The sequence below is a fragment of the Achromobacter spanius genome (assembly GCF_029637605.1).
GTDB lineage: Bacteria > Pseudomonadota > Gammaproteobacteria > Burkholderiales > Burkholderiaceae_B > Achromobacter > Achromobacter spanius_E.
The window spans coordinates 229,791-283,711 of record NZ_CP121261.1; the positions used below are offsets into that span (position 1 = coordinate 229,791).

General features: G+C 65.0%; 59 protein-coding genes (2 of these 59 cut by a window edge). 25 read left to right on the forward strand and 34 right to left on the reverse strand.

Features of this window, described 5'->3' with window-relative positions; genetic code table 11:
• A protein-coding gene (locus P8T11_RS01030) for an alpha/beta fold hydrolase (RefSeq protein WP_268078736.1) crosses the window boundary here: on the forward strand, positions 1-479 show its 3' portion. Its footprint begins 343 nt before the window's first position; the window shows 479 of its 822 coding nt (coding positions 344-822); its start codon lies off the left edge, out of view; it ends in the stop codon at positions 477-479.
• A 45-nt stretch (positions 480-524) separates the two neighbouring features.
• Here P8T11_RS01030 and P8T11_RS01035 read toward each other — a convergent pair whose 3' ends face one another.
• Positions 525-914, reverse strand: a complete 390-nt coding sequence (locus P8T11_RS01035; RefSeq protein ID WP_268078735.1) for a hypothetical protein — start codon at positions 912-914, stop codon at positions 525-527.
• Between the two features lie 182 nt (positions 915-1,096).
• On the opposite strand from P8T11_RS01035, the gene P8T11_RS01040 reads away from it, so the two are divergent.
• Together P8T11_RS01040 and P8T11_RS01045 are read left to right on the forward strand one after the other, a co-directional pair.
• Positions 1,097-2,011, forward strand: coding sequence for a PhzF family phenazine biosynthesis protein (locus P8T11_RS01040; RefSeq protein WP_268078734.1), 915 nt, complete (start codon positions 1,097-1,099; stop codon positions 2,009-2,011).
• Positions 2,012-2,290: 279 nt separating this feature from the next.
• Complete coding sequence (locus tag P8T11_RS01045; RefSeq protein ID WP_268078733.1) at positions 2,291-2,725, forward strand: GNAT family acetyltransferase; 435 nt, start codon at positions 2,291-2,293, stop codon at positions 2,723-2,725.
• A 107-nt stretch (positions 2,726-2,832) separates the two neighbouring features.
• Here P8T11_RS01045 and P8T11_RS01050 read toward each other — a convergent pair whose 3' ends face one another.
• A complete protein-coding gene (locus P8T11_RS01050) occupies positions 2,833-3,786 on the reverse strand; it encodes a succinylglutamate desuccinylase/aspartoacylase domain-containing protein (RefSeq protein ID WP_268078732.1) in 954 nt (317 codons plus the stop codon).
• A 206-nt stretch (positions 3,787-3,992) separates the two neighbouring features.
• A complete protein-coding gene (locus P8T11_RS01055) occupies positions 3,993-4,226 on the reverse strand; it encodes a hypothetical protein (protein WP_268078731.1) in 234 nt (77 codons plus the stop codon).
• A gap of 281 nt (positions 4,227-4,507) precedes the next feature.
• On the opposite strand from P8T11_RS01055, the gene P8T11_RS01060 reads away from it, so the two are divergent.
• A complete protein-coding gene (locus P8T11_RS01060) occupies positions 4,508-5,101 on the forward strand; it encodes a BPSL1445 family SYLF domain-containing lipoprotein (protein WP_268078730.1) in 594 nt (197 codons plus the stop codon).
• Positions 5,102-5,200: 99 nt separating this feature from the next.
• Here P8T11_RS01060 and P8T11_RS01065 read toward each other — a convergent pair whose 3' ends face one another.
• Positions 5,201-5,434, reverse strand: coding sequence for a hypothetical protein (locus tag P8T11_RS01065; RefSeq protein ID WP_268078729.1), 234 nt, complete (start codon positions 5,432-5,434; stop codon positions 5,201-5,203).
• A 115-nt stretch (positions 5,435-5,549) separates the two neighbouring features.
• A complete protein-coding gene (locus P8T11_RS01070; RefSeq protein ID WP_006218755.1) occupies positions 5,550-6,020 on the reverse strand; it encodes an Lrp/AsnC family transcriptional regulator in 471 nt (156 codons plus the stop codon).
• Between the two features lie 160 nt (positions 6,021-6,180).
• On the opposite strand from P8T11_RS01070, the gene P8T11_RS01075 reads away from it, so the two are divergent.
• The 6 genes from P8T11_RS01075 to P8T11_RS29130 all read left to right on the forward strand — a co-directional run bounded on the left by P8T11_RS01075 (position 6,181) and on the right by P8T11_RS29130 (position 10,314).
• A complete protein-coding gene (locus tag P8T11_RS01075) occupies positions 6,181-7,092 on the forward strand; it encodes a DMT family transporter (protein WP_268078728.1) in 912 nt (303 codons plus the stop codon).
• 60 nt (positions 7,093-7,152) lie between these two features.
• Positions 7,153-7,899 (forward strand): sulfite exporter TauE/SafE family protein, encoded by a 747-nt coding sequence (locus P8T11_RS01080; RefSeq protein WP_268078727.1) that lies wholly within the window; start codon positions 7,153-7,155, stop codon positions 7,897-7,899.
• Between the two features lie 55 nt (positions 7,900-7,954).
• The gene (locus tag P8T11_RS01085) at positions 7,955-8,179 is read left to right on the forward strand and encodes a hypothetical protein (protein WP_268078726.1); all 225 of its coding nucleotides are present in this window, start codon (positions 7,955-7,957) and stop codon (positions 8,177-8,179) included.
• A gap of 346 nt (positions 8,180-8,525) precedes the next feature.
• Positions 8,526-8,738 carry a hypothetical protein gene (locus tag P8T11_RS01090; RefSeq protein WP_006218759.1) on the forward strand — a complete coding sequence of 71 codons (213 nt, stop codon included), beginning with the start codon at positions 8,526-8,528 and terminating at the stop codon, positions 8,736-8,738.
• A gap of 148 nt (positions 8,739-8,886) precedes the next feature.
• Entirely contained in the window at positions 8,887-9,996 is a 1,110-nt protein-coding gene (locus P8T11_RS01095) for an AGE family epimerase/isomerase (protein ID WP_268082471.1), read from the forward strand.
• Between the two features lie 102 nt (positions 9,997-10,098).
• Positions 10,099-10,314, forward strand: coding sequence for a hypothetical protein (locus P8T11_RS29130; protein ID WP_025135384.1), 216 nt, complete (start codon positions 10,099-10,101; stop codon positions 10,312-10,314).
• Between the two features lie 109 nt (positions 10,315-10,423).
• On the opposite strand, the gene P8T11_RS01100 is transcribed toward P8T11_RS29130, so the two are convergent.
• Positions 10,424-11,362 carry a LysR substrate-binding domain-containing protein gene (locus P8T11_RS01100; RefSeq protein ID WP_268078725.1) on the reverse strand — a complete coding sequence of 313 codons (939 nt, stop codon included), beginning with the start codon at positions 11,360-11,362 and terminating at the stop codon, positions 10,424-10,426.
• Positions 11,363-11,477: 115 nt separating this feature from the next.
• On the opposite strand from P8T11_RS01100, the gene P8T11_RS01105 reads away from it, so the two are divergent.
• The 3 genes from P8T11_RS01105 to P8T11_RS01115 all read left to right on the forward strand — a co-directional run bounded on the left by P8T11_RS01105 (position 11,478) and on the right by P8T11_RS01115 (position 13,859).
• Positions 11,478-12,470, forward strand: a complete 993-nt coding sequence (locus tag P8T11_RS01105; RefSeq protein ID WP_268078724.1) for a Bug family tripartite tricarboxylate transporter substrate binding protein — start codon at positions 11,478-11,480, stop codon at positions 12,468-12,470.
• A gap of 2 nt (positions 12,471-12,472) precedes the next feature.
• Positions 12,473-13,351, forward strand: coding sequence for an N-formylglutamate amidohydrolase (locus P8T11_RS01110; RefSeq protein ID WP_100855176.1), 879 nt, complete (start codon positions 12,473-12,475; stop codon positions 13,349-13,351).
• Positions 13,352-13,499: 148 nt separating this feature from the next.
• The gene (locus P8T11_RS01115; RefSeq protein WP_268078723.1) at positions 13,500-13,859 is read left to right on the forward strand and encodes a hypothetical protein; all 360 of its coding nucleotides are present in this window, start codon (positions 13,500-13,502) and stop codon (positions 13,857-13,859) included.
• Positions 13,860-13,886: 27 nt separating this feature from the next.
• On the opposite strand, the gene P8T11_RS01120 is transcribed toward P8T11_RS01115, so the two are convergent.
• Positions 13,887-14,729, reverse strand: coding sequence for a LysR substrate-binding domain-containing protein (locus P8T11_RS01120; protein WP_268078722.1), 843 nt, complete (start codon positions 14,727-14,729; stop codon positions 13,887-13,889).
• Between the two features lie 115 nt (positions 14,730-14,844).
• Here P8T11_RS01120 and P8T11_RS01125 point away from each other — a divergent pair, with 115 nt between their 5' ends.
• Positions 14,845-15,828, forward strand: coding sequence for a bile acid:sodium symporter family protein (locus P8T11_RS01125; protein ID WP_268078721.1), 984 nt, complete (start codon positions 14,845-14,847; stop codon positions 15,826-15,828).
• A 13-nt stretch (positions 15,829-15,841) separates the two neighbouring features.
• On the opposite strand, the gene P8T11_RS01130 is transcribed toward P8T11_RS01125, so the two are convergent.
• Together P8T11_RS01130 and P8T11_RS01135 are read right to left on the reverse strand one after the other, a co-directional pair.
• A complete protein-coding gene (locus P8T11_RS01130) occupies positions 15,842-16,249 on the reverse strand; it encodes a Rieske (2Fe-2S) protein (RefSeq protein WP_268078720.1) in 408 nt (135 codons plus the stop codon).
• Between the two features lie 51 nt (positions 16,250-16,300).
• A complete protein-coding gene (locus P8T11_RS01135) occupies positions 16,301-18,106 on the reverse strand; it encodes an ABCB family ABC transporter ATP-binding protein/permease (RefSeq protein ID WP_268078719.1) in 1,806 nt (601 codons plus the stop codon).
• 285 nt (positions 18,107-18,391) lie between these two features.
• Here P8T11_RS01135 and P8T11_RS01140 point away from each other — a divergent pair, with 285 nt between their 5' ends.
• Positions 18,392-19,219 carry an aldo/keto reductase gene (locus P8T11_RS01140; RefSeq protein ID WP_268078718.1) on the forward strand — a complete coding sequence of 276 codons (828 nt, stop codon included), beginning with the start codon at positions 18,392-18,394 and terminating at the stop codon, positions 19,217-19,219.
• Positions 19,220-19,322: 103 nt separating this feature from the next.
• Here the strand turns inward: P8T11_RS01140 and P8T11_RS01145 are convergent, their stop codons facing one another.
• Positions 19,323-19,526: a hypothetical protein gene (locus tag P8T11_RS01145; RefSeq protein WP_268078717.1), complete on the reverse strand. Its 204-nt coding sequence runs from the start codon at positions 19,524-19,526 to the stop codon at positions 19,323-19,325.
• Positions 19,523-20,698, reverse strand: a complete 1,176-nt coding sequence (locus P8T11_RS01150; protein ID WP_268078716.1) for a PepSY-associated TM helix domain-containing protein — start codon at positions 20,696-20,698, stop codon at positions 19,523-19,525. The genes P8T11_RS01145 and P8T11_RS01150 overlap by 4 nt, the downstream gene beginning before the upstream one ends.
• A 243-nt stretch (positions 20,699-20,941) precedes the next feature.
• Between P8T11_RS01150 and P8T11_RS01155 the strand changes: the two genes are divergently transcribed.
• Complete coding sequence (locus P8T11_RS01155; protein ID WP_268078715.1) at positions 20,942-21,655, forward strand: metallophosphoesterase; 714 nt, start codon at positions 20,942-20,944, stop codon at positions 21,653-21,655.
• Positions 21,656-21,723: 68 nt separating this feature from the next.
• On the opposite strand, the gene P8T11_RS01160 is transcribed toward P8T11_RS01155, so the two are convergent.
• Both P8T11_RS01160 and P8T11_RS01165 read right to left on the reverse strand, forming a co-directional pair.
• Complete coding sequence (locus tag P8T11_RS01160; RefSeq protein WP_268078714.1) at positions 21,724-24,399, reverse strand: penicillin-binding protein 1A; 2,676 nt, start codon at positions 24,397-24,399, stop codon at positions 21,724-21,726.
• Positions 24,400-24,650: 251 nt separating this feature from the next.
• A complete protein-coding gene (locus tag P8T11_RS01165; protein WP_268078713.1) occupies positions 24,651-25,454 on the reverse strand; it encodes an AraC family transcriptional regulator in 804 nt (267 codons plus the stop codon).
• A 195-nt stretch (positions 25,455-25,649) separates the two neighbouring features.
• On the opposite strand from P8T11_RS01165, the gene P8T11_RS01170 reads away from it, so the two are divergent.
• Both P8T11_RS01170 and P8T11_RS01175 read left to right on the forward strand, forming a co-directional pair.
• On the forward strand, positions 25,650-26,945 hold the full coding sequence (locus P8T11_RS01170; RefSeq protein ID WP_268078712.1) for an MFS transporter: 1,296 nt from the start codon (positions 25,650-25,652) through the stop codon (positions 26,943-26,945).
• 396 nt (positions 26,946-27,341) lie between these two features.
• The gene (locus tag P8T11_RS01175; protein ID WP_268078711.1) at positions 27,342-28,583 is read left to right on the forward strand and encodes a GGDEF domain-containing protein; all 1,242 of its coding nucleotides are present in this window, start codon (positions 27,342-27,344) and stop codon (positions 28,581-28,583) included.
• On the opposite strand, the gene P8T11_RS01180 is transcribed toward P8T11_RS01175, so the two are convergent.
• Positions 28,580-30,496 (reverse strand): S9 family peptidase, encoded by a 1,917-nt coding sequence (locus tag P8T11_RS01180; protein WP_418910254.1) that lies wholly within the window; start codon positions 30,494-30,496, stop codon positions 28,580-28,582. The two genes, P8T11_RS01175 and P8T11_RS01180, sit on opposite strands and share 4 nt — an antisense overlap.
• A gap of 137 nt (positions 30,497-30,633) precedes the next feature.
• On the opposite strand from P8T11_RS01180, the gene P8T11_RS01185 reads away from it, so the two are divergent.
• Entirely contained in the window at positions 30,634-31,089 is a 456-nt protein-coding gene (locus P8T11_RS01185; RefSeq protein WP_268078709.1) for a BPTD_2524 family lipoprotein, read from the forward strand.
• Between the two features lie 47 nt (positions 31,090-31,136).
• Here the strand turns inward: P8T11_RS01185 and P8T11_RS01190 are convergent, their stop codons facing one another.
• Positions 31,137-31,553: a PaaI family thioesterase gene (locus tag P8T11_RS01190; RefSeq protein ID WP_050450078.1), complete on the reverse strand. Its 417-nt coding sequence runs from the start codon at positions 31,551-31,553 to the stop codon at positions 31,137-31,139.
• A 122-nt stretch (positions 31,554-31,675) separates the two neighbouring features.
• Here P8T11_RS01190 and dinB point away from each other — a divergent pair, with 122 nt between their 5' ends.
• Complete coding sequence (dinB, locus tag P8T11_RS01195) at positions 31,676-32,758, forward strand: DNA polymerase IV (protein ID WP_268078708.1); 1,083 nt, start codon at positions 31,676-31,678, stop codon at positions 32,756-32,758.
• A 13-nt stretch (positions 32,759-32,771) separates the two neighbouring features.
• Here dinB and P8T11_RS01200 read toward each other — a convergent pair whose 3' ends face one another.
• From P8T11_RS01200 to P8T11_RS01290, 19 genes are all read right to left on the reverse strand, one after another.
• Positions 32,772-33,233, reverse strand: coding sequence for a GatB/YqeY domain-containing protein (locus P8T11_RS01200; RefSeq protein ID WP_050450076.1), 462 nt, complete (start codon positions 33,231-33,233; stop codon positions 32,772-32,774).
• Positions 33,234-33,284: 51 nt separating this feature from the next.
• Positions 33,285-33,725: an excinuclease gene (locus tag P8T11_RS01205; RefSeq protein WP_268078707.1), complete on the reverse strand. Its 441-nt coding sequence runs from the start codon at positions 33,723-33,725 to the stop codon at positions 33,285-33,287.
• Positions 33,726-33,780: 55 nt separating this feature from the next.
• Complete coding sequence (locus P8T11_RS01210; RefSeq protein ID WP_268078706.1) at positions 33,781-35,007, reverse strand: beta-ketoacyl-ACP synthase; 1,227 nt, start codon at positions 35,005-35,007, stop codon at positions 33,781-33,783.
• The gene (gene fabG, locus P8T11_RS01215) at positions 35,007-35,738 is read right to left on the reverse strand and encodes a 3-oxoacyl-ACP reductase FabG (protein ID WP_268078705.1); all 732 of its coding nucleotides are present in this window, start codon (positions 35,736-35,738) and stop codon (positions 35,007-35,009) included. The genes P8T11_RS01210 and fabG overlap by 1 nt, the downstream gene beginning before the upstream one ends.
• On the reverse strand, positions 35,735-36,223 hold the full coding sequence (locus tag P8T11_RS01220; protein WP_268078704.1) for a hotdog family protein: 489 nt from the start codon (positions 36,221-36,223) through the stop codon (positions 35,735-35,737). Before P8T11_RS01220 ends, fabG begins: the two co-directional genes overlap by 4 nt.
• Positions 36,220-37,434, reverse strand: a complete 1,215-nt coding sequence (locus tag P8T11_RS01225) for a beta-ketoacyl-ACP synthase (RefSeq protein ID WP_268078703.1) — start codon at positions 37,432-37,434, stop codon at positions 36,220-36,222. The genes P8T11_RS01220 and P8T11_RS01225 overlap by 4 nt, the downstream gene beginning before the upstream one ends.
• Positions 37,435-37,521: 87 nt before the next feature.
• Positions 37,522-38,076 (reverse strand): hypothetical protein, encoded by a 555-nt coding sequence (locus P8T11_RS01230; RefSeq protein WP_268078702.1) that lies wholly within the window; start codon positions 38,074-38,076, stop codon positions 37,522-37,524.
• Positions 38,077-38,084: 8 nt separating this feature from the next.
• Positions 38,085-39,332, reverse strand: a complete 1,248-nt coding sequence (locus P8T11_RS01235; RefSeq protein ID WP_268078701.1) for an NAD(P)/FAD-dependent oxidoreductase — start codon at positions 39,330-39,332, stop codon at positions 38,085-38,087.
• 41 nt (positions 39,333-39,373) lie between these two features.
• On the reverse strand, positions 39,374-41,701 hold the full coding sequence (locus P8T11_RS01240) for an MMPL family transporter (RefSeq protein ID WP_268078700.1): 2,328 nt from the start codon (positions 41,699-41,701) through the stop codon (positions 39,374-39,376).
• Entirely contained in the window at positions 41,685-42,398 is a 714-nt protein-coding gene (locus tag P8T11_RS01245; RefSeq protein ID WP_268078699.1) for an outer membrane lipoprotein carrier protein LolA, read from the reverse strand. The genes P8T11_RS01240 and P8T11_RS01245 overlap by 17 nt, the downstream gene beginning before the upstream one ends.
• A complete protein-coding gene (locus P8T11_RS01250; protein ID WP_268078698.1) occupies positions 42,395-42,838 on the reverse strand; it encodes an acyl-CoA thioesterase in 444 nt (147 codons plus the stop codon). Before P8T11_RS01250 ends, P8T11_RS01245 begins: the two co-directional genes overlap by 4 nt.
• The gene (locus P8T11_RS01255; RefSeq protein WP_268078697.1) at positions 42,831-43,793 is read right to left on the reverse strand and encodes a glycosyl transferase; all 963 of its coding nucleotides are present in this window, start codon (positions 43,791-43,793) and stop codon (positions 42,831-42,833) included. The genes P8T11_RS01250 and P8T11_RS01255 overlap by 8 nt, the downstream gene beginning before the upstream one ends.
• On the reverse strand, positions 43,790-44,545 hold the full coding sequence (locus P8T11_RS01260; RefSeq protein ID WP_268078696.1) for a glycosyltransferase family 2 protein: 756 nt from the start codon (positions 44,543-44,545) through the stop codon (positions 43,790-43,792). The genes P8T11_RS01255 and P8T11_RS01260 overlap by 4 nt, the downstream gene beginning before the upstream one ends.
• Complete coding sequence (locus P8T11_RS01265) at positions 44,529-46,229, reverse strand: AMP-binding protein (protein ID WP_268078695.1); 1,701 nt, start codon at positions 46,227-46,229, stop codon at positions 44,529-44,531. The genes P8T11_RS01260 and P8T11_RS01265 overlap by 17 nt, the downstream gene beginning before the upstream one ends.
• A 3-nt stretch (positions 46,230-46,232) precedes the next feature.
• On the reverse strand, positions 46,233-46,781 hold the full coding sequence (locus tag P8T11_RS01270) for a hypothetical protein (protein WP_268078694.1): 549 nt from the start codon (positions 46,779-46,781) through the stop codon (positions 46,233-46,235).
• On the reverse strand, positions 46,778-47,032 hold the full coding sequence (locus P8T11_RS01275) for an acyl carrier protein (protein WP_054422263.1): 255 nt from the start codon (positions 47,030-47,032) through the stop codon (positions 46,778-46,780). Before P8T11_RS01275 ends, P8T11_RS01270 begins: the two co-directional genes overlap by 4 nt.
• Positions 47,033-47,047: 15 nt before the next feature.
• Entirely contained in the window at positions 47,048-47,308 is a 261-nt protein-coding gene (locus tag P8T11_RS01280) for a phosphopantetheine-binding protein (RefSeq protein WP_268078693.1), read from the reverse strand.
• On the reverse strand, positions 47,305-48,150 hold the full coding sequence (locus P8T11_RS01285) for a lysophospholipid acyltransferase family protein (protein ID WP_268078692.1): 846 nt from the start codon (positions 48,148-48,150) through the stop codon (positions 47,305-47,307). The genes P8T11_RS01280 and P8T11_RS01285 overlap by 4 nt, the downstream gene beginning before the upstream one ends.
• Positions 48,147-48,902 (reverse strand): beta-ketoacyl synthase chain length factor, encoded by a 756-nt coding sequence (locus P8T11_RS01290; RefSeq protein ID WP_278072161.1) that lies wholly within the window; start codon positions 48,900-48,902, stop codon positions 48,147-48,149. Before P8T11_RS01290 ends, P8T11_RS01285 begins: the two co-directional genes overlap by 4 nt.
• A 135-nt stretch (positions 48,903-49,037) precedes the next feature.
• On the opposite strand from P8T11_RS01290, the gene P8T11_RS01295 reads away from it, so the two are divergent.
• The 5 genes from P8T11_RS01295 to P8T11_RS01315 form a co-directional block, all read left to right on the forward strand.
• The gene (locus P8T11_RS01295) at positions 49,038-49,676 is read left to right on the forward strand and encodes a 4'-phosphopantetheinyl transferase family protein (RefSeq protein ID WP_268078691.1); all 639 of its coding nucleotides are present in this window, start codon (positions 49,038-49,040) and stop codon (positions 49,674-49,676) included.
• Between the two features lie 137 nt (positions 49,677-49,813).
• Complete coding sequence (gene hmpA / locus P8T11_RS01300) at positions 49,814-51,031, forward strand: NO-inducible flavohemoprotein (RefSeq protein WP_268078690.1); 1,218 nt, start codon at positions 49,814-49,816, stop codon at positions 51,029-51,031.
• Positions 51,032-51,087: 56 nt separating this feature from the next.
• On the forward strand, positions 51,088-51,525 hold the full coding sequence (locus tag P8T11_RS01305) for an Rrf2 family transcriptional regulator (protein ID WP_268078689.1): 438 nt from the start codon (positions 51,088-51,090) through the stop codon (positions 51,523-51,525).
• A gap of 112 nt (positions 51,526-51,637) precedes the next feature.
• Positions 51,638-52,885, forward strand: coding sequence for a D-amino acid dehydrogenase (locus P8T11_RS01310; protein WP_268078688.1), 1,248 nt, complete (start codon positions 51,638-51,640; stop codon positions 52,883-52,885).
• An 83-nt stretch (positions 52,886-52,968) separates the two neighbouring features.
• Positions 52,969-53,921: the 5' portion of a proline dehydrogenase family protein gene (locus tag P8T11_RS01315; protein ID WP_268078687.1), read on the forward strand. 43 nt of this gene lie beyond the right edge of the window; the window shows 953 of its 996 coding nt (coding positions 1-953); the start codon lies at positions 52,969-52,971; its stop codon lies beyond the right edge, outside the window.

Below are 53,921 nucleotides of genomic sequence, written 5' to 3' on the forward strand. Positions count from 1 at the left end.
TGTTGATTGCCCCGACGGTGCCGGGTGCTCCCGAGCCGGTGTTTCCGGCCTGCATCAAAGCATTGATGGCAGAGCTGAAGCAGGCGGAGGCCGAAGGCAACAGAGACCGCGTGAACACGTTGAAGGCGCGGTTGTTCCTCGATGGGCCTTGCGAACCAGAAGGGCGCGTAGCGGGCGCTGCGCGTCAGCGCTTTCTTGAAATGAATGCCGCCATATTGCAGTCGCGGCATGTTGCGGCAAGCGTTGACGACCTGCCTACCTACGGGCGTCTAAATGAGATTCGCAAGCCAACGCTGGTGATGTGGGGTGACTGCGATTTTCCACATATTCAGGCACGTAGTCGGCAGGTGGCGACGATGCTGACGGACGGTGCCGGTCAAGCGTTGTCCGGCACGGCCCATCTGCCTAGCTTGGATCGGCCGGCCGAATTGACCGCCGAGATCTTGGCGTTCATCGATCGCATTGCCAATCAGGCCTGAACGCGCGCTTCGGGCTTCAGCGCATCAGGCTTCAACGCTTCAGCCTTAACGCTTCTTGCCCGCGCCGCGCGGCATGGGCGCCAGTGGGGTGCCGACGTGCGAGGCCAGCCAGTGTTCGATCTTGTCGTCGCGGCGCGCTGCCCAATCCTTGCCCAGTTCCAACACCAGCATGTTGCGCGTATCGCCAAGGTCTTGGCCCTGTTCCTTCTGGAACATGGCGCGCCAGATTTCCGAGGCCACCATATCCGTCGTCAGCAGGACGCCTATACCCTTGGCGTCGATCCAGAGCGGCGCGGCGCGTTCATCGACGTACTTCTTCAGGTTTTCAAGCTGCTTTTGGGCGAGTGAGGCGTTGTCTTTGGACGCCGCGATCAAGATCAGGTATTGCCGGTGGCCGACAACGGGTTCGTCGGTGTCGCCAAAAGGGTTTTCCATGGTGCATTCCTTGCAGGAGTAAAGCGCGCTGCGGGCCGCGAGGACGGCCCAGGAAGACAGGGTACTCGACCTGTGCGCCCACGCCGCGCTGTTATGGCGAAAGTCGTGGCTTTCTGTGCCTGTCGCAACTGCCGGGGTGGCGCGCATACTCTTTCCATTCACATGCCAATAAGAGACTTTCGATGCGCTACCGCTACGTGACGGCCGATGTATTCACCACGCAGACCTATTGCGGCAACCCGCTGGCGGTGGTGCTGGACGCCGAGGGACTGGATGGCGCGCAGATGCAGCGCATTGCCCGCGAATTCAACTACTCGGAAACCAGCTTCGTACTACCGCCGAAAGATCGCGCCAATACGGCCTGGGTGCGGATATTCACGCCTGATCGCGAGGTGCCGTTCGCGGGGCATCCGAATGTGGGCACCGCGGTGGTGCTGGCGCGCGAAATGGTCGCGGCGGGGCGCCCGGCGCCGGATGCCTTTGTTTTTGAAGAGGCCGCGGGCCTGGTGCGCATCGCCCTGCGGTCGGGCGCCAAGGGCGTGGAAAGCGTGGAACTGCAAGCGCCGCAACCGTTGTCTCGCGCCAGCGAAGTCTCCGCCGCGGACCTGGCGCGCGCGCTGAAATTGGAGCCGTCCGACATCGAGATGTCCGAGCATGCGCCGCAAGTGGTGTCGGTGGGGTTGATATTCCTGGTGGCGCAGTTGGCCAGCCGCGACGCCTTGCGCCGCGCGTCGCCGGATTCGAACGGGTACGCGGCGCTGCTGCCGCTGGATGGGGCGAAGTCGATCTACGTCTACACCACCGACACGAGTGGTGACACGGTCGACGCGCCGACCGATATTCAGGCGCGGATGTTCACCGGCCGCATGACGGAAGACCCCGCAACCGGCAGCGCCACGGCGGCCGTCACGGCGCTGCGTGCGGCATTACGCGGCCACGGGAAGTTGGAACTGCGCGTAGGGCAGGGGGTCGACATGGGCCGCGCCAGCTTGTTGCTGGCGCATGCCGAACCTCGCGCCGACGGCGTATGGGCAGGCGTGGCGGGTCACGCGGTGGTGGTCATGGAAGGGACCCTGCCAGCGCCGGAATTGGGCTGAATCCACCTTGATTGCGCGCGGGGGGCTCGTGTATGCTGGCCCACATGAACGCACTGCATTTTCCTCCCGCATGCCGGGCAGGCAACCGACGAGTCACTCGACGCTTACGTTGAGTGGCTGGTCACGTTAAGGCGTCGCGTTTGCGACGCTGTCCCTTGAAGGCCACGATACCTCTCGTGGCCTTTTTGTTTGCAGGGTTTGTGGCGATGGTATTTGCTTGCATCGCTGCGTTCGAGACGGTTCGTCAGGCCTTCGTTTTCTTCTCTACAGGAACGAAGCATGACTATGCAAGCCTTGACCATTCAGCCCTATCAATCCGCCGACGAGGCCGCTCTGATCCAGTTATGGCGTGACTGCGGCCTGACGCGCCCTTGGAACGATCCGGCCAAGGACATCGCGCGCAAGCTCACCGTGCAAGCCGATCTGTTTCTGGTGGGCAAGATTGATGGCGCCATCGTCGCGACGGTGATGGGCGGCTATGACGGGCATCGTGGCTGGGTCAATTATCTGGCGGTGTCCCCGGCGCATCAGCGGCGGGGCTACGCCACGGTGCTGATGCGCGCCCTTGAAACCCGATTGCACGATATGGGCTGCCCGAAGATCAACCTGCTGATCCGTTCGGGCAACCGGGGCGTGCAGGGCTTTTACAAGAGCCTGGGCTTTCAACTTGATGAGGTCGTGAGCCTGGGCAAGCGCCTGATTCCGGATACGTAAGCGAGATACGTAAGCGAGATACGTAAACGAGATACGTAAACGAGATACGTAAACGAGATACGTAACGCCGATACCCAAGACGCGCCCAGGGACACGGTTGCCAGCGTCTAGATGGCGACGGTCAGGTATACCGCCTCGCGGCCAACGATGGGCATGCGGGTGGGCATGAAGATCGTGCAATGGTCACAAGGCGAGCGAATTTCCTCGGCGCCGTTCGTGGCAATCAACTCGCCTTTGTCGAAGGTCTCAAAGCCAATGACCGGGCGGGTGAAGCGGAAGTCTTCAGACTTCACCATGTGCACTTCAAGCAGGCGATACCGCTGCGGCACGGGCGGGGGCGCGGCGTCCTGGGGCGTGTCGATCAAGCCGGTGTGAGCCAGGAAGCGCAGCGTCACGTCGGTGGCCAATTCAGCGGCCGAACGCGCGAAGTGCTGACCGCATTCGACCACCAGCGCGCCACCGCTGTCGGATGCCGGGTCGCCATGATGGCCATAGCCCATGACACCCGTGCCGGGAAACTTGTGCTGCGGCATGACCAGGTGCACGGCGGGGGCGCCCACCGCGGCAGCCAACGCGGTGTTGCGGTCCATCTCGTTGTAGACCCAGAAGGGTTGTACCGGTGCGCGGGTAGAGTGGATGTCCAGCACGAAGTCAGCAGCGTCCAGGACCGGCCGCAACTCGCGCGCGCGGCGCAGTTCGGGGCTGTCTTCGCCACCGTCCAACATGGCTGCGGACCAGATGCGGTTCAGGTTGTGGACAAGCTGACGGTTTTCGTAGGGGTTGTCGATGTCGAAGGCTTCATAGGCTTCGACGTGGGCGAAGCTGACCGTCAGTGTGCCGATCTTGGGCCGCACGCCGTTGTCCAGCAAGTGGGTGGCGGCGACCATGCCACAGATTTCGTTGCCGTGCGTGATGGCGTTGATCAGTACATGGGGGCCGGGCACGCCGGACTCGAAACGATGCACGTACGGGATGCCGGTGTTGCCTTCGCGGTAGGCGGAGAGGTCGCGGGGCAGGACTTCAAGGGGGGCGGTGTCGGGTTCGAAAGCAGCGGTTTGCATGGAAGTGGTTGGCCTCTTGTTGAACGTTGCAAATATACCCCTCGGTAATGCTGGCTGGTTTATCGCGTTTTTTCTTCGTCCACGGGAAAGCACGAATCCGGCCAAAAACCGGGCTGATTTCGCCCCTTTCGGTCGATCGCAAGATGCGTCTGCACTAGGTGGAATAGTGCGTCGCAACCCGTTGAAACGAGTGCTTTTCAGCGCGATTATTCTTTGGCATATTGCGCGCGGTAAGTTCGATTTCGGGAGTGAAAAGAATGGGTGCGGTGCCGCAACGCCATATCGATGGATTTCAGGTGGGTTGTGAAATCGTAAGCCTGGATGCCGGTGTGCTGGCCATCGAGATAATCGTGAGCCGGACGGGCGAGGACGGCGGACAGCAACGCTGGTCCCTGCCTCGTTTTGTTACGTTCGCCGATGCCGCGGTAGCGCGGCGTCACGCGGAATTGGTCTTGTCGGGCATTGTGTCCGTGGACGCGGCGACGGGCGAGCCCCGATACGGCATTCTGTAGACAAGCAGTAGATCGCTGAATCCCCTACGAAATGTTGCCGCGCGCAGGGGTGCGGTTTCCGGCGCGCAGGCGCATGGTTGTTGAAAAGCACCCTTGGTGTTCCCAGCGGCAGCAGGTAGGTTTTGTTTCGTTTATCACAATCCTATGCCTTGTACCGATGCATTTGCCCGGTACATTGGTAGCGAGTGACAACAATAAAGGAGAGTTCCATGCTTGATACTTTTCCTGTCCTGCGTCGTGTAGGCATTGCGGCGGCGACTATCGGTGTGGCGGGCCTGCTGTTCGCGGGCTGCACCACTACCACGCCCAAATCTTCCGCGACGGCCTCTGAGCAGCGCGATTCGATGAATAGCGCAGCCAACGCAACCCTGTCCAAACTCTACGAGGCGTCGCCGCAGTCCAAGGAATTGGTGGCGCGTGCCAAGGGCGTGCTGGTGTTCCCTGATGTGTTGAGCGGCAGCTTCATTGTGGGCGCCGAACACGGTAAGGGGGTGCTGCGCGTGGGCGGATCCAACGCCGGCTACTACAGCACGACGGCGGGCTCGATCGGCTTTCAGGCTGGCGCGCAGTCCAAGGCCATGGTGCTGCTGTTCATGACGGATGACGCATTGAACAAGTTCCGCAACAGCAACGGCTGGACGGTCGGTGCCGACGCCACGGTGGCCGTGGTGAATATCGGTGCGAACGGCCGCATTGACACCAACACGGCGCAGCAACCGGTGGTTGGTTTCGTGATGAACAACGGCGGCCTGATGGCTGGGGTTTCGCTGGCGGGCACCAAGATCTCCAAGCTCGACTGGTAAGATCTTTTCCCCATGAAAAAATGCCGCGGATTTTTCCGCGGCATTTTCATTTGGACTGGCCAATTCGCCGAATTCGACAGATCAGCCAAACCCGCCAAATCAACCGATGAGGTTGTCTCCGTTATTGCGCACGGCGCTTTCGCGTTGGATTTCAGCTTCTTCGATGTCGGGGTCCAGGCCGCGCCATCGCAGGATGCGACCGCGTTCGGGCTCGGGTTCCCAACCCAGCATGCCGTAGCGCGTGATTTCAGTTTCGCCGGTGTCGAATTCGACTTCAAAGTAACCCTGACGATCGGGTAGCGTGCTGCCGGGGGACCATTCTGTTTCGGGCATGGTTGCTCCTTGCTAAGCGATGGGAGGGAAGGCCGGCGCACGCACGGCGCCGACGCAAGCATTGTGCGGTGGCCCGCCTGATCCCGCAAGCCTGCCGATCACGTTGCGCCGTCCGTCAGGCAAGCGGGACGGCTGTGGTGTAGAGCACTTGCTTCAACGCAAAGCTTGAACGGATGCTGGCAACGCCCGGGATGCGCGTGATGTGCTCGACGATCAGGCGTTCCAGCGCATCCACGTCCGGCACCAGCGCGCGGATCAGGTAGTCGGCGTCGCCCGACATCAGATAGCACTCCATGATTTCCGGCAGCACGGCAATTTCGCGTTCGAAGACGTCCAACGCGGCCTTGCGTTGCTTGTCCAGCGAGATCTGGATGAACACGTTGACCTTCAGCCCCAGCTTGCGCGCATTCAACAGCGTGACGCGGCGGTCGATCAAGCCATCGGTTTCCAGGCGCCTGACACGAGCCAGGCAGGGCGAGGCCGACAGGTTGACCCGCGCGGCAAGCTCGACATTGGTCAAGCGTGCATCGCGTTGTAGTTCGTTCAGTATTCGGATGTCGGTTGCATCCAGATTGATTTCTGGCATAAGTCACCTGGTGTTTGTCGATGGGCAGCGCATTCATGCTGAGGAAGAAGTTTATCGGAGTGCATTCAGGTGAAATGTGCTGGGGTTTACCCTATAGACTATTCCTTCGTTTTGCTAATCGGCAAAAGCACGGAATATTCAAGCGGTAGATCAGGCAGTGATGAGTCAGCAAAGTGCGTTGCGCAGGTTTTTGCCCTTGGCGGGTGCGGTCCTGATCTGGGGCGGCAATTGGCCCATGATGAAGATGGGGCTGGCGCACATGAGTCCGCTGTGGCTGGCGGCCAGCCGGTTTGGATCGGCGGCGGTGATCAGTGTGGTGGTGCTGGCGATGTTGGGACGGCTGCGCTTGCCGACGCGCCAGGAATGGCCACTGGTGGCGGGCGTGGCATTGCTGCAAATGGGCGCGTTTACGGCCTTGGCATTGTGGGCGCTGCAATATGTGGCGCCCGGCCGCGCATCCGTCATTGCGTACGCCACGTCGATATGGGTCATTCCGCTATCCGCCCTGATCCTCAAAGAACGCTTGAACGCGGGCCAGTGGCTCGCAACGGCGCTCAGCTATGCGGGCATAGCCGTGATCGTGGCTCCCGCGTTCAGCCCGTGGCAGGCGCATACGGCGATCGGCCTGATCATGCTGCTGGGCGCCTCGTTCGCGTGGGCGTGCAACATCATCCAACTGCGCGGCAACCGCCATGTGCGTTTGGGTGCTGACATGATCCCCTGGCAGACTGCGCTGGCCACGCTGCCGTTGGTTGCGCTGGCCTGGATGCGTGACGGCGCGCCCACCTTCCTGACCGTGCCCGACGCCTGGCCCATTATTCTGTACACGGGTCCGTTGGCGACCGCGCTGACTTTCATTGTGGTGCTGGGCATGACGCAAAAGCTGCCGCCGGTGGCCACGTCCATTGCGATGCTGTGCGTGCCGGTCATCGGCTTGATCGTGTCCTCGGTGGTCTTTCACGAACGCATTTCGGCAGACCTGGCGCTGGGCCTGGGCTTGATCGCCGCAAGCGTTGCGGCATCCGCCGTGGCGGCACGCATGAAGCGTCCGCTTGCGCTGCGGCCGTCTTAGAACGCTCTAGAATGGCGTGCGCCGGGCGGGGCCTGGCAACACTAGTGGGTGCGCGGCAGAATGGATTCGCTATATGTACTGGTCGTGGTGGGCGCCGTGGCTGCCGGCTTCGTGCAGGGACTGTCAGGGTTTGGGTTCGGGCTGGTGGCCATGTCATTCTGGGCGTGGACGATTGATCCCAGATTGGCGGCGGCCATGACCGTGTTCGGTGGGCTGACCGGCCAGTTGCTGGCCGCATTCACCGTGCGGCGAGGGTTTTCGTGGTCGAACCTTCTGCCTTTCGTGACGGGCGGGTTGGTGGGCATACCCGTTGGTGTAATGCTCTTGCCGCATCTGGACCCGGTGATATTCAAGGCCTGTATTGGCGGCTTGTTGGCGGTCTGGTGTCCGATGATGTTGTTCGCCACGCGCTTGCCGCGCATCACGGCGGGCGGCAAGGTGGCGGATGGGGTGGTGGGGGCGATGGGTGGCGTCATGGGCGGCATCGGCGGCTTTACCGGCGTGATTCCCACCCTGTGGTGTACCTTGCGCGGCTTTGATCGTGACGTGCAACGTTCGGTGATCCAGAACTTCAACCTGTCGATGCTGGTCGTGACGATGGCAGGCTACCTCTACACGGGCGTGGTCACACGCGACATGCTGCCGCTATTCGCCATCATCTTGCCGGCGATGCTGCTACCGACATTGCTGGGCGCTCGCCTGTATGTGGGCATCAGCGATGTGACGTTTCGTCGCGTCGTGCTGGGGCTGTTGACTCTATCTGGCGTGGCGCTGCTGGTCTCTTCGGTGCCCAAGCTTTTGGCGTAGCCAGGCGGCCTTGACGGGCATGCTATCGTTTACGCCATTGAAGAGAGAGTCACGCATGGCATTGCATCGTTTCCAAAAAGGCGAACTGGGTCATTGGCTGCGCATCGTCGCAGACAACTGTGAACCTGACGCCGCTCAAGCTGTGGTGCCCGCTGAAATTTCGCAGGCACTGCAAACCTTGCGCTGCATTCAACCTGGCCCCGATGGCCGTTGGTTGATTACCGAAAAGGGCAAGCTGGCCCTGCGCATGGAAGAACCCGGCGCCATCCACGTGCGCTGACCGCCGCCAGGCAAAGAAGCGCGCCGTCCGTCAGACGCTTGCCGCGCTTTTTTTTGTCCCTTGAAATCTTTCAGCTTGCTGCGCATTGAAGCAAGATGCGCGGAATTGCCGCATAGTTTGCGAATGTTTTCGTCCTATGTCGCACTTCAGGGGGTATTTATGGGCCAGTACGGGAATCTCCTGAGACGGAATGTGCGATTTGGCATCTTCCGGACGTATCGCGCACCTTTCGTCGCCAGTAAGATGAACTTGCGTGACGCTTTCAGGTCTATTCATTTCGCGGGAATTTGCTCCCGCACCGTCACGCGTGGTTCACGCGTTTAGGTAACCGACTGGGAGGTAGCACATGCAGCATCGTGACCAGGAAGTACTGATCGACGTTTCCACGGCGGCCATGGATACCGGCGGATATGGCGTCTTGCTGACGGTAACGGCCGAGGGCGGCACCGAGGTGGATGCCGCGTTTTCCCACTTGGGCAACTGCGCTTCGTTAGACGAAGCACGTGATCGCGCGGAAATATTCGCGCAGAACTGGGTCGAGGAAAACATCTTCCGATAGGGCTAAACGCCCTGGACGGAGCTGATCGGTTGGACCGGTCTGTGCTTGCATGAGGCTTCGGAAAGTACTCAAAAATTTGCGACGAAATTTTCGGTTATCGTTGCTGCTCCGAAACCTGGAGCCCTTTTCGGGTATGCGTCGTTCCAAGATGACTGCCGCACAGACCACTCTTTCTCTTACGGAACATGCCCGCGCCTTGCGGGCGCATTTTGGCTCCGTGATCCTGCCGCTATGGATGGGGCAGGGCTTCAATCAAGCACTGGGTCTGCCCTACGAATCGTTGGACGCCGCGACAGGTCTGCCGTTGGCGCCTGCTCGGTATCGTGCGATGGCTTGCGCGCGGCAACTGTATGTGTTCGCAGAGGCGCCCGGCACGGATGCGGGTCTGCATGCCGATAGGCTGTTCGATTCGCTATGCCGCGTATTTCGCAATGAATGCGGCGGCTGGCTGTACAGCGTCGACGCTGATGCGCGCCCCTTGGACGACACGCAGGATCTTTACACGCACGCTTTCATTGTGCTGGCCTGCGCGGCTTACTTCCCGCGTAGCCGCAATGCCGAGGCGCGCAAGCTGATGCTGTCGACGGCGGCCACGATCGAGTCGCGTTTCAAGACGAATGATGGGCTGTACCACGCGGCGCTGAGCGCGGATCTTCTACACCCGCTGAAAGCCCCGGCGCAAAACCCCATGATGCACCTGACAGAAGCGTATCTGGCTGCCGCCCAAGTGGCGGAGCCTGCGCTGTTTGCCCAGCGTTTGCGTTCGCTGGCGCAGGGCGTCAGCCAGTTCTTCGTGCATGGGTCCACGCAGTGCATTTCCGAGGCCTTGCAGGGCTCGGCCGACAATCGGCTCGAGCCCGGGCATCAGTTCGAATGGTTGTCGCTGGTGCACGGCGCGGCCGAAGTGTTCGAAGGCTTGGAGCTGGTGGAATCCTTGCCGCGAGCCGTGCGGTGGTCACGCGAGCACGGTGTGGATGTGGACGGCCCGGGTGTGGTGGCGTCGCTGGACGAGTCAGGCGTGGTCATCGATGCCACCCGGCGGATCTGGGCGCAAACGGAATACCTGCGGGCGTTGGCGGTGTTGGGCGATTTGCCCGCCCTGGAGTCGGGGCTGGCCAGTTTCCGCGCCCGTTTCCTGCACGACGGAGGGTGGCACGAATGCCTGGACGGCCAGGGCGCGGTGGTGCGCGCCGATATGCCGTCGACATCGCCGTACCATTTGGCGACCTGTCTCGCGGCGTTACCAAACGTTGTTTAAACGCTCATTTAACAATTATTGTCATTCACTTGATATAAATCGATAGAAAAATATTGGTGAAATCCCTTACAATTCCGTAACACTGTTTGTGGGGAAGCATCAATGAGCGTCATGTGTTTGGCGTGCCAACGCATTAATCCGGGCCTTGCAGGCGTTGCGCCGCATTCGCATCTGGGACATCAAGGTTTCACCAATCCCACGCAAAAAGGGCGCGAAGAAAGTCGCGAAGATCACTTTCGGTGCCTGAGTTGTGGGGCGAAATGGTTGCGTGAAACCGATAAGTGGGGCGTGGATCTGGGATTCAAGCTGGCGCCTTGAGCGTCGCAACGCCGCATTTGAGTCGGGCCTCTGAATAAGAGGCCCGTTTTATTTTGTTGCACCAAATTCCGATCCCGAGAAACTAAAGGTTTCTTCGGAGGCTTGCTCCCTAGCCACGTATTTGGTCGGCCGCCACGACGTCGGGGTCGGCCTGCGCGGTTTGCAGTAACCATTGCCGAAAACAATCCAGCGCGTAGTGGTCGCGCCGCTGAGCCGGCGCGCATAAGTGATAGCCGCGCCGCAAGCGTATCGGCAGCTTGGGAAAGGGCGCCGCCACGCGGCCGGACTGAAGCTCATCGCGTACCAGGCAGCGTTGCAGGACGGCGATGCCCATATCGGCCATGACCGCACGGACCAGGATGGACACCTGATCGAACCCCTGTGACAGCGTGACGGCATGGCGCGGCACACCGGCGGCAGTGAACCATTGAGCCCAGTTGTCTTGCCCATTGGTGTGGTAAAGCAGCGGCTCACCCAGCAGGCCGTGCGGCGTGTTCCACAGCCCCTGGGCCTGGCGGGCGGCCAAGCGGTCCGGGTGGCAGATCACCACCACTTCTCGCCCAATCACGTAGTCGGCTTGCCATCCGGGCCACTGGTCGGGCGTGCCTGCCAGGATGCTCGCGTCCGGCGTGGTGCCCGAAAAATCTTCATTGCGCCGATAGGCCGAGAAATTGAGCTGGATGTCGGGATGACGCCGGTGGAAGTCGGGCAGATGCGGCACCAGCCAGGCGCTGGCCAGCGTGGGAACCATGGACAGCGTCAGGTGCCGGCGGCGGTCGTCGGCGCGTAGCTCGGTGCTGAGCTTTTCAATGGCTTGCAGCGGCGCTTGCGCGCCATCGTAGAGTTTTTGACCCGTCGCGGTCAGGGTCAGCCCATGCGCATTCCGGTACATCAGCGGCTGGCCAAAATGCGCTTCCAGGCGCGAAATGGCACGGCTGATGGCGCCTTGTGTCACGCATAAGGTCTGGGCAGCCAGTGTGAAGCTGCCCAAGCGCGCTGCCGTGATAAAGGCATGCAACTCGGACATGGACGGCGAATGCAAGCGCATCTAGCATGACCTTTGGTAATGAAGGAGTGCAATATAGTCGTTTGAAAGGGGACGGTAAAGTTTGGACACTGGCGGCCTGTCTGAAACCCACACCTTCCTTTTTCGGAGTCGACTCATGTCTCGCCGCCTGCTTGGCCGGTCCGCGCGTTTCGCGCTTGCCGGCATGTTCGCCACCTTGTCTTTTGCCGGCATTGCCCACGCCGCCGACTACCCCTCGCGCCCCATCAAGCTGGTGGTGCCGTTCGCCGCCGGCGGATCGACCGATATCGTGGCCCGCCTGGTGGCCGAGTACGCCGGCCGCGAACTGAAGCAGACCATCGTGGTCGAGAACAAGGCGGGCGCGGGTGGCTCGATGGGCATGGAGCAGGTGGCGCGGTCCACGCCCGACGGTTATACGCTGGGCATGGCCACGATGAGCACGCATGGCTCGAACCCGGCCGTGTATCGCAAGATGAATTACGACCCTGTGAAGGATTTCGCGCCCGTGGCCAATGTGCTGGCGGTGCCCAGCATTCTGGCCATCAACCCGAATCTGCCGGCCAAGAACATGGCGGAATTCGTGGCGATGGCCAAAGCCGCGCCGGCTGACCGCTACAGCTTTGCCTCGCCGGGCGTGGGCTCGCTGGGCCACGTGAATATCGAGAACTTCATGATGCTGTCCGGCATCCGCTTGCTGCACGTGCCGTATCGCGGCGCGGGTCCGGCCTTGAACGATGTGATGGGCGGGCAGGTGGACGCGATCACCGACAACCTGTCGTCGACGCTGCCGCAAGTGAAGGGCGGCAAGCTGCGAGCGCTGGCCGTGTTGGGCGCCGAGCGCTCGCCCTTGCTGCCGGACGTGCCCACCTACATTGAGCTGGGTTACCCCGACATGGGCACGGGCGGCTGGTTTGGGCTGGTGGCGCCAGCGGGTACGCCCACGGCCGTGATCGACAAGCTTAACCAGGCGGTGCGCGCGGCGATGAAAGATCCCGAGTTCCGCAAAAAGGCCGAAGACGTGGGTGGTACGCTGATGCCGACAACCCCCCAAGAGTTCCAGGACCAGATTCATCAGGCCCTGGCCCGCTACGCCAAGGTGGCCAAGGCCGCCAACATTCAGGCTGACTGACGATGACGCTTGCCGATTTCAACGTGGTTTCCGTGCATGAGCCCCAAGGGCCGGCGCTGCCGCTGGTCTGTGATTCGCCGCATAGCGGCGAGCACTATCCCGAGGATTTCGGGGCGGTCGCCACACGGGCGCAATTGCGCCAGGGTGAAGACACGCACGTGGACGCGCTGTGGTCGGCGGCCCCCGCGCTGGGCGCGACCTTGATTGCGGCGCACTTTCCGCGCGTGTACATCGACCCGAACCGCACGCTGCAGGATCTGGACCCGGAGCTGTTGGCCGAACCTTGGCCGCACGCGCTGTCGCCCGGTGAGAAAACCCGCCTGGGCAAAGGGCTGATCTGGCGCCGCATGGACAAAGCCACGCCCATCTATGACCGCAAGCTGAGCCTGGCCGAAGTGCGGCATCGCATCCAGGCGTACTACGAGCCTTACCACGCCGCCTTGGCGCGCGCGATCAGCCAGGCCGAAGCGCGCTTCGGCGCCGTGTGGCATCTGAACCTGCATTCGATGCCCAACGATGCCTATGAACGCCTGGGCCGGCAAAGTGAACATCCGCTGGCCGACTTCGTGCTGGGCGACCGTGACGGCACGACGTGCGAACCGGAATTCATCGCGCTGATCGAAAAGGCCCTGCGCGACCTGGGCTACACGGTGGCGCGCAACGACCCCTACAAGGGGGTGCAATTGATTGCGCAGATTGGGCAGCCCGCGTTGAACCGGCACAGCCTGCAAGTGGAGATTCGCCGCCCCTTGTACATGGACGAGGTCACGCGCGAACGCAACCCGGGCTTTGAATTGCTGCGCGGGCATTTGTCTACGGTGCTGGAGCAGGTGGCCGATTACGTGCGTGTGCGCATGGATGCGGTTACGTCGACAAAATAGAGTCGCTTGTGTGGTCGGCAGGTGGCAAAGGCCGGTGTTGATGCAGATCAACGCCGGCTTTTTGCATGGCGCTTAAGTTTCCTCGTGCCACGCCGTTGTCGCTAGGAGCAAGCTGCGCCGTCTGTGGCCGCGGCGCGAGGGAACCGGAATGCTAGAGAAGACGATCAACGGATTTTCGGTGGTGGCGTACGCGACGCAGCCGGAAGGGCGCACGCCACCTCGGGCCTTTTTGGAGACGCGGCGCTTGGCGTCCAAGGGCAAAGAGGGCGACGTGGCGGAATCGAAAGATGCGGCCCAGGGTGGCCTGCCCCAGGACGGCCTGCCCCAGGATGGCCTGCCCCAGGATGGCCTGCCCCAGGAAGCCCAAGCGCCCGAAGGCCAGCCCTTTGAAATCTTCGTCAGCCGACGCTTTCGCAGCACGATCGAAGCGATGTCGGCCGCGCGCAATGCCTTGGACCGCGTGACGAGCGTGGACGAAGACGGCGTGCCCGATCCGCTGCCCGAATAAGGGCTGCGGCAATGGCGCCGCGGGCCTTCAGGTCAAGGTGCTGCGCATCAGGATTTCCGTCAGCGCGCGGGTGGGCTTGTTGGGCGACGGGGCCGAGATGACGATGAATTCCACCTGCGGCAACGCCGGCAACTGAATCGCGCCGCCCGGCGCGGCCAAGCCCGTCGTGGACAAGTGCGAGGGCTGCACCGTAATGCCCAGGCCCGCGCGGGCAGCCGCCTGGCAACCGGCGTAACTGGTGCTGGTGCACACAATCTGCCAACTGCGCCCCACGCGCGCCAACGCGTCCAGCGTCAGCGTGCGCGTGACACTGGGTTCGCGCAGCAGAATCAGCGGCAACGGCTCATCGGGCGCAAAGCGCAGGCCTTCCTTGGCGCGCCACAGCAGCGCCTCTTTATGCAGGGTCTGGCCGCGGCGATCGCCGCGGCGGCGCTTGCCGATCATCACATCCAGCTCGTTGTCGTCCAGCAGCCGGTAAAGATCACTGGTGACGCCAATGGTCAGGTCCAGCTCGACTTCGGGATGGGCCAGGCGGAACGCGGCCAGCACATCGGGCAGCGGGCCCATGGCCAGGTCGTCCGACGTGCCCAGCCGCACACGGCCGCGCAGGCGTGGCGCATCAAACAGGCGTTCGGCGCGTTCGTGCGCGTCCAGGATGATCTCGGCATGGACGAGCAGGCTGCGGCCGTCGCTGGTCAGCACCAGCGAATGGGTGTCGCGCAGGAACAGGCGCCGGTTCACCGACTGTTCCAACTGCCGGATATGTTCGCTGACGGTGGGTTGGGTCAGCCCCAGGCGGCGGGCGGCTTCCGTGAAACTGGGAGCGGCCGCCGCGGCGGTGAAGGTCTTGAGCCATAGGGGATTCAGCATGGAAGGCGCGGCCTGGTCATTATGATTTCCGATGACAGTTAAAGTAATCAGTGGGCTTCACGATGGCAAGCGGCGCGCCTATAGTTTTCCGTAATTTCCTGGAAACCCTTACGCCATGCGCCGCTTCCTGCCAGACAAGTTCACCTTGATCCTGATTGCCACCGTGGCATTCGCCAGCTTTTTCCCCGCCGTGGGCAAGGGCGCGTCATTCATGATGGTGGCCAGCAATGTGGCCATTTCGCTGTTGTTCTTCCTGCATGGTGCGCGCCTGTCCACGGATGCCATCGTGGCGGGCGTGAAGGATGTGCGCCTGCATGCCCTGATTCTGGCGTCCACCTTCATTCTGTTTCCCGCGCTGGGCCTGGGCTTGCGTGCGCTGTTTCCGGGCCTCTTGACCCCGTCGTTGTGGTTGGGCGTGCTGTTCGTGTGCACCTTGTCGTCAACCGTGCAGTCGTCGATTGCGTTCACGTCGATGGCGCGCGGCAATGTGCCCGGCGCCATTTGCGCGGCGACGGCGTCCAATCTGCTGGGCACCGTCTTGACGCCGCTGTTGGTGGCGGTGCTGTTGCATCGGCAGGGTGGCGGGCACGGGTTGGCTGACGCCGGCCGCATCTTGCTGCAACTGCTGTTGCCGTTCGCCGTGGGCAGCTTGCTGCGGCCGTGGATCGGCGCTTGGGCGCAACGCAACAACCGCACCTTGTCCAAGGTGGACCGCAGTTCGATTCTGTTGGCCGTCTACACCGCGTTCAGCGAGGCCGTGGCGCAGGGCATCTGGCACGCCTTTCCGGCGATAGACCTGGCCACGATGGTGCTGGTGAATGCCCTGTTGTTGGGGGCGGTGCTGGTGATCACCACCTGGGGCAGCCGCAAGCTGGGCATGTCCAAAGAGAACGAGATCACGCTGGTGTTCTGCGGATCGAAGAAGTCGCTTGCCTCAGGCATTCCGCTGGCCACGGTGCTGTTCGGCACGTCGCAGATGGGCGTGGTGGTACTGCCCCTGATGATCTTCCATCAGATGCAACTGATGGTGTGCGCCGTGCTGGCGCGTCGGTATGCGGAACGGCAGCAGCCGACCCAGGCGGTGGTGGCTGGGGCCTAGGTCCTGGCAAGCGTCAAGCGTCGTTGCGCGGAACGATCTTGCCGCTGGGGTGCCAATAGACGGCGCCGTCGCGTTCGGACACGGTCAACACGGTCAGCCGGCCGTTCTTGCAGGGGCCGCCCACGCAGAGGCCCGTGTCGGGCTGGTACGTGGCGCCATGGCGCGCACACATGATCAGGTCGCCGGCTCGCGTGAAGAAACTGCCTTCCCAATCGAGCTCGACGCCGACGTGGGCGCAGCGGTTCAGGTAGCCGTGCACGCGGTCTTGGTAGCGCACGAAGAACGCGGTGGTCTGGCCCGCGCCATCGGACACGGGCACTTTCACGCCCAGGCCGCCGTTGACCAGGTCGGTGGAGGCACAGACGTGGACACCTGGGGCGTCGGGAATCGCAGAGACGTCAGGGGCGGAAGAATCCTGCATGGCGGGCCTTTGAAGAAAAGGGTGCGATCTTCGGATAGCGGACAGGGCTTGTCAATCGGCCGGGGCGCTGTGGGCGCTGTCTTGCTGGCGCGCCCACATGCCGGCGTACACGCCGCGTTGGGCCAGCAATTGTGGATGGCGCCCGCGTTCGATGATGCGACCTTCCGACAGCACGATGATCTCGTCGGCATCCGCCACGGTCGACAGCCGGTGCGCGATGATCAGCGTGCTGCGGCCTACGCTGACTTCGCGCAGGTTGGCCTGGATCTCGCGTTCGGTATGGGTGTCCAGCGCACTGGTGGCCTCGTCGAATAAAAAGATGACGGGGTTCTTCAAGATGGTGCGGGCGATGGCCACGCGCTGCTTTTCTCCGCCCGACAACTTCAGGCCGCGCTCGCCCACCATTGTCTGGTAGCCGTCGGGCATGGTCATGATCAGCTCGTGGATGTGGGCCAGGCGCGCGGCGGCTTCGATCTCGGCATCGGTGGCGCCGGGGCGGCCGTAGCCAATGTTGTAGTGGATCGTGTCGTTGAACAGCACCGTGTCTTGCGGCACCACGCCAATGGCCGCCCGCAGGCTGGCCTGGGTGACGCTGCGCACGTCTTGTCCGTCAACAAGAATGGCGCCGCTGTCAGCGTCATAAAAGCGGAACAGCAGGCGGGCGATGGTGGATTTGCCGGCGCCCGAGGTGCCCACCACGGCTACGGTCTTGCCGGCGGGGATACTGAAGCTGACGCCTTTCAAGATGGGCCGGCGCGCGTCGTAGCCAAAGTACACGTCGCGGAATTCGACCTGGCCGCCCGCCAGGTGCAAGGGCTGGGCGTCGGGGCGGTCGGCCACTTCGCGGTCCTGGCCCAGCAGTTCGAACATGCGTTCCATGTCGATGATGGCCTGCTTGATTTCGCGGTAGATGAAGCCGAAGAAACTCAGCGGCTGGTAAAGCTGCAGCAGATACGTGTTGACCAGCACGAAGTCACCCAGCGTGTATCGGCCTTCGGCAATGCCGGTGGCGGCCATCCACATCACCAGTGTCAGGCCGACGGAGATGATGGCGGCCTGGCCCACGTTCAGGATGGACAGGCTGACCTGGCTGCGCACGGCCGCGCGTTCGTAGCGGGTCAGCGAGGCGTCGTAGCGGCGCGCCTCGTGTTCTTCATTGCCGAAGTATTTGACCGTCTCGTAGTTCAGCAGGCTTTCGATGGCCTTGGTGTTGGCTTCGGAATCGGTTTCGTTCATCAGGCGCCGGAACTTGGCGCGCCATTCCGTTACCGCAAGCGTATAGGCCATGTACAGGATGACCGTGGCGCCGGTGGCCACGGCCAGCCAGATGTCGAACATCTTCCACAGCACAATACAGACCAGCCCGATCTCGAAGAACGTCGGCAGGATGTTGAATAGCAGGAATGACAGCAGCGTCTGGATGCCCTTGGTGCCGCGTTCGATGGCGCGGGTCAGCCCGCCGGTCTGGCGCGACAGATGAAAGCGCAGCGCCAAGGCATGAAGGTGCCGGAAGATTTGCAGGCCGACCTCGCGGATGGCGTGCTGGCCCACGCGGGCAAAGATGGCGTCGCGCAGTTCCGAGAACAGCAGCGACAGCACGCGCGCGGTGCCGTACGCCAGGATCAGGCCCAGTGGTACCGTCACCGCGCCGGGCGCGCCCTTGCCCAGTGCGTCGATGGCTTGCTTGTAGATCAGGGGTACGTAGACCGTCGCTGCCTTGGCGGCGAACAGGCACAGCAGCGCCGCCACGACGCGCACCTTCAGCCCGGTTTTTCCCGGCGGCCAAAGGTAGGGGAACAGGGTGCGCAAGGTGGAAAAGCCGCCGCGGTTCTTGGGTGGCGTGTCAGGGGAATTCATGGTTGGGCGAGGGGGGCGCGTAGGCGGGAGGGGCGGTGCGAAAGGCGGCGTGGAAGGCCGTGTGAAGGGCATTATCCGGCACGGGCGCTATTATTTGGTGATAACCCCTGGTGTTTCCGGACCATTGCCAGGGGATGTTGGTCTGGAATTACGGCGCGGGCGCAGCTCGGCAAGCCCGTTTTCTTTCATCTCTTCAATCCGGGGTTGGCCGGGCTGGGCCCTGGATTGCGCGACCTGGCGCGTATTCGCCGTGCGAGCGTCGCGGTGCAAGTTTCGGAGGGTCTTATGGCGAAGGTACCCGCAGTGAAATTGAACGACGGCAACAGCATCCCGCAGTTGGGCCTGGGTGTGTGGCAGGTGCCCGACGATCAGGCGGCTTCCGCGGTCAAGGAAGCGCTGGCGGCCGGCTACCGGTCGGTGGACACTGCTGCCATCTACGGCAACGAAGCCGGCGTGGGCTCGGGCCTGCGCGCGGCGGGCGTGGCGCGCAAGGATCTGTTCATCACCACCAAGCTGTGGAACGACAAGCACGGCTACGACGACGCCCACAAGGCCATGGACGAAAGCCTGGAGAAGCTGGGCCTGGCGTATGTGGACCTGTACCTGATCCACTGGCCCGTGGCGGGCAGCACGAAGTTCCTGGACGCCTGGCGCGCCATGGTCGAGATGAAGGAAGATGGCCGCGCGCGTTCGATCGGCGTGTCCAACTTCACGCAGGCCAACCTGGAGCAACTGATCGAGGCGTCGAAAGTGGCGCCGGCGGTGAATCAGATAGAACTGCATCCGGGGTTCGCGCAGCGTGAGCTGCGGGCGTTCCATGCCAGGCACGGTATTGCGACCGAGTCCTGGAGCCCCTTGGCGCAAGGCGGGGTCACCAAGGAAAAGGTCATCGTGGACCTGGCTGAAAAACACAATAAATCGGCCGCCCAGATCACGCTGCGCTGGCACTTGCAGAGTGGGCTGATCGTGATTCCGAAGTCGGTCACGCCGGCTCGCATCCGCGAGAACATCGACGTCTTCGATTTTGAATTGTCGGCTGACGAGATGGCTGCCATTGACGCCATCAAGGACGGCGCGCGCCTGGGTCCGGACCCGGAGAAGTTCGGCAGCTAAGCCGGCCAAGTACAAAGTCAAATACGAGGCCAAATACGAGGCCAAATACGAGGCCAGGGGTGGGGCAGCGGGGCCCCATGACCCCCACGGCCCGGCCCGCGCGCTAGTGCTTCAGCGGGAAGACCCAGTAGCGCAGGATGACCACCAGCAGGATGGTCAGCGTGATCCACGAGGCCCAGTGCCAGGCGCCCGTGCCCAACAGGGCGGCCAGCAGGCCGAACACGCTTAAGACGCCCAGCAAGGTGGGCGCGCCCCATACGAACATGAAGCCCCGGCCGCCACGGCCTTTGGAATGTCGCTTGCTCATGCCGGCGTCCTTTGCGGCGCGGCGGCGGCTTGGTGCTTTTTCACGAGTTCATTGATGCGCGCTTCCGTGGCGCGGCGCCGCGCGATCCAAAGATAAAGACCGCTGACCAGGACCACGATGGTGATCAGGTCCAGCAGCGCCCAGATGATCTTCAAGGGCAGGCCGGCGTAATCACCGAAGTGCAACGGCCGCGAGACTTCAAGCGCGGTCAGGTACCACGGCATTTTGGCCACGGTGGTGAGTTCGCCGGTTTTGCCGTCCACCAACACGGGGGTGTTCAGCTTGGAGGTCAGCGGGGTGTCGCCGCGCATCCAGGCGATGTAGTGGTGCGGGCTGCCGAAGGCGTTGCCGGGGAAGGCGATGAACGACACTTCGTTGCCGGGCAGGGCTTTCTTTGCGGTGTCGGCCGCAAGTTGCGCCGAGGCCAACTGGGTGGGCACGGTCTGGCCCTTGTAAGGTTCAAGAATGCGGACCAGTTCGGTGGACTGCCACAGGCGGAACAGGGGCGTCGACAATTCATTGATGACGCCCGTGAACCCCACCACAAAGGCCCACACCAGCGTCACGATGCCCAGCAGATTGTGCAGGTCCAGCCATTTCAGGCGCGTGGAGCGCGCCGCGCGCACAGTGCCGAATTCCAGCTTCTTCATGAACGGGCCGTACAGCACCACGCCCGATACGATGGCCACACAGAACAGCAGGCCCATGAATCCCAGGAACAGTTCGCCGGGCAAGCCCGCGAACAGGTCCACGTGCAGGGCCAGCATGATGCCCATGAAAGAGAACTTGTCTTCGGTATAAAGCGGGCCGTCCAGCAGCACCTCGCCCGTGCGGCCGTCCATGCGCACGGCGTGGCCGGAGGCCTGGCCGTCGCCCGGGGTCTTGGCCATGCCGACGTACACCTGGGGTTCATCGGGGTCGAAGAACAAATAGTCGACGACCTCGCCCGGGTACATCGTCAGGGCGCTGGCAACCAGCTTGTCCAGGTTGGCGGGCGGCGTATCGGCCGGCACGTTGGACAGGGGCTTGCCATCATCCAGCCAGTGTTCGATCTCGTGATGGAACACCAGCGGCAAGCCGGTGAGGCAGATGATGAGCAGGAAGATGGTGCAGACCAGGCTGGTCCATTTATGGATCCAGTACCAGGTTTTGATGGTGGACGCGGCTGTCATGGCGGCGGGAGGGCTGCGGCGCGCGCGGCCCCCTTTAAGGTATTTGTGAGGAAGTACGGAACATTATCACGAACAATAGCGATTCTCGTAACGGATTATTTGACCGCGCTGGTGGCGTGGGCGCAAGGCTCGCGTAATCTAAAGCGGGTTAAAAAGACAGGTCGGGGTTTACCGGGCGCGAGCCGCCGCGGTGTGTTTCAAGGGACGGTTCATGTCCCCCTCAACCGGTTGTCGAGAATCATCATGGAGCAGCGTTTTGTGAAAGTCCCGCGTAACGAGCTTGGCCGCGATTTTGCGGTGGGCGACGTGCACGGGCATTTTTCACGCTTACAGGAAAGCTTGGACAGGCTGGGTTTCGACCCCGCCCGCGACCGGCTGTTCTCGGTGGGCGACCTGGTCGACCGTGGGCCGGAATGCGAGGCGGTGCTGGAGTGGCTGGCGCGACCGTGGTTCTACGCGGTGCAGGGCAACCATGAGGACTACGCGATCCGCCATGTGCGCACGGGGCAGGTGGACGTGGCGAACTGGCGCGGCTATGGCGGCGGCTGGTTCCTGGACCTGCCCACGGAGCGGCAGGAGGTGTTTGCCGAGGCGTTCGCGCAATTGCCCATCGCGATCGAAGTCGAAACGTCCGAGGGCGCGGTCGGCTTGTTGCATGCGGATTGCCCGGTGCTGTTCTGGCCGCGACTGGAGTTCGCGTTGCAGGATCGCTACAAGCGCACCAGCGCGGCCTGCCAATGGTCGCGCGAGCGGCTGCGGCAGATGAACCGGACGGGTATTCAGGGCGTGCGGGCGGTGGTGGCCGGGCATACGCCGGTGGCCTCGCCCTTGGCCTTGGGCAATGTCTATCACATCGATACGGAAGGATGGCGTGCGGGCTACTTCACGTTCCTGGACCTGGAGTCGCTGTCGGCATGGCCGTGCGAGGTGGTGACGGAGCTGGTGGTCGAAGCATAGGGCTGCTGGTGGCCTGAAACGAAGACGGGCGCCGCAGTGGCGCCCGTTGGCATTTCAAGACCCGAGGATCAGAGCGGCCGCGCGACCACGGCGCTGGATGGCGTGATTGCGCTGGCGCTGGCCGCGGCGCCGTCGGCGCCATTGATCGGCGCGGCGACGGGTATGCCCGCAGCCGGTACGCCTGAAGCCGGTACGCCCGCTGCCGGTATGCCCGCAGCCGGAGCCCCCGCCGTCGGTATCGCCGGCAGTGCATTGCCGGCGCTGGGCAGCGGGATGGGCTGCAGCGGCGCCTGGATGGGGCTGTTCAGACTGGGCGGTGGCACGTTCGCGCCGGGGGCCGGCAGCGGCTTCACCGAGGTGTCCACGCCATCGGTGCTGAGGTTGTTGTTCAGGAAGTCGGTCAGTTCATCCCCGGAAGACAGGTCCAGCGACGCCACGGCCTGGCCAGGCGGGAACTCCGAGAAATAGTATTCGCCGTTGTCCACCAGCAGACCGTCCGGGCGCGGCGCCTGCTTGACCTCGGGCACTCCCTTCAACACCGGCTGCATGTAGTCCAGCCAGGTGGACAGCGCCAGACCGCTGCCGAACTCGTTGGTGCCCAGGGACTTGGGCTGGTCAAAACCCATCCAGACCGTCGTGGCCAGGTCAGGCGTGAAGCCCGAGAACCAGACGTCCACCGCGTCGTTGGTGGTGCCCGTCTTGCCGCCTACGTCGTTGCGCTTGAGCACCTGATGCGCGCGCGCGCCGGTGCCGCTGGTGGCGACACCGCGCAGGATGTCGTCCATGATCCAGGCGGTACGCGGATCGATGGCGCGCGCGGCTTCGTCGCCCGCCTTGACCGGTTGTGCCTGCATCAGCACCTTGCCCGAGCGGTCGGTGACGTGGTCCACCAGATACGGGGTGACGCGGTAGCCGCCGTTGGCAAACACGCCATAGCCGTTGACGACCTGCAGCGGCGTGGCACCGCCCGCGCCCAGTGCCAGCGGCAGCACGGCCGGCCAGCGCGACTTGTCGAAGCCGAAGCGGGTCAGGTAGTCCTGCGCGTACTGCGGCGAGATGGCCTGCAGGATGCGGATCGACACCATGTTCTTGGACCGGTACAGCCCCTGACGCAACGTCAGCATGGGTTCGTACTTGTTGCCGTCGTTCTTGGGCTGCCAGTCCTTCGAGCCGGTCTGGGCGGCAGTCAGCATGAAAGGCTGGTCGGAAATCTGCGTGGCGGGCGTGAAACCGCGTTCCAGCGCCGCGGCGTAGACGAAGGGCTTGATGTTGGAGCCAGGCTGGCGCCAGGCCTGCGTCACGCGGTTGAAGCTGCCCCGGTGGTAGTCGAAGCCGCCGATCATGGCGCGGATGGCGCCATCCTGCGGCGCCATGGACACCAGCGCCGCCTGCAGCGTCGGCATGTTGATGATTTCCCAGCCGTCGCCGTCCTTGCCGCCCGTCTTGTGGAGGTAGACGACCGAGCCCCGCCGGATGCGCTGGCTGTCGCTGGCCTTGGGGTTCAGGGCGCGCGCCACCACGGCCAGCGCCTTCTTGTCTGAAATGGTGATGATGTCGCGCGCGCTGCGGGCGACCTTGACCTCGGTGGGGCTGGCCGACAGCACCACCGCCGTCAGCAGGTCGTCGCTGTCGGGTGTGGAGTCCTGCACGCCGTCCAGGATATCGTCCAGCGCCTGCGGATCGCTTTCAACGTCATCGGGCAGGTCGATCTGGTCTTCCGGGCCGGGGTAGACAGCGCGGCGTGTGTAGTCCAGCACGCCATCGCGTACAGCGCGGTAAGCGGCCTCCTGGGCCTTGGAATCGATGGTTGTGTAGACGTCGATGCCCTTGGAATAGGTGTCTTCCTGGAACACGCCATACATCAGCTGGCGCGCCAGTTCCGACGGGTAATCACCATGCACGGCGAAGCCGCGCGCGCTGGTGCCGTCGGCGCCACGGATGGTCAGTTGCTGTTGCAAGGCCTGGTCGGCCTGCTCAGGCGTCAGGTAACCCAGTGTTTTCATGCGACCCAGCACATAGTGCTGGCGAATTTCGGCGCGCGGGAAGTTGGTGATGGGGTTGAAGCGCGACGGGGCCTTGGGAATGCCGGCCAGCATGGCGGCTTCGGCCGGCGTCACTTCCGACAGCGGCTTGCCGAAATAGGTACGCGACGCGGCGGCGAAGCCGTAGGCGCGATGCCCCAGGTAGATCTGGTTCATGTAGAGCTCAAGGATCTGGTCCTTGGTGAGCTCGTTTTCGATCTTGAACGTCAGCAGCAGTTCGTAGAACTTGCGCGAATAGGTCTTTTCCGACGACAGGTAGAAGTTGCGCGCCACCTGCATCGTGATGGTGCTGCCCCCCTGCGACTTCGACCCCTTGACCACGTTCGTCAGCACCGCGCGCGCCACGCCCATCCAGTCCACACCGCCGTGGCTGTAGAAGCGGTCATCTTCGGCCGCCAGCACCGCCTGGCGCATGACGGGGGGGATCTCGTCAAAACGCAGCACGTTGCGGTGTTCTTCGCCGTATTCGCCGATCAGTACCTTGTCGGCTGTGTAGATGCGCAGCGGCACCCGTGGCCGGTAGTCGGTCATGGCGTGCAGGTCGGGCAGGGCGGGCCAGACCAGCGCCAGCGCCAGTCCAAGCGCAAGCGCGCCGCAGGCGCCGACGCAGGCTGCGACGATGCCCGTTTTGACCAGGATGCGTTTCCAGGGAAGGCCCGATTTGCCGCCCGGGGTGGCGGAGGATTGCTGGGGGGTGCTCATTGCAGGCGATTCTAGGACAGAACGCTATAGACCGGCCACGGCGCAATAAGGTTTCGGTAACCAAACTTGCCGAAGCAGGGCGGGGGCGCATGCCAGGTAAATTGAGGGACGTGGTCCAGGATACGCGGGACGGGGCTTTCGCGCGGGGCCAATGGGAAATGCGCTGTGAAATGTATTGCGCGCTGTGACAAACGGCAAGACCGGTTGCATGCGAGTGTGCGCATTCGGCCACTGATTCAGCTTCCGTTCAGTCATGTCGCGTTGCGTTGGTATCGCTGCGGCGGCGCGCCCAGGGCGCGGTGAAACATGGCGCTGAAGGCGCTGGGGCTGCGGTAGCCCAGATCGGCGGCGATGCGCGCCACCGGTTCCCCCTGTGACAGACGGCACATGGCGTCCGCCAAGCGAACCTGCTGCACCCATTGCCGGTAGTTCAGGCCCAGTTCGGCCTGGAACAGCCGGATCAAGGTGCGCGCGCTGGCGCCGACCTCGCTGCCCCAGGCTTCGATACCGCGTTGCAGGCCGGGTTGGGCCAGAATGGCCGTGCAGATGGTCTGCAAGCGGCGGTCGCGCGGCCAGGGGATCTGGACGGGCACCACGCGGGCGGCGCTCAGTTCGGTCAGGATCAGCGCGGCAATCTGCTCGCTGCGGCCGCCCAGCGGGTAGTCGATGGGTTCGGCGGTCAGCGCCAGGATCAGTGCGCGCAGCAGGGCGCTGACTTCAATCACCTGGCACTGCGGCCAGTACTCTGCCGCGGCATCGGCCTGGATATAGAGCGATCGCATGGCCACGGCGCCCACCATGTCCACGCCATGCGGCACCCCCGCCGGCACCCACAGCGCGCGCAAGGGCGGCAGCGCCCAGAAGCCACTGGGCGTGGTGACGCGCATGACGCCTTCGGCCGCATAGATCAATTGCGCGCGGGGGTGGCTGTGCGCGCCGGTTTGCGCGCCCGCCCGGAATTCCTTGGCCATCGCGGTGACCACGCGGGGGCGGTCCTGGTAGTCCTGCGCATTCACGCTGCGGGCGGGGTCGGGCGGCGGCAGGCGGGCGGGCATGGTGTCACTTCCGACGAAAGTATGAGGGCGCGATCAAACGCGCGGCCCCGCTATTTTGTCACTTGGCCGACGAAAATTGGCAGATCGTATCGGTGGCGCGTTTCTACACTGTGCGCTGGTCCCTCGACGGTTGGCCGGGGCACCACGTCCGTTCCCCCTGCCACCCCACGGCTTTCACCTAACCACTTCCGCCCCATGACTTTCGCCCAGAACCCCGTCGCCGGTATTTCCGACGCCAACGTGTCCGCGCCCACCGCCGCACCCGCTCCGGCAGCCCCGTCGACCGCTTTCAAGGTGCTGGGCGCGATCAGCGTGGCGCATCTGATGAACGACATGATCCAGTCGATCCTGTTGGCCATCTATCCCATGCTGAAGGATTCGTTCAGCCTGTCGTTTGCCCAGATCGGGCTGATCACCTTGGTGTATCAATTGGCGGCCTCGTTGCTGCAGCCCTTCATCGGCCTTTATACGGACCGCCATCCCAAGCCGTATTCCTTGCCGGTGGGGATGGGGTTTACCTTGCTGGGTCTGTTGCTGCTGTCGGTGGCGCCGTCGTTCGGCTGGCTGCTGGTGGCGGCGGTGCTGGTGGGCACGGGCTCGTCGGTGTTCCATCCCGAGTCTTCACGGGTGGCGCGGATGGCCTCGGGCGGGCGGCATGGCCTGGCGCAGTCGCTGTTCCAGGTGGGCGGCAATGTGGGGTCGGCGCTGGGGCCGCTGTTGGCGGCCTTGTTCATCATTCCGCATGGGCAGCGCAGCGTGGCCTGGTTTTCCCTGGCGGCCCTGTTCGGCATCGTGGTGCTGACGGGCATCGGCCGTTGGTATAGCGCGAATCGCGTCATTCTCAAACCCCGCGCGCGCCGCGATGGGGCGGAAAACGGCTTGTCGCGCAATCAGGTCATGGGTGCGTTGGCGGTGCTGGGCGTGCTGGTGTTTTCCAAGTACTTCTATCTGGCCAGCCTGAACAGCTATTTCACTTTTTATTTGATCGACAAATTCGGCCTGTCGGTGCGCGAGGCGCAGTTGTACCTGTTCCTGTTCCTGGCCGCGGTGGCGGTGGGCACGGTGGTGGGCGGCCCCGTGGGCGACCGCATCGGCCGCAAGATCGTGATCTGGGTGTCGATTCTGGGCGTGGCGCCGTTTACCCTGCTGTTGCCGTACGCCAACCTGTTCTGGACGGGCGCGTTGGTGGTGATTATCGGCATGGTCCTGGCGTCGGCGTTTTCCGCCATCGTGGTGTATGCGCAGGAGCTGGTGCCGGGCAAGGTGGGCATGATCGCCGGGCTGTTCTTCGGCTTTGCGTTCGGCATGGGCGGGGTGGGCGCCGCCGCGCTGGGCAAGCTGGCTGACGCCACCAGCATCGGCTATGTGTACCAGGTGTGCGCGTACCTGCCGTTGCTGGGGGTGGTGGCGATCTTGCTGCCGAATGTGGAAAAGGCGCGAGTGGAAAAGGCGCGAGTGGAAAAGACGCGAGTGGAAAAAGCACACCACTAAAGCATGGGATCCTCGCTCACGCACTAGCTCTTTTGGACGACTATGAAGGGCGGCCCACAATAATTAATCTAGGGCCTGGCCCGTCGTCCTTTCCGATGGCGGACGCGGTAGAAGTTTTAACTGTCAAATACTGCAAAGGGTGAGCCAGGCGCCGCTGGCTTGGCGTATTCTCCGTGCATACCGCGCAATCGTCTTGGCGCGGGCGGTAAAGGTTCTGGACAAGTCGCGCCCTCGCTACGACGCATCGTCGTCTTGCGGGGATTTTGGCCTTTTGTCCATCTGGTAACAAAAAGCATCAAGCATGCTGACATGTAACGCGTGTCCCCGTACGAACCCAGTGCAAACAGCAGGTCAGAAGCGACGGCCCTAGCTCCCAAGGCGGGCCCGGCAAAAACCATGACGACTTCCTTATTTTTCCTGATGTGGGGGCTGGCTACGGCCCTGGCTTTACCGTTGCTGCTGCCGTTCCAGGCGCGCAGCGTGAACGGTGTGCGCGCGTTTATTGCCGCGAATGCCCTGGCTGTGCTGTCCCTGCTGTCGTTTGCGGCCGCCCAATTGGTACCGCCGGGTGTTTACATCATTGTGTCCAACGCGGCGTGGGTGTGTGCCGTCAGCTTGGTCTACGTGGGCGTGCGCCAGTTTTTTTCCCTGCGTCCGCATATCGTGCGCACGGTGGGAATCAGTGCGATGTGCGTGCTGGCGTTCGCGGTGCTGCTTTATGGCACGGACGATCTGGCTGGCCGCATGCTGCTGTTTTCCGGCTTCACCTGTGGCAGCGCCTTGATGACCGGGCGGGTGATCTACCAGCAGCGCACGCAGATCCGCACACGCGGGGTGGTGCTTTATTTGATGCTGGCGATTCTGGGCGTAGCCGCGCTGCATGGATTGCGGGTGCTGGTTTATGGCCTGGGCTGGGCCGAGCCGGTATCGTTGGCGGAGCCATCCCCCTGGGGGCTGTTCTTCATCGTGTGCGGTTCCGTCACCGTGCCTGCATTGTTCCTGGCGCTGCTGCTGCTGGTGCAGACCCGCTTGTCCGAGCAGATGCAGGCGGCCTTGACCTTTGACGGCCTGACGCAGGTCCATTCCCGCCGCAGCATCCTGGACGAACTTGAGCGCGAGCTGCAACGCTGCGCGCGCGCGGGCTGCCCATTGGCCGTGCTGGTGCTGGACATCGATCATTTCAAGTCCATCAATGACCGCTATGGCCATGCAGCCGGCGACACGGCGCTGCGCCACTTTGCCAAGGTGGCGCAGAACGCCGTACGCGCCACCGACCGTGTCGGCAGATTGGGTGGCGAAGAATTCGTGTTGCTGATGGTGGACTGCGACCCCGCGCGCGCACTGGTGCACGCGCAGCGCGTGTGCGATGCACTGCGCGACACGCCGCTATACCTGCAAGGGGTGGAAGTGCCCATGACCGCCAGCGGCGGCCTGGCGTCCTATCAGTCAGGCGATAGCGCCGACGTCATCCTGGCGCGCGCCGACGTGGCGCTGTATCGCGCCAAGGAACAAGGGCGGGACCGTGTGGAAATGGCGTTTGGGGGCCGCGCCCCAGGCCGCATGCACGTGAGCAGCCTGGTCGGGATGGCGCCAGCGGCGAATGGGCCGCTGGTTACCCAGGAAGGCGCTGGACGTTAAGGCTTGAGGTGCTGCGTCAGGAACTTTTCCATGGCTTCGTAGAACTCGAACTTGTTCTCGTCGTTGTGGAAACCGTGGCCTTCGTTGTCCTTGACCATGTATTCCACTTCAACGCCGCGCGCCCTTAGCGCGGCCACCATCTGGTCGCTTTCATCTTTGTTGACACGCGGGTCCTTGGCGCCCTGTGCCACGAACAGCGGCGTTTTGATCTTGTCCGCGTGCAGCGCGGGCGAGGTCGCGGCCAGCCGATCCTTGTCGCGTTCGGGGTGGCCGACCATGTCCTGCATCTTGTCCAGCATGGGCTTCCAGTACGGCGGAATCGACTTCATGAACGTGAACAGGTTCGACACGCCCACGTAGTCCACGGCCGCGGCGTACAGGTCGGGCGTGAAGGCCACGCCCGCCAGCGTGGCGTAGCCGCCGTAGCTGGCGCCGTAGATGCCGATGCGCTTGGGGTCGGCGATGCCTTGCTGCACCAACCATTGCACACCGTCGGTGATGTCGTCCTGCATCTTCAGGCCCCATTGCCCGAAGCTGGCTTCCCAGAAGGCGCGGCCATAACCGGTCGAGCCACGGAAGTTCATTTGCAGCACGCAGAAGCCGCGGTTGGCAAGGAACTGCGTTTCGGGGTTGTAGCCCCAGCCGTCGCGCGCCCAGGGGCCGCCATGCGGGTTGACGACGCAAGGCAGGTTCTTGGGGTCGCGGCCGGCGGGCAGCGTCAGGTAGCCATGGATGGTCAGCCCGTCGCGGCTTTGGTAGCTGATGGGCCGCACGTGCGACATGTCGCTTTCCGGAATGGCCGGGTTGATGTCGGCCAGCTTGGTCAGCGTGTCGGTGGTGGCGTCGTACAGATAGCGCGAGCCCGGCGTGCGGTCGTTGTAGGCGGCGACGATGAACACGTTTTCGTCGCGGTTGGAACCTTGCAGCGCGATGTCGTAGCCCTTGAGTTTTTCAGTCAGCGTCTTGAACAGGGCTTCGGACTGCGCGTCGAAAAACTTGAATTGCGGCTTGTCGGTCTGGTAGGCCGCCAGCGTCAGCACGCGGCGCTTGCGCGAGTAGCCCGCGCCGTCCAGATCCACGGTGTCGGGGGTGAAGATTTCTTCTTCAGCGTCGGGTTGCGCCGGGTCGATGACCACCAGCGACAGCTTGTCGCGCCCACGGTTGCTGAGCGCGTAGATCTTCTTGTCGTCGAACGTGAAGAAGGACGGGCTGACGTTGGTGCGGTAGTCGGTGGTGATCAGCGGGCGGAATTCCGAGGCTTCGTCGTCGCGGTAGAGCAGGGTGGTGTTCAGCCCGTCGCTGGTGACGGCGGCGCGCACCTTGCCCGCGTGGTCGGTCTGCCAGCCAACGATGTTGCCCGGGTTCTGCGCCACTAGCACGGCCGCGCCGGTGTGGACGTTGACGCGGTAGACGTCAAAGACCTCGGGGTTGCGCTGGTTGTGGCTGATCAGGACGTGATCAGGATCGTCTTCCAGATCGTCTTCGATGCTGGCGCGCGCGCCGTCATACGGCGTCAGGTCGGTGATCTTGCCGGTCTTGGCGTTGACGGCCAGCACGTGGTAGTTCTCGTCGCCGCCAAAGTCCTTTTGATAGAGCACCACGTCGGCGCCCTTCCAGAAGTAGTTGGAGATGTCGCGCGCGGTTTCGCTGGTGAGGCGGCGGGGTTCGCCCACCAGCTTGCTGCCTTGCAGCGCTTGCACATAAATGTTCATGCGGGCCGGCTGGCCGTCCACGCTGGTGGGCTGCATGAAGGCCAGCGTGCGGCCGTCGTCGGCCAGGCGGAAGAAGCCGCGTTCCGGATTACGGAAAAAGTCCTTGAGAGGATAGGCGCGGGGCGGCGGCTGGGTGGCGCAGGCGCCCAGCGTGGTGCCGACGATGCCGGCCATGCTGGCGGCCAGGACAGTGCGCGTCATGAATGAAAACAAGGCAAGACCTCCGCGTTTTGGATGCGATCGATAATGCCATAGTCGCGCGGACGGTGTCGAACCGGCCCCACTTATGCCGCTGTGCCGTTTGCGGGATAATCGCGGCAATTCATCTGGAGAATTACATGGTCAGGAATCTGGTCGCGGTATCGGCGATGGTATTGGGCCTGGCGGGTTGCTCGTTGGGCATCTCGTCGGACAGCGCGTCGCCGCACAGCGAATTCAAGGCGCCGGTCGCGTTCAAGGACGCCTACGCCTCGGTGATCCGGCAGTCGAACAACTGCCTGCGCAGCACCGACAACGCCTATCGCGTGGTGACCGATCTGAACGAGGCGGCGCAGTCGGGTGTGGTGCGCGTGTTGGCGCCGTATAGCGACAACGTCATGTCGCGGGTCGACCTGAAGGCCGCCGGCCCGAAGAGCACGGACGTGCGCATTGTGATGTGGGGCAAGGGCACTTGGGACGCGGCGGCAATGCGCGCGATGCAAGACGCCATCTACTACAGCATCACGTCGTGCAGCAGCTATATGCCGCTGGACCCGCGCACCCCCGTCAAGCCCTCGCGCGACCTGCCGGACTAAGCCCCGGCGCCGAGCGCGGGGCTGGTCGGGGGTTGGTCAGAGACCCGTCAGTCGCCGCCCGGGCGGCGGCGCACGATCTTGAAGGTGGCCGTGGCGCGCGCCACCAGTTCGCCATCGGCGCGCCGAATATCGCCTTCACAGAAGGCGATGGACCCGCCCCGGCGCAGGCAGCGCGCTTCAATGACCAGGTCGCCCGTGCCGGGGGACAGGAACGTGGTGTTCATGTCGATGGTGGCCATGCCTTCGGTGGCGTCGGCCGACCCGCGCGCCGCCGCGCTAAGCGTGAAGTCCAGCACGCTCATGAGCGTGCCGCCATGCACGTCGCCACGGCTGTTGGTCAGGTCCTGGCGCCAGGGCAGCGTGGTGCGGGCGAATCCCGGCGCGATGCTTTCGGGCACCAGGCCAATGAAGTGCATGAAGGGGATGGTCAGGCCGAAATAGTCAGTGGATGCGGTTGCGGTCATGGAAGAAGGGCGGGATGGGTAGGCAGTGGGTAAGCGATTCAGCCGGTCATAATATATTTTTTTGCAGTGTCCGCCAGCGCCCGCCAGCACGGCGTGGCGGCGGCCACCAGGTCTTCATCGGAATGTCTGAACCCTTGCGCAAGATCGTGCACGTGGATATGGATGCGTTTTACGCGTCCGTCGAGCAGCGCGACAACCCCGAGCTGCGTGGCAAGCCCGTCGTCGTGGCGTGGACGGGGCCGCGCTCGGTCGTGTGCGCAGCGTCTTACGAGGCGCGGCGCTTCGGCATCCATTCAGCCATGTCCGCCATCCGCGCCGAACGCCTTTGCCCGCACGCCATCTATGTGCCGCCGGACTTCAACCGGTACCGCGACGTGTCGCGCCAGATCCGGCAGATCTTCGCCCGCCATACCGATTTGATCGAACCGCTGTCGCTGGACGAGGCCTATCTGGATGTGACCCAGAACAAATACGGGTTGCCGTCCGCGACCGAGGTGGCGCAGGTCATCCGCCAGCAGATCAAGGAAGAAACGGGCCTGACCGCGTCGGCCGGCATTGCGCCCAACAAGTTCCTGGCCAAGATCGCGTCAGACTGGAACAAGCCCGACGGCCAGTTCGTCATTCGGCCCACCAAGGTGCTGGAATTCTTGCAGCCCTTGCCGGTGCGCAAGGTGCCCGGGGTGGGCAAGGTGACGCAGGCGCGCCTGGAGCAACTGGGCATCCAGACCGTGGGCGACCTGGCCACGCACAGCGTGGAAGAGCTGTCACATTATTTCGGCCGCTACGGCAGGCGCTTGTACGAGCTGGCGCGCGGCATCGACGAACGTCAGGTTCAGACCGACCAGCCCTTGCAGCAGGTGTCGGCGGAAACCACGTTTTCGGAAGATATCCGCCTGGACGCACTGGGCGACGCCATCGACCGCATGGCGGACAAGGTCTGGGATCAGGCCTTGAAGAAGGGCGCGCTGGGGCGCACGGTGGTGCTCAAGCTGAAGACTGACCGGTTTCGCATCCTGACGCGCAGCCAGACCAGCTTGAGCCCGCCCGGTTCGGCGGCCGAACTGGCCTCGGTGGCCAGGCTGCTGTGCGAGCGCGTGGAGCTGCCGCCGGAAACGCTGTACCGGCTGGCAGGGGTGGGGATGAGCAATTTTGCCGACCCCGCCGAACAGGCGCGCCAGCCGGATCTGTTTGGCGGCGCGTTCTGAACGGTGGCCCGGATCAGGCCAGGCGCGCCTTGACCTGCTGCGACAGCGCCGTCATGTCGGCGCGGCCAGCCAGCGCCTGCTTCAACAGCGCCATGACCTTGCCCATGGCGGGCGCGCCGGTCACGCCTTGCGCGGCCACTTCGGCCAGGGCGGCGTCGATGGCGGCGGCCACTTCTTCAGGCGTGGCGGCTTGCGGCAAGAATTCTTGCAGCACCAGCAGTTCGGCCTTTTCCTGTTCCGCAGTTTCGGTGCGGCCGGCCTGTTCAAACGCGGCGATGGACTCGCGGCGCTGCTTGACCTGCTTTTCGATGATGGCGGTGATTTCGGCGTCGTTCAGCTCGCGGCGTTCGTCCACTTCTTTCTGTTTGACGGCAGCCAACAGGAAACGCAGCGTGGTCAGGCGTTCCGAGGCCTTGGCGCGCATGGCGTCCTTGACGGCATCAGAGAGGCGGGTCTTGAGCGTAGCAGTGCTCATAAGTGAACCTTTTGGGTGGTGTTGCGGCAATCCGCAAGTGTAAATCGGGTTTTACTTCAGCCGGGTCAGGTCGCCGCGCAGCGCCACGCCCGCCACGACCGCGCCAGCATGGCATTCGTAGTCGGTCTTGCTGCTGTATTCGTTTTTGCGATAGTAGCTGACGATATTCGTGACGGCGTTGGCGTTGGCCTTCTTGGCCGCTTCATGCAGCGCGATCACCGCCGATTGGGCCACCCACAGGCAGGCGTCCGCGTCTTTCTTGGCAAAGGCGTTGGTCTTGCGGTTGGTGACCACGCCCGCTTCCAGCACCTTGCCCTTGGGGCCGGTGCCCGCCAGGTAAAACTTCACGCTGCCGTCGATCTTGCCAGCAGCCAGCGCGGCGTCGATGGCGGGTTGCAGGGGCAGGAAGACGGTGCGATCCGCCGCCATCGCCTGCGCGGCGCAGGCAAGCGACAGGGACAGGGCGCCAAACAGCTTGTAGGTAATCTTCATGACGAGCGTTTCCGGTTATGAAAGTGAATCAAGGGCTGAAAGAAAGGACGCCGGCTCAAGGCCAGCGGCGAAAAACCAGGGACGTGTTGATGCCGCCGAACGCGAAATTGTTGTTCATGACGTACTCGTTGCTCATGCGGCGGCCATCGCCTTGCAGGTAGTCGAGTTCGCCGCAACGCGGGTCGATATTGCGCAGGTTCAGCGTGGGGGCGTACCAGTCGCGGTTCAGCATTTCGATGCTGAACCAGGATTCCAGCACCCCGCAAGCGCCCAGCGTGTGGCCCAGATAGCTTTTCTGCGAGCTGATCGGCATTCGGCTGCCGAAGAGCGCATGCGTGGCCTGGGTTTCGGCGATGTCGCCTTGTTCGGTGGCGGTGCCGTGACCGTTTACGTAGCCGATGGCTTCCGGGGGCAGGCCGGCATCCGCCAGCGCCATTTCCATGGCGACCCGCATGGTGGCGGCTTCGGGCCGCGTGATGTGGGTGCCGTCTGAGTTGCTGCCGAACCCGACCACTTCGGCATGGATGCGCGCGCCGCGCGCCAGCGCGTGGTCCAGCGATTCCAGCACCAGCATGCCGCCGCCTTCGCCGATGACCAGGCCATCGCGGTCGCGGTCGTAGGGGCGGGGCGTGAGCTCTGGCGTGTCGTTCTGCTGGCTGGTGGCATACAGCGCGTCGAACACCAGCGCCTCGCTGGCGCACAGTTCTTCCGCGCCGCCGGCCAGCATCATCTGCTGACGGCCGTAGCGAATGGCCTCGTACGCATAGCCGATGCCCTGGCTGCCCGAGGTGCAGGCGCTGGACGTGGGGATGATGCGGCCTTTCAGTTCAAAGAAAATGCCGACGTTGGCGGCCGTGGTGTGCGGCATCATGCGCACATAGGAATTGGCGTTGAGATCGTCGGTGACGCCGTTGAGCAGCATGTTGCCGAAGGCGCGGATTTCAGCGGTGCTGCCCACCGACGAGCCGCAGGCCACGCCCATGCGGCCGTCGGTGATGCTGGCGTCGCCCAGCAGCGCGGCGTCATCCAGCGCCAGTTCGGCGGCGCGCACGGCCAGTTGCGATACGCGGCCCATGCTGCGCAGTTGCTTGCGGGTCCAGTGCGCGGGCACGCGGAAATCTTCCACCGGCCCTGCCAGCCGCGTGTTCAGTTCGGCAAAGCGCGACCAGTCCGGCATGTGCCGGATGGCGCTGCGGCCCGATTGAAATGCTTGCTGCACGCTGGCCCAATCCGAGCCCAGCGCGCTGATGCCGGCCATGCCGGTAATGACGACGCGGTTCATCAGCACAAGCCTCCGTTGACGGCAATGACCTGGCGCGTGATGTAGGCGGCGCCGGGTGACATCAGGAAGGCAACCGTGGCGGCGACCTCTTCGGGCTTGCCCATGCGTTGGGCCGGCACCGCCTTCAGGATTTCTTCAACGGGCACATGCTCGTCGATCATGTCGGTATCGATCAGGCCGGGCGCCACGCAGTTCACGGTGATCTGGCGCTTGGCCAGTTCAACGGCCAGCGCCTTGGCGGCGCCGATCAGGCCGGCCTTGGACGCGCTGTAGTTGACCTGGCCACGGTTGCCCACCAGCCCCGACACCGACGCCATGCAGACCACGCGGCCCGCCGCGCGGCGCCGGATCATGGGCATGGCCAGCGGGCTGAGCACGTTGTAGAAGCCGTCCAGGTTCGTGCGCAGCACCTGGTCCCAGTCGTCGCCGGTCAGCGCCGGGAATGCGCCGTCGCGCGTCAGTCCGGCGTTGAGCACCACGCCGTAGTAGGCGCCGTGCGCGTCCACGTCCGCTTGCAGAACGGCCGCGCATTGCGCGCGGTCGGACACGTCGAACTGCAGAATGCGGGCCTGGCGACCGCGCGCGTTGACCTCGGCCAGCACGGCTTCGGCCTGTTCGCGTTGTTGGCGGCAATGCAGGACCAGGTCATGGCCGGCGTCGGCCAGGGCCAGCGCGATGGCGCGGCCGATGCCGCGGCTGGAGCCGGTGACGAGTATGGGGGCGGCGCTCATGTGAGGGGGGCTTCCTGAGTAAATTCGTTGGGGTCCTTGGGCTGATAGACATTCAGCCGGGCGTGGGCCAGCACGCGGGTGTCGTTGCCTTCGTCGCTTTCATCACGCTCTTCGCGCAATTCGCATTCGAAAACGCTCATGCCGCTGGCGTCGATCAGGCCGCGTTGGACGTGGATGGACAGGGCCACGCCCACGGGCAGGCTGTCGCAGTGGCAGTCGTAGCGCCGGGTGCCAAGCAGGAATCCCAGCTTGACGCTGGCACCGGCTTCGCGCGCGTGGCAACCGGCCCAGGCGCCCACGGCTTGCGCCATGAATTCCATGCCCAGCCAGGGCGGCAGCGAGCCGTCCGGCAAGGAGTAGGGGCCGGGCTTGACGACGGCACGGGCACGCAGGCTGTCGGCGTCGTAGCCCAGCACGTCGTCAATCAGGATCATGTTGCCGGCGTGCGGCAGCAGGCTGGCGATGGGCCAGGGGCATGCGTTCATGGGCGGGCTCCCAGGATCAGGCTGGCGTTGTTGCCGCCGAACGCGAACGAGTTGCTCATGGCGATGCGCGGCCGGCCTTGGGCGTAGCGGTGCACGCTGCTGCTGAAATCCAGCGCGGGCAGGGCCGGGTCGGGCTGGCCGTCCCAGACGTGCGGCATGAGCCGTCCATCGGCCGTGCGCGCGGACAGCGTCATCCACGCCAGCGCCGCTTCCATGGCGCCGGCGGCGCCCAGCGTGTGGCCGGTCAAGGCCTTGGTGGACGCGCAGGGCACACCTTCGGGAAACACGGCATGCATGGCCTGGCTTTCCATGGCGTCGTTGTGCACCGTGCCGGTGCCATGCAAATTGACCCAGCCGATGTTGGCGGGCATGACGTCGGCGTCCTGTAGGGCGGCAAGCATGGCTTGCCGCGCGCCCGCGCCGGAGGGCTCGGGCGCCGACATATGCCAGGCGTCCGAACTGGCGCCGCCGCCCAGCAGCGCCACGGCATCCGCATCAGAGGTGTCGCGTTCCATCACGAACAGGACGCCCGCTTCGCCGATGTTGATGCCACGGCGGTTGGCCGAGAACGGCTGGCAGAGCCCGTCGTCGATGGCTTCCAGCGTGGCGAAGCCGTTGATCGTCAGGCGGCAGAGCGTATCCGCGCCGCCGCACACCACTGCGTCGCAAAGGCCCAGGGCCAACAAGCGGCGTGCCGACAGCAGCGCGCGGGCGCTGGACGTGCACGCGGTGGACAGCGTATAGGCCGGGCCGGTCACGCCCAGGTGCGCGGCCAGGAACGACGCGGGCGACGGCAGTGCCTGGCGGCGGTAATCGTACCCAGGGGGAAAAGCGCCTTCGGCGGCAAGCGCCCGGAAGTCCGGCGCATTGTCGTTCACGCCCGACGTGCTGGTGCCCAGCACCACGGCAATGCGGGCTGGGCCATGGCGGGCGATGGCACGCTGCAACGGCGACGCGATCTGGTCCGCGCAGGCAAGCAGCAGGCGGTTGTTGCGGCTGTGCAGGTGCGCGGGCAGAGAATCGGAAATCGACGGCAAAGCGCCGTCATAAGCGCCCAGCGTCAGGCTGCGACCGTTGACCCAGCCGGTCTGCCGGCGCATGCCTCGGGTGTCGCCGTTGAAGGCCGCATGCGCGACGGCGTCCACGCCCGCGCCCAGCGCACAGACGATGCCGGGAGCGCTTAGCCAACTGGTGATGGGGCTTCTATTCATGTCGGCTCCCGTTCATTTTGGTCCCTTCATTGCAGCCCGGTCCATTGCAGCCCGGTCCATTGCAGCCCGGTCCATTGCGGCTTCCGTTCATGGCGACTCCTTCAGCGGCTCGATCCGCCACGTGACGCCATCGGCGCCGCTGATGGTAAAGACGTCGGGCCGCGCGGCTTGCGGCCAGCGCACCGTCCATCGAACCTTGGCACCATCCAGCAGGCTGCGTTCAGCAGTGCCATCATCGTGCCGCTGCGCGCGCCAGGCGCCCGCGCCGTAGGCGGCGTCCAGCTCTGTCTGCGGCGTCCACGCGAACATCAGCGCGGCGAAAAGATCGCGGGCCTGGGCGTTGGGACGCAGGAATCCGTCGTTGCGCCAGTGGCCGGCTTCCAGCATCTGTCGTGCTTGCGGCACACCCATCGGGTCAAACAGCGACCAGCGCAACGCCGTGCCTTCGCGCTGCACCACCAGCATCGTGTCCACCCGGGGCTGGCCGGCCGCCGTCTGCACCACATGCAATTGGCGCGGCAAGGCAAAGTGGGCGTCGCGCGCGGGAACGGGCGGGGCGCCGGCGCAGCCCGTCAGGGCGGCAAGCAGCATTGCCATGGCGATGACGCGGCGCGTGGATAGAAGGGTTGAAAGGGGATGCATGATGCGAGTCAGACCGGTTCCGCTTGCGTGGCGGCGCCACGGCAAAGTTCGCTGAGCATGCGCAGGCGGCGCTGCGGACTGGCCACAAAGGGGTTGGCCGTGTCCCAGGCGTAGCCGGCCAGAATGGAGCTGATCATGCGGCGGATTTCCGGTTGCGGGTTCTTGTGGAACACCACGTCCTGGAATTCGCCGCTGTACCAGCCCTGCACATAGGCGCGGAAGGTTTCCACGCCCCGCATCAAGGGGGCGGAAAAGTCCGCCTGCCAATCAACCAGTTCGCCACGCAATTGGCGGTGCAAGGCATCGGTGGCCAGTTTGGACGAACGCAGGGCGATGGTCACGCCCGATGAAAACACCGGATCCAGGAATTCGGCGGCGTTGCCCAGCAGCGCATAGCCGGGGCCGTGCAGCCGTGTGACGCTGGCGGAGTAGCCGCCGATGGTGTTGGCGGGCGTGTCCCAGACCGCGTTGGCCAGCACGCGCTTGAGGTTCGGGGCGGCATCCGCCATGGCGCGCAGGGTAGTCATCAAGTCCTGGTCGGGTCCGCCGAACAGATCCTGTCCGCCCACCACGCCGAACGAGCAGCGGCCGTTGGAAAACGGAATCAGCCAGTACCAGATGCCGGGCTGTTCGGGATGCACGCTGATCAGGATCTTCTCGCGGTCAAAGCCGGGGTCGTCGATGCGGTCTTCGATGTGCGTGAAGATGGCTTTGCGCGGCGGCATGGACGACGGGCGTTCCAGGTCCAGCAGGCGCGCCAGCACGCGGCCGTAGCCACTGGCGTCCAGCACGAAGCGGGTCTGAACCTGATAGCTGTCGCCGTTGGAGCCAAGCACGTTCAGCACGGGCTGCTCGCTGCTGAAATCCGCGGCGGTCACTTCCTGCAGGTAGCGCACGTCCACGCCCTGGCGGGCGGCGTCGTCGGCCAGCACCTTGTCGAACTGCGCGCGCTGTACCTGGAAGGTGGTGCCAGGGCCGGCCGTGAATTTGTCGCGGAAGTCAAAGTAGGTGTAGTCGTCGCCGCGCGCAAAGGCGGCGCCGTTCTTCACTTGAAAGCCCGCCGCGTTCACGGCGGGCATCATGCCGGCTTCTTCCACGAATTCCAGACAGTGGGCCAGCAGGCTTTCGCCGATGGAAAAGCGCGGGAACTGTTGGCGTTCCAGCATCAGCACATCGTGGCCTTGCCGCTTGAGCAGCGCGGCCGCGACCGCGCCAGCGGGGCCTGCTCCAATGACGACGACTTCACGATGTTCCATGCGAGTTGATTCCATGTCGGTGCAATAAAAGTTGGCCACGATCAGGCCGCCGGGGGCGGACGCACCCAGGGTGACCACAGCAAGGAAAAGCCGACGCCCAGCGCCACCGCCATGCCGAAGTTGGCAATGGCGGGCGTCTGGCTCACGGCCAGCAAGCCGAACGACAGCAGCGTGGTGACGGCGCCCAGCAAGATGCCGACCAGGCTGGCTGCCGCGCCCGCCACGCGTTCATACATGAAGATGGCGTAGTCCACGCCGATGGCGGACACCAGCAGCAGCCCGAATAGGCTGAACAAGGTCAGCGGCTGGCCCAGGTATCCCAGGGCCGCCAGGGCGCAGGCAGTGGCGGCCACGGGCACCGCCAGGATGCGCCAGGTGGCGGCGCGGCCCAGGGTCAGCAGCAGCAACACCGCCGCCACCCCGTAGGACAGCAGCTTGAGTTCGGCGGCTTCGATGCGGGTGGATGCGAACATGCGGTTCAGGTCACCGCTGCGGTCCACCAGTTCAACACCGGGCAGCCCTTGCGTGATGCCGTCCAGCGCGGCGGTGTTGCGCAGGCCCCGCAAGGTGACCATGCCGGCCGCCTCGCCGTTGTGCTCACCCAGCCACTGCGCGCGCCAGCGTTCGGCCAGCGGTCCTTGCAGCGCGGCGTCGATGCTGAGCGCGGGCAGCGCGGCCAGGGCTTGCAGTTCGTGTTGCACGGCGTCGAAGGGAATGCCGAGGTCGGTCAATGGCTTCCACACCTGCGGCTGTTGGGCCAGGGCTGCCAGGCGTTGGCCCAGCGCCCGCTGGTCTTCAGCCGGCGACACCAGTTGGCTCAGCGCGTTGTAACCGGCAAGATCGCCGCGCTTGACCAGCGCGTCCAGCTTGTTGGCCACTTGGGCCTGCCTGCGCAGCAGTTGATCAGCGTTGGCGCCGCGCACCAGGAAGAACTGGCTGGTGGGCGTGAAGCCGGTGATCTCGCCGATCTGGCGTGCCTGCTGCAACAGCGGCGCGGGCAGGCTCAGCCATTGGCGCAGGTCGTCCTGGATAACCAGCCGGCTGATGCCGCCGACGGTAGCGGCGCTGAGCGCCAGCGCCCCAAGCACCAACAGCATGCGCCGGCCCGCCAGGCGTTCGCGCAGGCGCAGCGCGGCCTCGGCGGCTTGCAATAGGGGCGGCCAGGGGCGGGGTTGCCAGCCGTTCATCCAGGCCGGCAACTGGCACACCGTGCAGGCGTAGGCGCCCAACAGGCCAGCCGCCGAAAAGACGGCGGTCTGCGTCAGGGCGGGAAACGGGGTGAAGGCCAGCGCGATGTAGCCGACCAGACTGGCCGCCAGGCTGATGCTCAGCCCCGGCAACACGCGGCGCAACGCGGGCCACGCCCGCCAGTCGGGCATGCCATAGCTTTTGCCCAGCCAGTGCATGGGAAAGTCCACCGCCACGCCGATCAGGCTGGCGCCGATCACCAGCGTCAGCACATGGATCGAACCGAACACGGCAACGCAGGCTACCGCACCGGTCAGCAAGCCCACCGCCACGGGCACGAACGCCAGCAGGGCGCGCACGCGGCGCAAGGCCAGCAGCAGCACAAGCACGATGCCCGCCAAGGCGATGGACCCGATCCACGTGCTTTCCGCCATGGCCTGCGCGCGCCCGGCCGCGGCGTACAGCGGGCCGCCCGCCACCAACAATTCCGCGCCGTCGGCGCGCAGCGCTTGTCGGGCTTCATCGATGCGGGCCGACAGGTCTTGCGGCGCGTCGGTGTCGAAAGCATCCGCGCGGGTCTCCGCCCGCACCAGCACCCAGCGCTTGCCGCCGTGATCGGCTTGCAGCGTGCCGCTGCCCATGTCGTATTGCACGGTGCCGCCCGGGCGCAGCGCCTGTTCGGCGCGCCGCGTCAGGCCCAGCCAGTCCTGGTCCACGGACACCAGTCCCGACGATGAAAACGGGTCGGACAACTCACGCGCGCGCCGCTGGGCGTAGGCGGTGGGGTCGGAGGCCAGTTGCTCGCGGTCGGCCACGGGCAGCATGGCGAGCCTGCCCGCCAGCAGTTGCGCGCGCAGCGCGGGCACGTCCACATTCAATTCAAGCTGTACCGACGCGAACAGGCCGCTTTCCTGCAGGCGCGCGGCCAAGGCGCGCGCGGGCGCAACCGGGTCGGCGCGAGGCGGTGCGGCCACCAGCGCCAGCAACTGCCGCGACAGCGGTTGCTGGATGCGGGTTTCGGCCAACTGCCGTGTGGCGTCGGCGCGGGCGTGCGGCACCAGTTCCATCAGGTTGGCGGACACCGGCCAGCCATGGCGGCACTGCCAGGCACCTACGCACAGCACCAGCAACAAGCCCAGCTTGAAGAGTCGGGGCAGCCAGCGTTCAATCGGAAAACGCACGTTGCTCCTCGGCGGTCAGCGCATCGGCGGCGGCCGCGTCTGTCATTTGCAGGACGCTGCGGTCGCCTTGGGTTTCGCGCAGTTCGATGCGGTCGACAAGCTTGCCGCCGTTGATCTGGATGTTGTCAAAAATCTGGCGCAGCAAGGCGGAACGGGGCGTCAACAGCAACTGCCAGGCGTCGGCCTGGCCCGTCAGCGTCAGGTCGAAGTTTTCTTGCAGGCCCTTCGTGTCGCCCGCCAGCACCGCCAGGAACAGCTGGTTCTCGCGGCTGGATCCGGTTTGCTGTGGCAGGGCTTGCCAAGCGCCGGATTCGTCGCGCCGCGCAATGCCCTTGGCGTTGATGCGCAGGTCTTGCGCGATGGGGGTGCGCAGCAGCCACAACAGCCCCTTGCCGGCGGCCAGCGTGAAGTCACCCCGGCTGGTCAGCGGCTGCGGCAGCGAGCGCAGGAATTTTTGCTGCACGAAGTGGCCGCGCACGATGGGCGTGGCGCGCAACTGGGTTTGCAGGTCGTCCAGGCCAAAGGCGTGCGCGTGGGCGGGCAGGGCGGCCAGCAACAGCAGCAAGGCCACACGATGCGCGACGGCGCGCGCGGCCTGAATGTGAGTGGCCGGGTGCAAGGAGCGGAACACGTTCATGCCGAGCGCCTTCATGTGGCGTGCCTTCATGCTGAGCGCGTTTATGTTCGGCGCGATCATGTCGCGGACTCCAGCGATTGCAGCTTGCGCCGCACGGCGTCCACGAAGGCGGCGGGCGAGGTCAATTGCATTTCGCGGGTTTCGATGCACACCGCGACTTGTTCCGAGGTGCCGCGCGTCAGCCGCTGGCCCGTGGCCGCGTCCAGGATCAGGTAGTTGATTTTCAAGCGGTTTTCCCATTCCACCAGTTCGGCGCGCACCGTCAGGCGCTGGCCGAACTGGGCGGGCTGGGCATAGCGCAGATGCAGATCGATCACCGGCCAGGCATAGCCACTGGCGCGCATGGCGTCGTAGTTGTGGCCCAGTTGGTCCAGCAGTTCGCAGCGCGCCTGTTCCAGGTACTTCACGTAGTGGCCGTGCCACACGACGTTGAGCGAATCGACGTCGAAGAACGGTACGCGGATGTCGATTTCCGCGCCGATAAGGCCTCGTTTACGCATCGTCTTTCCAGAATGGGTAGAAGTTGAACCACTGTAGCGGCGCCTGGCGGCAATGCGCGGCCAGGCGGTCGGCGTAGCGTTGCGCCCAATGGGCGATGCGTTCCTGGCGCGTCGCGCGCGTCCATTCGATGCCGTCGGACAGGCGTTCCATGGCGACGCGATAACGCGCGCCGTGGCGCGTGCAGAACAGCACGTTGACAGGACAGCGCAGCAGGCCGGCCAGCAGCCACGGCCCTTGCGGCAGCGGGGCGCGGGCGCCCAGGAAATCAACCAGGGTGGTGCGGTCGCCTTGCAGCGGCACGCGGTCGCCGGCAATGGCAAGCCATTCGCCACGTTCCAGCCGCTGCGCCAGGTCCAGCATGACGGGCGCATCCAGTTCGCTGACTTGAATCATGCGCAGCCCGCCGCCCGCTTCGCCCAGCAGGCGGTTGAAGTGGACGGCATGCTTGCTGTGCACCAAGACGTTTAGCCGCAGCAGGCCCGACTGTTCGGCCAGCGCGCGGCAGACTTCGAGGTTGCCCAGGTGCGAGCCCACCAGGATCTGGCCCCGGCCCACGCCCATCTGCGCGTGCAGGCCGTCGGGGTCGGAGATGTCCAGGTGCGACATCGTGATCTTGCCTTGCCAGACATCCAGCTTGTCCAGCATGGCGTCGGCAAACGCCAGGTACTGGCGGTACACCGGCAGGGTGCGTGGCAGCGGCGCGGTTCGCGATGGATGCTGCGAGGGGGGCTGCCGTTCTTGTCGCAGCGGCGCGGTTTGCGACAGCCGCTGCTGGTATTGCGCGATAGCACGCCGCGCGCGGCCACCGAAGGCGTAGAAGTACAGCACGACCAACCACACCACCGGCGCCACGACGCGGCGGCCCAGCGTGCGGGCGGCCCAGGCCGTCAGGCGCATCAGCGCGGGGCTGCCGCGTTCAGCCTGGTGGGCCCAGTGGGGATCGGTGGCGTTCAAGGGCGCGCCTTTTGCGCCAGGCGGCGCCAAAGCAAGACGGGCGCGCGGCCCAGCATGCCGAAGAACAGCCGCGCGTGCATGCGGCTGATCAGCAGGTTGTCGCGCAGGCCCTTGAAGTGCGACACGCCGCCTTCGGGGTAGCTGACGCGGGTGGGCAGCCAGGCCATCGGCACGCCGCGCCAATGCAGGCGCACCAGAATGGCGATGTCGAAATCCATGCGGCGGCCCACGCGGGCCTGCTCAATAACCGGCAGCACGCGCGCCAGCGGATAGACGCGAAAGCCGCACATGGCGTCGGGGATGTCGAGCGACAGCGTGTTGATCCATACCCAGACGCGGGTCAGCCAGCGTCCGTAAAGACGGCTGCGCGGCACGTCGTCGCCATAGACCGGCGCGCCGCAGATCACGGCTTGCGGCTGGGCACGCGAGGCGTGGGCAAAGGCCACGGCGTCCGCCAGCGCGTGCTGGCCGTCGGCGTCCACCTGCAAGGCGTGGGTATAGCCGAACGTGGCGGCGGCGCGCAGGCCGTCCTGCACCGCCGCGCCCTTGCCGCCGTTCTCGGCGCGGCGAATCAAATGCGTGCGGGGCTGCGTGGCCAATGCGTCCAGCACGGCGGCGCAGCCGGGTTCAGAGCCGTCGTCCACCAACACGCAGGGCAGGCCCTGCGCAGCCAATTTTGCGTGCACGGCCGCGACGGTGGCGCCGTGGTTATAGACGGGGATGACCGCGCAGAGCTTATGTTGTTGCGTCATGGCCGTCTTGATGCGGAATGCGGCCGGACGAGCAAGGGGCGTCGTCCACCGTGCAGGTGAAGTACAGCTTCTGTTTGGCGTCGTCCCAGCGCAAGGCAAGCTGGGCGCGGTCGCCCGGGCGCAGCAGACGCTGGAACTTCAAGGCCTCCATGCCGCCAAAGCGCAAGCCGGGGCACAGCTCGCGTTGGGCGAGCGACACGGCCCAACTGATCTGGGCCACGCCAGGCACCACGGGCACGGACGGAAAATGCCCGCTGAAGTAAGCCAGGTCGTAGGGAATGTCCAGCGTGTAGCGGCGTTCGTTGGCGGGCTGGCCGGGCACTTCCTGCGTGATGGGGTCTACCGGGCGTGGGCCTGCGGCCACGTCGAACAAAAATTGCGGCAGCTTGCCTTGCGCATTGCTGGGCAGGTGCCTGAAAAAACGCCACGCGCGCGGGATGGCCAAGGATTCGAATCCGGCGCCCAGGTGCGCGCGCAGCGCGTCAACGACGGTTTTGCGGCCCTGGTTGCGCAGCGTATGCAGGCCCGTGGCCGACAGCGCCACCAGCCCCGTCAGGCGCGTGGCGCCGGTGGCGCTACCAACGCGCGCGTCGCTGACATAGGCGTGGCGCATCAAGCACTGTTCCAGCATGGGCAGCGAGATCCGCTTTTCTTCGATCTTGACGATGCGGTCCAGGCGGCCCAGTAGCTGGAAGCCATCGGCGGTAAGCTGCGCGCCGTCGGCGGTCTGCTCGTCGGCGGTATGTACCCACGGCGATTGCACGCGCAAGGCGCCGTCGGCGTTCAGGCTGATGGCCGCGCCCGGCAGCGGCTGCCAGTCCGCCGACCCGCAGCGCCAGGCCACCGCGCCGGTTTCAGAACTGCCGTAGATTTCGGTGGGACGCAGGCCCAGTTCGCGTTCAATGTCGTCGGAAACCTCTGGCGGCAGCGCGCCGCCCGACGAGTGGATGCGCAGCAGCCGGCCGCGCAGTTGCGCCCAATCCAGGCGTTGGCCCAGGCGGCGCAACAGGGCGGGGCTGGCGATCCAGGTAAAGGTCGGATAACGCAGGCTGGCCTGTTGCAGCTCTTCGGGATAGAGCCGTTGGCGGCGGTCGATCTGCCTGCCCGCGCATAGCGGCCACAGCACGCGGAAAGGCAGGCCATACATGTGCTGGGCCGAGACGCTACCCAGCACGGGCGCATCCAGGTCGGGCCATTGCTGCTGCAAGGCATGGACCTCTGCCGACAACTGCCGCCACGTTTTGTGCAGATGCTTGGGCGTACCGCTTGAGCCCGAGGTACACAGCACCAGGCTCAGGGACGGGTCCAGGCTGGCGGGCGCCAGCGCGGAATGGTCTTGCAGGTTGGCCAGCCGCCATAGTCGGGCGGGCGGCAGCGGCAGGTCGGCGTCGGTGAGCCATCCGGCGACTTCCGCGTCCAGCGCGGCGCAGGTGGCGGGTTGCGTATCGCCGGGAAGCACGGCGATGACGCCCGCGCGCCAGCAGGCGAAAAGAGCAATGGCCAGCGCCGCGGCGTCGTCGAACCACAGCGCAACGCGGTGCGGCGCGCGGGCCTGCAAGGCCCCGGCCACGCGCAGGCTGGCTTGCGCGAAGGCGGCACGCGCAAGCGGCGGCTCGTCGGCGATCCACAGGCTGTCGGTATCGTCCGACGGCAGCAGCAGGTGTTCCAGCGGTGTCCAGCGCATGGCTTAAACCGCCTTCGCGGCTGCCGGGCGCAGCAACCATTCGCCTGCCATCAGCAGGCCCATCAAGCCATAGCTGATGGCGCCGTTGTAGGCCACCCACCAGCTCCACGGCCCCCACGCGGCCAAGCCCGCCGCGACCGCGCCGTTCAAGGTGAAAAACACGCACCAGGCACGCGTGACTTTGCGGGTATAGCGCACGCCGTCGGGCGGCAGGTTGGGGTGGCGCAGGCACGCCAGTTGTTCGACCACCGGGCGGCCGACACGCAGGCTGGCGCCGAAGATGGCCAGCATCATCGCGTTGACCATCACGGGATACCAGCGCAGCCACGCCTCGGTATTGCACACGGCAAGAATCAGGCAGAAGGCAACGGCGGCGGCTGGCAGCAAGCGGCCGCCGGGCTGTCCGGCGCGCGCGGTCAGGCCGCGCAGCAGCCACAGAACGGCCAGCGGCAAGGCCAGCCACGCGGGGCTGATCCGGCCCAGCGTGGCGTGCACCACGAAGGGGTACGCCACGCCGGCCACGGCCAAACCGGCCGCCACGCCGCGCCTCATGCGTCGGGAGCCTGCTTTTGCCACATGGCCTGGACCACGTCCTCGACGGTTCGCACCGTGCGGAAGTCGTTCGCGTCCAGTTTGCGGCCGGTCTGGCGGCGCACGTGGTCGATCAGGTCGATGGCGTCGATGCTGTCGATTTCCAGATCGGTATACAGATTGGCCTCTGGCGTGACGCGCTCGGGTTCGATCTCGAACAGTTCGACCAGCGCATCGCGCAGCGTATTGAAGATGTCCTCGCGGGTATGCATCGTGGACTCCTTGCGTCAGGCGCGCCGCTGCGCGGTGACAAAGGCCGCCAGGCTGTTGATGCTGGTGAAATGCTCGCGCATGTTGCGCGTTTCCGGGTCGATGGCGATGCTGTAGCGCTTTTGCAGCGCCAGGCCCAGCTCCAGCGCATCGACCGAATCCAGCCCCAGGCCGTCGCCGAAGAGTTGCGAGTCGGACGCGATGTCGTCGGGGGTGATGTCTTCCAGCCCCAGCGATTCAATGACGAGCGTTTTAAGCTCAAGTTCCAGTTGGTTCATCCCGCTTCAACTCCGCTGCCACCCGCCCGGGTGGCTTGTTCGTTCATGACAGCACCGGCCGGCGCGCGCGCCAGCTCGGCTTCGAAATAGGCATGCAGCCAGGCATTCATCTTGCGTCCGGCGGCGGGCAGGGGGTGCGCGCTGCTCCAGACGGTGGGGTCGATGTCTTCGCCCACCTGGATCACATAGCGCATCCGGCGCGCCGGAATGCGGTACCACGGTTCGCCCTTGGTCAGGCTGCGCGGGTTCATCTGAATGACGACAGGCGTGACGACCCGCGCCCCACGCAGTGCGATGGCGCAGGCGCCCCGGTGGAACTGCGGCAAGGCATCGGGGGGCGTGCGCGTGCCCTCAGGAAAGACGATCAAGGTTTCGCCGTTGCGCAGCACGTCGGCGGCACGGTCGAACATGTCGAAGCTCTCGTCGTTCGTGATGTAGCCGGCGTTGGCGATGGGGCCGCGCGTGAACGGGTTGGTGGCCAGGCCGTGCTTGACGATGCAGTTGGCGTTCTTGACGTGGCCCACCAGGAAGACGACGTCGAGCAACGACGGGTGATTGGCCAGAATCATCTGCCCGGGCTTGCCCAGGCGTTCGGCGCCCTTGAATTCCACGGTCAGGATGCCCACGCGAACCATGAACCGGATGAACAGGCGGAACGTGCCGTTCAGCGCCCAGCGCGCGCGGCGCTGGCGTTCCAGCTTGCCGCCGGGCAACAGTCGTTGAGGCGGGAAGATCAGCACGCGTAACAGCACGCCGCCCAGGCCGAACATCGTGAACGCCACGCCGGTGGCCAACAGGCGCCAGAGCCAGAAGTCCTGGCGGGTTTGCGTAGTACTTGTCATGCGTTGCGGGTCCAGGTCCAGCGTCGGGCGCGATTCGCATGCCCCCAGGAGGGCGTGCGCAGCGTCAGGTGGCGCAGCAGATTCAAGGGGTTGGGCCAGGGTTGCGATGCCTCGGAGGCGGGGCCCGCGGCGGCCTCCGCGTCAGGTCGCAGGGCCGGCTCGGTCGACATGGCCAGCGTCCATTCAGTGCCCGCGCGCAGGTGGAAGGCGGCCGCGTAGGTGTAGGGCACGTCGTCAATCCACGGGGCATAAGGGGCGGGCGGGCGCTCTTCGGCCAGCACCACCAGCACGTCGTCATGCCCCTGGTCCAACAACATGGCGCCTTCGATGAAGGCGTGTTCCAGGCCGTCGTCGTCTACGGAAATGGCAACGGATTCGGTGGTTTCGCGGCGTATGATCGACCACTGCGCGGCAATGGCGTTGTGCACGGACAGGCCAAATGCGGTGGGTGACAAGGGTTCATCCGCCGCCAAGGACTGCAACAGGCCAAAATTGCGGCTGGTTTCACCGTGCCGCGAGGCAAACACGAACGGCATCGCGGGGCGGTCGGCAGCCAGCGGCCACGCGCACTCGAACACCGCGCGAGCCAGCGGGCTGAGTCGGCGGCGTTGCATAGGCGGCAAAAAATCCAGGCGGGGCGCGCGGGGGGCATCAAGCGGACAGTAAGGGTGTTGCGCCCAGTAAAACCAGTCTTCGGGCGACTCCATTCCTTGCGTCCAACCTTGCCATTGCGCGATTGAAAACGTCAACATAGCGCGCGATTCTACTATGGCGTGCCACGCGGATTTTGTTTTTGATGGTTACTTTGTGTCCGCAAGCTCCCTGTAAGTTGGCTTCTTGATAACTATAAATAGTTACTTATTGCTGTGGAAAATCGGGAACTATTCATGTATTGGGCGGACAAAGACGCCGCCGATTACTACCGCGTGAAGGACTTGTCCGCGGATGACGCGGTACGCGCCTTGGGGCGGACCGGCCGCAAGGCGCTGGAAGACTGGCGGGTCAGCCGCGCGCTGAAGCATCACGTCCGGCGAACCGCGGCCCCTGGGGCCGCAACGTCGCTCAGCCACAGCGGCGGCCATGCCGTCTGCGCCAGCGCGCCAGGCGGCTGGCCGCTGGGCGCCGATCTTGAAAGCCTGCGCCCGCGCGACTTTTCCCGGCTTGCCGAATGGGTATGCACGCCGCAAGAGGCGGCCACGCTGGCAGCGCTGACCGGGCCGGCGCAATGCCAGCATTTTTATCTGCTGTGGACGCTGAAAGAGGCCTTCATCAAGGCGGCGGCGCTGGATTTTCCGGCGGATATGGCCTTGGTTGGGCTGGATCCGGGCGCGGACGGCCGATGGCGCTTGCGCGCGCCGCCGGGTAATTGGCGGGCATGCAGTTGGCGCCTGGGTAGCGCGTGGATGGCGTCGGTGGTCTGGCAGGCGTCTACTGATGACACAACGTATCCGATCTGGCGCGGCGCCGTGGGTTGCGCATTGCCTGCGCTAACACTTGTTGGCGAATGGCTACGCGACGCTGACTGACATCGCTGAGCATCGCTGACGCCAGGTCTTTCAGGTTGCCACTTTGTTTTGCCCTTCGTTTTGCCCCTCGAATTTAAAGATGTATTATTAATGAATGTTTAAAAAGCGATCCCCGATCGCCCTCCAAGGAGCAGCAGATGTTGAGCCCCCAAGTCCGCGCGCTGGTCAAAGCGACCGCGCCCGTTCTCAAGACCCACGGCGTGGCGTTGACGCGCCATTTCTACGCGCGCATGTTCGAGCACAATCCTGAACTGAAGCACGTCTTCAATCAGGGCCATCAGGCGGGAGGCCAGCAGCAGCATGCCCTGGCGGGCGCGGTGACGGCGTATGCCGAGCACATCGACGACCCCTCGGTGCTGGCGCCGGTGGTGACGCGCATCGTGCACAAGCACGTCAGCCTGGGCATCCGGCCCGAGCACTACGCCATCGTGGGCAAGCACTTGCTGGCGTCCATCCGCGAAGTGCTGGGCGCGGCCGCCACCGATGAGCTGGTGGACGCCTGGGCCGCCGCCTACGGTCAGTTGGCCGATCTGCTGATTGCCGAAGAATCCCGCCTGTACGCGGAATCCGCCGCCAAGCCGGGCGGTTGGACGGGCTGGCGCGCCTTCCGCGTGGTGGGCAAGCAACCGGAAAGCGCCGAGATCACATCCTTCTATCTGGCCCCGTCCGACGGCGGGGCCGTGCCGGCCTATCGCCCGGGCCAGTATGTGTCGGTGCGCGTGTACGTGCCCGAGCTGGGCCTGATGCAGCCGCGCCAATACAGCTTGTCGGACGCGCCCGGCCAGGACCGGCTGCGCATTTCCGTCAAGCGCGAAGCGGCCGGGGCCGACACGCCGGCGGGTCGTGTGTCCAACGCTTTGCATGACCGCCTGGAAGAGGGCGGCGTGCTGGACGTGGCGCCGCCGCAGGGTGATTTCCATTTGAATGACGACAGCGATGCACCCGTGGTGCTGGTGAGTGGCGGCGTTGGCCTGACCCCCATGGTGTCCATGCTGAATCATCTGGTTCGCGCCAATGACGAACGCCAGATTCGTTTTGTTCATGGCTGTCGCAACCGTTCGGTGCACGCCATGAAAGACCATGTGAACCAGATTGCGGCCGAGCGCGGCAACGTGCGCAAGGCGGTCTTCTACGAAGAGGTGGGCCACGGCGACCAGGCTGGCGTTGATTACGACCATCGTGGCCGCGTGGATCTGCGAGCCATCTCGGACGACGCCATCGTGCCCGGCGCCGACTACTACCTGTGCGGGCCGGCGCCCTTCATGGCCGCGCAACGCGCCGCCTTGCTGGAGCTGGGCGTGGACCCGGGACGCATCCATGCCGAAGCGTTCGGCACCGGCGGCGCGCCTGCCTGAGCGGTGTATCCTGGCGGCCTGATCTTGCCAGGCCGACCCGGGCCCCCATCCACGCCATGCAACTGACCCGATTCACCGACTTCGGCCTGCGCGTCCTGATGTACCTGACGCAATGCCGTGACCGGCCCGCCGCCGTGACCATTCCGGAGATCGCCGCGCGGTTCGACGTGTCGCGCAATCACCTGGTCAAAGTGGTGCACTTCATGTCGCAACGCGGCTGGGTCAGCACCGTGCGTGGCAAGGGTGGCGGCTTGCGCCTGGCGCGCGAGCCGTCTGCCTATCAGGTGGGCGACCTGATCCGCGAACTGGAACAGCAAGGGCCCTTGATCGACTGCCGCGAACCGCCCTGTGCGCTGGACGGCGCGTGCCGGCTGGCGGGCGTGCTGGCGCAAACGCTGGCGGCGTTCTATGACGCACTCAACGCCTACACCCTGGCCGACCTGGTGCGCGACCCCACTGCCGCCGCCATCATCAAGCTGCACCGCGCCGCCTGAACTGAAACCCAGGGCATGATGTTTTGTTATGGATGCTGCGGCGTTTGGCATTTGCCGGACGGCCCGCGCGCGCTCCAGAATGGAGGCGTTCCCTGTTCTCTTGGATGAAGGCATGCGCGTTTGCGTAATCGGTGCGGGCGTGGTCGGTGTGACGTCCGCCTATTTCCTGGCGCGCCAGGGCCACGACGTGGTGCTGGTGGACAGCCAGGCGCGTCCGGCCGAGGTGTCCAGCTACGCCAACGGCGGCCAGCTCAGTTATAGCTATGTGGCCCCGCTGGCCGGCCCGGGCGTGCTGCCCAGCGTGCCCGGCTGGCTGCTGCGCCAGGATTCCCCGCTGCGTTTCCGGCCCAGGCTCGATCCCCATCAATGGCGTTGGTGCCTGCAATTTGCCTTGGCCTGCCGCGCGTCGGTCGCCAAGGCGTCCACCGCGCAACTGCTGGGCTTGTCCTACCTGAGCCGCGACGTCATGCACACGCTGCTGGAACAGGAAAATCTGGATTTCGGCCACTTGAAAAACGGCAAGCTGATTGCCTATCGCAGCGCGGCCTTGCTGGACAAGGCGCGTGCCCTGGTCGCGTACCAGGCGGGCCATGGCGCTCAGCAGCAGGTGCTGGACGCCCCGCAGACCTTGGCGATGGAGCCGGCGCTTGCCGCCATGGGCAGCAAACTGGCCGGCGCCATCTACACCCCCAGCGAAGAAGCCGGCGATTGCCGTCAGTTCACCGAAGGCCTGTTCGACCGCCTGCAATCGCTGGGCAACGTGGAATGCGCGATGTCCAACGCGGTAACCGGATTGCAGCGGGAAGGCAGCCGCATCGTGGCCGTGAACACGCGCAACGGCGATATCGGCGCCGACGCCATTGTGTTGGCCACCGGCATCGGCACCCGCGCGCTGCTCAAGCCGCTGGGGCATGACGTGCCCTTGTATCCGCTGAAGGGCTACAGCCTGAGCGTGCCCTTGGCGGACGACGACACCGTGGCCCCGCGCATCAGCGTCACAGACTACGAGCGCCGCATTGTCTACGCGCGCGTGGGCAAGGTGCTGCGCATTGCCGCCATGGTCGATATCGGCAGCGCCAACGCCGATATTGATCCGGCGCGCGTGGCGCTGTTGAAGCAACAGGTGCGCGAGGCGTTTCCGGCGCTGGACCTGACCCAGGCCATTCCCTGGGCCGGCCTGCGTCCCGCCACGCCCACGGGCAAACCGCTGATCGGGCGCAGCCCCGCGGCCGACAACCTGTGGCTCAACATCGGCCAGGGCGCCTTGGGCTTTACCCTGGCCTGCGGCAGCGCCGCGCTGCTGACGGCGCAGATGGCCGGCCTGGAATTGCCGCTGGACCCCGCGCCGTTCCGGCCTTGAATCCGCAGGGGTTCAAGATTCACGGGCGTTCAATACAAGCCCACGCCGCGCCGCCATAGTGTTGCTCTCTAGCGGGAGCATCCATGAGCATTTTCCAAAGAACCACCATCGCGCTGGCGCGTAGCCCCGCGATGGGACGCGCCATGCGGGCGGTGGCGGCGCGCACATCGCTGGCGCAGCGCTTTGTAGGCGGGGCGGACGTGGACGCCGCCGTGCGCACCGCGCAGCGGCTGCGCGACGCGCACGGCATCCGGGCATCGCTGTTCTACCTGGGCGAATATGTGGCCGAGCCGGCCGCCATCGAGCACAACGTATCGCAGGCCATCAACGCTTGCGGCGCGCTGGCCGCGGCGGGCCTGGACGTGCATGTGTCGGTGGACCCCACCGCCATCGGCTACATGGCCAGCGACGCGCTGGGCGAGGCCAACGCGCGGCGCATTGGCCAGGCCGTGCGGCAGCCGGCGGGGCAGGCGACAGGGCAAGCGACAGGGCAAGAAGCGGGCGCGGGGCGGAACTGGATGGTGCTGGACATGGAAGATGCCGGCATCCGCGAACGCACCTGCGCCTTGCATCGCGGCTTGCTGCAAGCGGGCCTGCCTGTCGGCCTTACCTTGCAGGCGCGGCGGCGGCGCACGCCGGAAGACCTGGCCTGGGCGATTCGCCAACAGACGTCCTTGCGCCTGGTGAAGGGCGCGTTTCCCGAGCGCGCGCTGGACCACGCGGGCCGCGACCGCATCGACCATGCCTATCTGGACGCGGCCGCCATCATGCTGTCACGCGAGGCGCGCGAAGCCGGCTTCTACCCCGTGTTCGGCACGCACGACGATCGCCTGGCCGGTGCCATCATGGCCTTGGCGCGCGAGCGCGGCTGGTCCCCCGACGCGTTTGAATTTGAAATGCTCTATGGCGTGCGGCCGGACTGGCAACTGGCGCTGCGCGGCTTGGGCTATAACGTCAGGGTTTATCTGCCCTTTGGTGGCGATTGGTGGCCCTACGCCATCCGCCGCGTGGGCGAAAATCCCGGCAATGCGTGGCT

Excerpts from the sequence above, each read along its gene's own strand:
- P8T11_RS01235 (WP_268078701.1), bottom strand. The coding sequence starts at position 39,332 with ATGGAACATCGTGAAGTCGTCGTCATTGGAGCAGGCCCCGCTGGCGCG.
- P8T11_RS01245 (WP_268078699.1), bottom strand. The coding sequence starts at position 42,398 with ATGATCGCGCCGAACATAAACGCGCTCAGCATGAAGGCACGCCACATG.
- P8T11_RS01250 (WP_268078698.1), bottom strand. The coding sequence starts at position 42,838 with ATGCGTAAACGAGGCCTTATCGGCGCGGAAATCGACATCCGCGTACCG.
- P8T11_RS01075 (WP_268078728.1), top strand. The coding sequence starts at position 6,181 with ATGAGTCAGCAAAGTGCGTTGCGCAGGTTTTTGCCCTTGGCGGGTGCG.
- P8T11_RS01165 (WP_268078713.1), bottom strand. The coding sequence starts at position 25,454 with ATGCCCGCCCGCCTGCCGCCGCCCGACCCCGCCCGCAGCGTGAATGCG.
- P8T11_RS01060 (WP_268078730.1), top strand. The coding sequence starts at position 4,508 with ATGCTTGATACTTTTCCTGTCCTGCGTCGTGTAGGCATTGCGGCGGCG.
- P8T11_RS01220 (WP_268078704.1), bottom strand. The coding sequence starts at position 36,223 with ATGAACGCATGCCCCTGGCCCATCGCCAGCCTGCTGCCGCACGCCGGC.
- P8T11_RS01280 (WP_268078693.1), bottom strand. The coding sequence starts at position 47,308 with ATGAACCAACTGGAACTTGAGCTTAAAACGCTCGTCATTGAATCGCTG.
- P8T11_RS01260 (WP_268078696.1), bottom strand. The coding sequence starts at position 44,545 with ATGACGCAACAACATAAGCTCTGCGCGGTCATCCCCGTCTATAACCAC.
- P8T11_RS01105 (WP_268078724.1), top strand. The coding sequence starts at position 11,478 with ATGTCTCGCCGCCTGCTTGGCCGGTCCGCGCGTTTCGCGCTTGCCGGC.
- P8T11_RS01265 (WP_268078695.1), bottom strand. The coding sequence starts at position 46,229 with ATGCGCTGGACACCGCTGGAACACCTGCTGCTGCCGTCGGACGATACC.
- P8T11_RS01155 (WP_268078715.1), top strand. The coding sequence starts at position 20,942 with ATGGAGCAGCGTTTTGTGAAAGTCCCGCGTAACGAGCTTGGCCGCGAT.
- P8T11_RS01080 (WP_268078727.1), top strand. The coding sequence starts at position 7,153 with ATGGATTCGCTATATGTACTGGTCGTGGTGGGCGCCGTGGCTGCCGGC.
- P8T11_RS01110 (WP_100855176.1), top strand. The coding sequence starts at position 12,473 with ATGACGCTTGCCGATTTCAACGTGGTTTCCGTGCATGAGCCCCAAGGG.
- P8T11_RS01230 (WP_268078702.1), bottom strand. The coding sequence starts at position 38,076 with ATGCATCCCCTTTCAACCCTTCTATCCACGCGCCGCGTCATCGCCATG.
- P8T11_RS01085 (WP_268078726.1), top strand. The coding sequence starts at position 7,955 with ATGGCATTGCATCGTTTCCAAAAAGGCGAACTGGGTCATTGGCTGCGC.
- P8T11_RS01100 (WP_268078725.1), bottom strand. The coding sequence starts at position 11,362 with ATGCGCTTGCATTCGCCGTCCATGTCCGAGTTGCATGCCTTTATCACG.
- P8T11_RS01190 (WP_050450078.1), bottom strand. The coding sequence starts at position 31,553 with ATGACCGCAACCGCATCCACTGACTATTTCGGCCTGACCATCCCCTTC.
- P8T11_RS01150 (WP_268078716.1), bottom strand. The coding sequence starts at position 20,698 with ATGACAGCCGCGTCCACCATCAAAACCTGGTACTGGATCCATAAATGG.
- P8T11_RS01285 (WP_268078692.1), bottom strand. The coding sequence starts at position 48,150 with ATGACAAGTACTACGCAAACCCGCCAGGACTTCTGGCTCTGGCGCCTG.
- P8T11_RS01185 (WP_268078709.1), top strand. The coding sequence starts at position 30,634 with ATGGTCAGGAATCTGGTCGCGGTATCGGCGATGGTATTGGGCCTGGCG.
- P8T11_RS01035 (WP_268078735.1), bottom strand. The coding sequence starts at position 914 with ATGGAAAACCCTTTTGGCGACACCGACGAACCCGTTGTCGGCCACCGG.
- P8T11_RS01205 (WP_268078707.1), bottom strand. The coding sequence starts at position 33,725 with ATGAAGATTACCTACAAGCTGTTTGGCGCCCTGTCCCTGTCGCTTGCC.
- P8T11_RS01210 (WP_268078706.1), bottom strand. The coding sequence starts at position 35,007 with ATGAACCGCGTCGTCATTACCGGCATGGCCGGCATCAGCGCGCTGGGC.
- P8T11_RS01070 (WP_006218755.1), bottom strand. The coding sequence starts at position 6,020 with ATGCCAGAAATCAATCTGGATGCAACCGACATCCGAATACTGAACGAA.
- fabG (WP_268078705.1), bottom strand. The coding sequence starts at position 35,738 with ATGAGCGCCGCCCCCATACTCGTCACCGGCTCCAGCCGCGGCATCGGC.
- P8T11_RS01225 (WP_268078703.1), bottom strand. The coding sequence starts at position 37,434 with ATGAATAGAAGCCCCATCACCAGTTGGCTAAGCGCTCCCGGCATCGTC.
- P8T11_RS01125 (WP_268078721.1), top strand. The coding sequence starts at position 14,845 with ATGCGCCGCTTCCTGCCAGACAAGTTCACCTTGATCCTGATTGCCACC.
- P8T11_RS01145 (WP_268078717.1), bottom strand. The coding sequence starts at position 19,526 with ATGAGCAAGCGACATTCCAAAGGCCGTGGCGGCCGGGGCTTCATGTTC.
- P8T11_RS01090 (WP_006218759.1), top strand. The coding sequence starts at position 8,526 with ATGCAGCATCGTGACCAGGAAGTACTGATCGACGTTTCCACGGCGGCC.
- P8T11_RS01170 (WP_268078712.1), top strand. The coding sequence starts at position 25,650 with ATGACTTTCGCCCAGAACCCCGTCGCCGGTATTTCCGACGCCAACGTG.
- P8T11_RS01275 (WP_054422263.1), bottom strand. The coding sequence starts at position 47,032 with ATGCATACCCGCGAGGACATCTTCAATACGCTGCGCGATGCGCTGGTC.
- P8T11_RS01130 (WP_268078720.1), bottom strand. The coding sequence starts at position 16,249 with ATGCAGGATTCTTCCGCCCCTGACGTCTCTGCGATTCCCGACGCCCCA.
- P8T11_RS01115 (WP_268078723.1), top strand. The coding sequence starts at position 13,500 with ATGCTAGAGAAGACGATCAACGGATTTTCGGTGGTGGCGTACGCGACG.
- P8T11_RS01175 (WP_268078711.1), top strand. The coding sequence starts at position 27,342 with ATGACGACTTCCTTATTTTTCCTGATGTGGGGGCTGGCTACGGCCCTG.
- P8T11_RS29130 (WP_025135384.1), top strand. The coding sequence starts at position 10,099 with ATGAGCGTCATGTGTTTGGCGTGCCAACGCATTAATCCGGGCCTTGCA.
- hmpA (WP_268078690.1), top strand. The coding sequence starts at position 49,814 with ATGTTGAGCCCCCAAGTCCGCGCGCTGGTCAAAGCGACCGCGCCCGTT.
- P8T11_RS01180 (WP_418910254.1), bottom strand. The coding sequence starts at position 30,496 with ATGACGCGCACTGTCCTGGCCGCCAGCATGGCCGGCATCGTCGGCACC.
- P8T11_RS01160 (WP_268078714.1), bottom strand. The coding sequence starts at position 24,399 with ATGAGCACCCCCCAGCAATCCTCCGCCACCCCGGGCGGCAAATCGGGC.
- P8T11_RS01050 (WP_268078732.1), bottom strand. The coding sequence starts at position 3,786 with ATGCAAACCGCTGCTTTCGAACCCGACACCGCCCCCCTTGAAGTCCTG.
- P8T11_RS01270 (WP_268078694.1), bottom strand. The coding sequence starts at position 46,781 with ATGAGGCGCGGCGTGGCGGCCGGTTTGGCCGTGGCCGGCGTGGCGTAC.
- dinB (WP_268078708.1), top strand. The coding sequence starts at position 31,676 with ATGTCTGAACCCTTGCGCAAGATCGTGCACGTGGATATGGATGCGTTT.
- P8T11_RS01140 (WP_268078718.1), top strand. The coding sequence starts at position 18,392 with ATGGCGAAGGTACCCGCAGTGAAATTGAACGACGGCAACAGCATCCCG.
- P8T11_RS01095 (WP_268082471.1), top strand. The coding sequence starts at position 8,887 with ATGACTGCCGCACAGACCACTCTTTCTCTTACGGAACATGCCCGCGCC.
- P8T11_RS01305 (WP_268078689.1), top strand. The coding sequence starts at position 51,088 with ATGCAACTGACCCGATTCACCGACTTCGGCCTGCGCGTCCTGATGTAC.
- P8T11_RS01310 (WP_268078688.1), top strand. The coding sequence starts at position 51,638 with ATGCGCGTTTGCGTAATCGGTGCGGGCGTGGTCGGTGTGACGTCCGCC.
- P8T11_RS01045 (WP_268078733.1), top strand. The coding sequence starts at position 2,291 with ATGACTATGCAAGCCTTGACCATTCAGCCCTATCAATCCGCCGACGAG.
- P8T11_RS01120 (WP_268078722.1), bottom strand. The coding sequence starts at position 14,729 with ATGCTGAATCCCCTATGGCTCAAGACCTTCACCGCCGCGGCGGCCGCT.
- P8T11_RS01295 (WP_268078691.1), top strand. The coding sequence starts at position 49,038 with ATGTATTGGGCGGACAAAGACGCCGCCGATTACTACCGCGTGAAGGAC.
- P8T11_RS01200 (WP_050450076.1), bottom strand. The coding sequence starts at position 33,233 with ATGAGCACTGCTACGCTCAAGACCCGCCTCTCTGATGCCGTCAAGGAC.
- P8T11_RS01065 (WP_268078729.1), bottom strand. The coding sequence starts at position 5,434 with ATGCCCGAAACAGAATGGTCCCCCGGCAGCACGCTACCCGATCGTCAG.
- P8T11_RS01040 (WP_268078734.1), top strand. The coding sequence starts at position 1,097 with ATGCGCTACCGCTACGTGACGGCCGATGTATTCACCACGCAGACCTAT.
- P8T11_RS01135 (WP_268078719.1), bottom strand. The coding sequence starts at position 18,106 with ATGAATTCCCCTGACACGCCACCCAAGAACCGCGGCGGCTTTTCCACC.
- P8T11_RS01290 (WP_278072161.1), bottom strand. The coding sequence starts at position 48,902 with ATGTTGACGTTTTCAATCGCGCAATGGCAAGGTTGGACGCAAGGAATG.